Below are 54,859 nucleotides of genomic sequence, written 5' to 3'. Positions count from 1 at the left end.
GCGGGGTGGAGCAGCTTGGTAGCTCGTCGGGCTCATAACCCGAAGGTCGTCGGTTCAAATCCGGCCCCCGCAACCAAATACAAGACGATAGATTGAGTACTTATTTAGTATACAATTGTTAAGTCGTCTACGGATGCGCCGCTTGATTCAACGCCTGCTTCTCGCAACCAATCACATCGCTCTTTTCATAATGCTGCGAAGCATGAATCCCCAAAAGCTAAACTTTTATCCGCATCATATGATGTCGGACGATTTCGTTTGTGTTTAAAACACGATATGAATCGGCTGACGTACAAGTATGATGAGGCTTCGCGTGTTTTATCTACTTTAATTAACAGAGTTATCCACATACGTCGTTCTGTGGATAAGTTGGTTGATAAAGTGTTTTTAGCTTGACTTTTTATGATGGGGAAGAAAGATCTTTTCTCTAAAGTGAAGTTGAAACAACAAAGAAATATCAATTAAATCTTTGTTATATAAAGAAAAAATAAGTTTTTTGTCGGATCGAGTACGTTAAAATACGATCATTAACTGGTATTTTTTTGATCCTAGTCATTTCTCCGAGCTGTGTTTAACTTTTTTCTGCTAGCTTGTTTTTCTTGAATCTCAAATTTTTTTCCACATTACAAAATTGAGAACAAGGTCATGAATTGAACATGCAAAAGTACTTTCAATCTCTTGCATATAGACTACGCTCTATGCGTCTCTCGGCAGTCCCTTCTCGACTATCCTTATTAAGCGTTGCTTTTTCGTCTCTATAGATGAATTACTCTCAGTGGGGAGTTGATTCAGTTGCTCTGTCAAAGCCCATTTAATGTGCTCATCAAGTAATTTATTTTCACCTTGCCGACTTTCCAGCGCATCTATGATTCGCTGACTATATTCTGCATTACCAAGTGCGACAGCGATGTTACGTAGCCACTGTATATGACCAATACGACGGATAGCGGAGCCTTCCATATTTTTTAGAAAAGTCGCTTCATCCCAGTTAAACATGTCGACGAGGTCAGGGTTTTTGAAACTGTCACGACGGTGGAAATCATCTTGCTCCGTTATGTCGGCGTAGCGGTTCCATGGGCAAACCAATTGACAGTCGTCACAACCATAAATGCGGTTACCCATTGGCTTTCGAAACTCTTCAGGAATCACGCCATCGAACTCGATGGTGAGATAAGAGATACAACGCCTGGCATCGACAACTTTGTCTTCAACGATGGCTTGTGTTGGGCATGATGTAATGCATGCTTTGCATTTACCGCACTGATCAACGCTTGGCTCATCTACGGGTAGTGGTAAGTCGATAAGTAGTTCACCTAAAAAGAACCACGATCCACAGTCTTGATCTAAAATCAGGGAATGTTTCCCGGTCCAACCTAAGCCCGCTTTTTGGGCGAGAGGTCGCTCTAATATTGGTGCGGAATCAACGAAAGGTCGGTAACCATATTGACCAACCTCTTGTTCAATAAGTTTGCCGAGCTTATTTAGCTGCTTTCTGACGAGCTTGTGATAATCGCGCCCTAGTGCGTAGCGGCTAATATAGGCATGACTTTTATTCGCGAGGTTCGAAGCGAATTGAGCCTCTGGTGGCAGATAGTCCATCCGGACGCTGATAACACGAACGGTTCCCGGGAGTAGCTCATGGGGTCTAGCACGCATCATACCGTGACGAGCCATCCAATCCATGGAGCCGTGATAGCCTGCATCAAGCCATTTTTGTAGTGCTGCTTCATGTTCACTCAGATCAACGTCGCAGATCCCAACTTTTTGGAAGCCGAGTTCTTTTCCCCAAACTTTGATTTGTTGTGCGAGTTGTTCGTAGTTCATGTTAACCACCGGAATAAAGGGGGCGGATCTTAACGGATCTCTGGCTTTGGTGCTACCCAGTTAGGTACGTTTTTGATGTTGTGAATACTGCTTATTGAAGTCATTTGCATATATTCTAAATCTAGGTCGATACTAAGATGATTAAGATACCGTTTATTGGATACTTTTTTCGCACATATGACATTTGAAAGCTTGTCTCTCAAAACCAACACGGTTTACTATTCCTGTTCTTTTGATTTTTATATAGTCAACGATCATTAGTTAGAGAAGCATCAATGAGCACGAAACAATTCAATTTAAAAGATGAGCATGAAACGGTTGCACTAGGCACCGCTTTGGCTCAGCTTTGTTCCCAGCAAACCACAATTTATCTGCATGGTGATTTGGGTGCAGGTAAAACAACCTTTAGTCGTGGTTTTGTCCGTGCTCTTGGTCATCAAGGTAACGTGAAAAGTCCAACTTATACTCTAGTCGAACCGTACCAGTTGGATCCGTGGCAAGTATATCACTTCGACCTTTATCGTCTTGCGGATCCTGAAGAGCTTGAGTTTATGGGGATTCGAGACTATTTCACAGACGATGCGATTTGCTTGGTTGAATGGCCTGAAAAAGGGCATGGCTTACTGCCACAACCGGATCTTGATGTAAACATTCGCTACCAAGGTGAGCAACGTGTAGCCGAACTAACAGCTAATAATGATTATGGTGTGCAGTTACTCAGTCGATTGGAGCTATGTTGAGTTTTTCAAATTTTAGAGTAGTGGCGACGTTTGTCGCCACTTTTCTCCTTCTCATCCCCAATTTAGCATTTGCTAACGTCGTTAAGAGTTTTCGAGTTTGGCCTTCACCTGATGAAACACGTGTTGTCATCGATTTAGGCTCGGAAGCTGACTATTCCTATTTCTCTTTATCAGGGCCGGATCGCCTTGTCGTGGATTTAAAAAGCACGACTATGCAGGCCAAACTGCCTGTTACTGTTACGGATAGCCCTGTTTTAAAACTGGTACGAAAAAGCTCGCCTCCAGAGAAGGGCACTTATCGTTTGGTGTTTGAACTAAAAAAGAGCGTTCAAGCGGAATTATTTAAATTAAGCCCAACACCAGGTGGGCAGTATGGTCACCGCTTGGTGATTGATTTACCGCACGGTAAGAAGGAATCGACCTCTAAACCGAGTAAGCCAGCGGCGGCCAGCAAAGACATGAGTTCAGTTCAACGAGCTCAAGAAGTGTTAATTGTTATCGACCCTGGTCACGGTGGGGAAGACCCTGGCTCTATTGGCCCTTCACGTCGTAAGTACGAGAAAGATGCGGTATTGAGTATCTCAAGAAAAATTGCTGCTCAGCTCGATGCGACTCCTGGTATTAAAACGCGCATGACTCGTACGGGAGATTATTTTGTAAACTTAAACCGTCGTGTCGCGATTGCTCGTGAAAATGATGCGCACTTGCTGATCTCCATTCACGCAGATGCGTTTACTTCACCGAAGCCTCGCGGTGGATCGGTCTTCGTACTAAATACTCGTCGTGCAAATACCGAAATTGCTCGTTGGGTCGAGAACCATGAGAAACAGTCTGAGTTATTGGGCGGCTCGGGTAATGCGTTCTTCACGAAGACAAAAGATCGTAACGTGAACCAAACTTTGTTGGACTTGCAGTTTAGTCATTCACAAAAAGAAGGTTATAAGCTGGCAACAGAAATCCTAGGTGAGATGGGACGTGTTGCGCACCTGCATAACACCAAACCGATCAACACCAGCCTTGCGGTTTTACGCTCTCCACAGATTCCGTCTGTGCTAGTGGAAACGGGCTTTATTTCTAACCCAACAGAAGAGCGTTTACTGTTTCAACGAGCGCACCAAGATAAGTTAGCTCAGGCTATCACTAAGGCGGTCGTCAAGTACTTAAAAGATAACCCACCAGAGGGTACGGTGTTCTCGCCTTCAGCGAAGCCAATGGTACATATTGTAAAGCGTGGCGAGTCATTATCGGTGATCGCGAACAAATATGGGCTTAGCTCTAAAGCGCTGATGTCGGCAAACAACTTGAAGTCGACAGGCTTGGCAATTGGTCAGAAGCTCAACATTCCTTCTGCTGGTACGATTAAAGTGCCAAGTAAACCGATTACTGTTGAGACAGAAACCATTACGCACAAGGTTAAGTCTGGTGAGTTCTTAGGTAAGATTGCGAATCACTATAAAGTGAAGGTTTCAGATATCCGCCGAGAGAATAACTTGAAGTCAGATACCTTGTGGGTAGGGCAAAAGTTGAAGATAACGGTCGCGGTAAAAGATAAACCGATTCGTAAGCACAAGGTTTCTCGGGGTGAGTTCCTTGGCAAAATAGCGTCCAAATACGGCGTTAGCGTATCGAGCATTCGTAAAGCGAATAACTTACGCTCTGATCAGCTAGCGGTTGGGCAAGTCCTGATCATTCCAAACAAGTAGGTGAGCTTCTAACTCATTATGACGATTAAAATTTTGCCAGCCAGACTTGCAAACCAAATCGCCGCAGGGGAAGTGGTCGAAAGACCTGCTTCTGTGATTAAAGAGCTGGTTGAAAATAGTCTTGATTCTGGCGCAACTCGAATCGATATCGATATCGAGAAAGGAGGCGCAAAGCTGATTCGTGTTCGTGATAACGGAAAAGGTATCGCGAAAGATGAACTTGGCTTAGCGCTCAGTCGTCATGCGACATCTAAGATACATACCTTAGATGATCTCGAAGCCATTATGAGTCTAGGTTTTCGCGGTGAAGCGTTAGCCAGTATTAGCTCAGTCTCGCGTTTGACGCTCACGTCGCGTCCTGCGGCACAAGAAGAAGCCTGGAGTGCCTACTCCGAAGGGCGTGATATGCAGGTGAAGCTTAAGCCAGCAGCGCACCCGATTGGCACGACTGTTGAGGTGTTGGACTTATTTTTTAATACTCCAGCGCGTCGCAAGTTTCTTCGTACGGAGAAAACCGAATTTGCTCATATTGATGAGTTATTGAAACGCATTGCGTTAAGCCGCTTTGATGTCACCATCAATGTGCGTCATAACGGCAAGATCATCCGTCAATATCGCGCGGCGAAAAATCAGCTTCAAACCGAAAAGCGTATTGCTGCTGTCTGCGGTAATGCGTTTGTGCGGCATATGCTCAGAATCGAGCTTGAGCATCAAGGGTTAAAGTTACATGGGTGGATTACCACACCAGAGGGAGCAAGGCAGCAAAGCGATTTACAATATTGCTATGTGAATGGCCGAATGATGCGTGACAAATTAATCAATCACGCGATTCGTCAAAGCTATGAAATGAGCTTAAAGCCAGATCAGTTTGCTGCGTATGTGCTCTTTATTGAGCTAGATCCGCACCAAGTAGATGTGAATGTTCACCCTGCTAAGCATGAAGTGCGTTTCCACCAAGCTCGTTTGGTGCATGATTTCATCTATCAAGCTTTGACGGATGCACTTTCACAAAGCGCCGTGATTGATAAACCACAGGTGAATGAATCGGCATTTCATCGCGTGGAACCGACTGAGTCTGAAGAGATTGAGCATTCGCCAGAGCCTGAAAAAGTACAAGAGCCAGCATCTTCACCAGTACCAGAACGGGTTTATCAAGCGATAGAGAGTACACCGGCTTATCCTGGACGCAGTGATTATGAAGTGAAGCCTCGTAATAGCGGTCCTAGTGAAACCTCCGTGCGAGAGGCGCGCGTAGTGGAGTCATTCAAACGTAATGATTGGGTGGAATCCAAACCCGCACCAAAGCCAAGTCACAGTAAAGAGCGCCACGTAGAACTAGCGCCAACTAAACAAGAAGTACGCGCTTATCACGAGCTGTTGAAAACGCCAGAGTTTGAGGTTCAGGCAGTCACTCCAATAGCGCCCCAAACGATAACTTCGCACACATCAATGCCATCGATTACTGCATTAGGCAAAGCGCTGATGGTGGTCGATGAACAATTTGTTTTGATGGGCAGTGACAGTGGGGCGGCGTTAGTCTCGTTACCTAGAGCAGAATTTTATCGTGTAAAAGGCCAGCTCACTCCAAGCGATGGTGCACTCAAGGCACAACCTCTGCTTGTTCCTCTATCTATTAAGTTAGAGGCCGAATTAGTGAGACTGGCCCAAGATTATCAACAAGATTTGGCATTGCTTGGTATTCAATTGAAAGCGAGAAACGAGCACGCCTTAATGGTGATGGGCGTCCCAGCTCCGCTGCGTCAACAAAACTTACAAAATTTAGTACCAGATCTGTTATCTTACGCGCAATCTTGTGTGAACGAAGGTATAGCAGCGGCTCAGATGCTGTCTGAGTTGATAGATTGGCTCGCATTACAGGTCACGACAGTGAAGAGTCACTATACTTTTTCTGAAGCCATTCAAATTATTGCGGAACTTGAACAGCTAAGACATGGTCAATTGCCATTAGAAGATACAAAATTCGTATCCGCTGTTGATTTCTCTGCCACGATAGCCAAATTAAAACCATGACAGATAAACTACCTTTGGCGCTATTTTTAATGGGGCCAACTGCATCAGGCAAAACTGAGCTGGCGATTCGTCTTCGTCAAAAATTTCCGGTTGAGATCATCAGTGTTGATTCTGCTTTGATCTACAAAGGGATGGATATCGGTACGGCGAAACCGGATGAAAAAGAGTTAAGTTTGGCGCCTCATCGCTTGATAGATATTTTGGACCCAAGTGAATCTTACTCTGTCGCCGACTTTCGTCGAGATGCATTGAGAGCGATGGATGATATTGTTGCAGAAGGAAAAATTCCACTTCTTGTGGGTGGAACAATGCTGTATTACAAGGCGTTACTTGAAGGTTTATCACCACTTCCTGCTGCAAATCCTGAAATTCGTCAGCAAATTGAACAAGAGGCATTGACTAAAGGTTGGTCAGTGTTGCACGATGAACTCAAAGAGGTTGATCCTGTGTCAGCCGCGAGAATCCATCCCAATGATCCCCAACGTTTATCTCGGGCATTGGAAGTTTTTCGCATTTCAGGTAAAACTTTGACTGAATTGACTCAAACGAAAGGTGAAAGCCTACCATACCGAGTCAAGCAGTTTGCAATAGCTCCCAAGGATAGGGCAGAACTTCACCGTCGGATTGAACTCCGTTTCGAGAAGATGATGGAAGCGGGCTTTGAAGAAGAAATGAAAGCGTTACATTCGCGAAAAGATCTTCACCCCGATCTTCCTTCCATACGATGCGTCGGTTACCGACAGATGTGGGAGTATTTAGATGGGGAGTGTACACGTGACGAAGCGGTATTTCGTGGCGTATGCGCGACTCGTCAATTGGCCAAGCGTCAAATCACCTGGTTACGCAGCTGGGATGATTTAACTTGGTTGGATAGCGAGAACATTGAACAGGCATTAGAAACGATGTCGGAAGCAATAGCATCTGATTGACATAGCTGTGTATAATGTGATCGTTTTTGCGTGAACGCACTCTCAAAGGATCTGTTGTTGGCGGTTTTTATACTATGCTGCTAATTACTTAGAGTGCATTTTTGATTCGTTTAGCTCAGATGCAAAAGCCGTATCTTTTGCATTGCACCACTAGCTAAATAATTACAACTACAAATTAAATAAGGAAAATAAAAATGGCTAAGGGGCAATCTCTACAAGACCCATTTCTAAACGCGCTACGTCGTGAGCGTATCCCGGTATCTATCTACCTTGTGAATGGTATTAAACTACAAGGTCAGATCGAATCATTCGATCAATTTGTGATCCTGCTGAAGAATACTGTTAACCAAATGGTGTACAAGCACGCGATCTCAACAGTTGTGCCGGCTCGTCCAGTGAGCCATCACAGCGGTGAACGTCCACAAGGTGAGCGTCCACAAGAGAAATCTGAAGATTAATTCTTCATCGAGTATTTTTAAAATAAGGAGTTGATTGCTTGTTTGACCGTTATGAATCCGGTGAGCGAGCCGTACTTGTTCATATCAACTTCACGCAAGAAGGTGAATGGGAAGATCTGGCTGAGTTCGAAATGCTGGTTTCTTCTGCTGGGGTAGAGGCGCTACAAGTGGTAACTGGTAGTCGTCAATCCCCACACCCGAAATACTATGTCGGAGAGGGTAAGGCCCAAGAGATTGCTACAGCGGTACAATCAACGGGTGCCGAAATTGTGATTTTTAATCACGCCCTCTCTCCTGCCCAAGAACGTAACCTCGAAGCACTGTGCCAATGTCGAGTTCTCGACCGCACTGGTCTTATTCTCGATATCTTTGCTCAACGAGCTCGAACACACGAAGGTAAGCTACAGGTAGAGCTGGCTCAACTTCGTCATATCTCTACTCGTTTGATTCGTGGTTGGACACACCTTGAAAGGCAGAAAGGTGGTATCGGTTTACGTGGCCCGGGTGAAACCCAGCTGGAAACCGACCGTCGCTTATTGCGTGACAGAATCAAAGCCATCCTGCGACGCTTAGACAAAGTAGCGAAGCAGCGTGAACAAGGGCGCCGCGCCCGAAATCGAGCTGAAATCCCAACGGTTTCACTTGTGGGTTACACCAACGCGGGTAAGTCGACACTCTTCAACCGTATTACAGAAGCTGGCGTGTACGCGGCTGATCAATTATTTGCTACTTTGGACCCGACTTTACGTAAGATAGAGTTAGCAGATGTTGGTCCTGCCATCTTGGCAGACACGGTTGGTTTTATTCGACATTTGCCACACGACTTGGTTGCGGCCTTCAAGGCAACCTTGCAGGAAACGCAAGAAGCTGACATTTTGTTACATGTTGTTGATGCCAGTGATGAGCGTTTTCGTGAGAATATTCAAGCTGTTCATGAAGTACTAGAAGAGATCGACGCGCATGAAGTGCCGACTCTGGTTGTCATGAACAAAATCGACAATCTAGATTCGCAGAAACCACGTATAGAACGAGACGAGGAAGGCGTACCTCGCGCAGTTTGGGTTTCAGCAATGGATGGGTTGGGCATTGATGTCCTGTTTGAGGCTCTGACGGAACGTCTGGCGTCACAAATGGTCGAGCATCAGTTGCGAATTCCTCCACAGTATCAAGGACGATTCCGTAGTACCTTCTTCCAAATGAAGTGTATTCAACGTGAGGAATATGACCAGGATGGTAACTTGTTGATCGATATTCGAATGCAGCAAGTAGATTGGTCTAGACTTGAAAAAAGAGAAGGGGCAGTTTTGACTGGCTTTATAGTCACTTAAAGGACTGCTACAGTATAACGTCATATCAAATGATGGAGCTTTCTAATGGCGTGGAATGAGCCTGGAAATAACAACGGCAACAATGGCCGCGATAATGACCCTTGGGGTAATAATAATCGTGGTGGCCAGCGTCCTGGTGGCCGAGATCAAGGTCCGCCAGATTTAGATGAAGTGTTCAACAAACTGAGTCAAAAGCTGGGCGGCAAGTTTGGTAAAAAAGGCGGCGGTGGTTCTCCAATCGGCGGCGGTGGTGGTAGTGCAATTGGCTTTGGCGTGATTGCTCTGATTGCTGTTGCGGTTTGGTTTTTCGCTGGTTTTTACACCATCGGTGAAGCAGAGCGTGGTGTTGTACTGCGTTTAGGTAAATACGATCGTATCGTAGACCCAGGTCTTAACTGGCGTCCTCGCTTTATTGATGAGTACGAAGCGGTAAACGTACAAGCGATTCGTTCACTACGTGCATCTGGTCTAATGCTGACCAAAGATGAAAACGTTGTAACAGTTGCGATGGATGTTCAGTACCGAGTGACTGACCCATACAAATACTTGTACCGTGTAACCAATGCAGACGACAGCTTGCGTCAAGCAACGGATTCTGCACTACGTGCAGTAATTGGTGACTCATTGATGGATAGCATTCTAACCAGTGGTCGTCAGCAAATTCGTCAAACTACGCAAGAAACACTGAACCAAATCATTGATAGCTATGATATGGGTCTGGTACTTGTTGATGTGAACTTCCAGTCTGCTCGTCCACCAGAGCAAGTGAAAGATGCGTTTGATGATGCAATCGCAGCACGTGAGGATGAAGAGCGTTTCATTCGTGAAGCTGAAGCATACAAGAACGAAATCTTGCCTAAGGCAACGGGTCGTGCAGAGCGTTTGAAGAAAGAAGCACAAGGTTACAATGAGCGTGTCACTAACGAGGCTCTTGGTCAGGTAGCACAGTTCGAAAAACTACTACCAGAATACCAAGCAGCGCCTGGTGTAACGCGTGATCGTCTGTACATCGACGCAATGGAAGAGGTGTACTCAAGCACTTCGAAAGTGTTGATTGACTCGGAATCAAGCGGCAATCTTCTTTACCTTCCAATCGATAAGTTGGCGGGACAAGAGGGCAAAGCAGATACCAAACGTAAATCGAAGTCATCTTCAACCTATGATCAAATTCAACTTGAGTCAGATCGTACACAAGAAGACACTTCGAACACGCAGTCTCGTTCAACAGGTTCACGTCAAGGGAGATACTAAGAATGCGTAAGTTAATGATCCCTGTACTGGTAATCGCACTGGCATTAATGTTGATGTCTTTGTTTGTGATTCCTGAAGGTGAGCGCGGTATCGTGGTTCGATTTGGTCGTGTCTTGAAAGACAATAACGACATCACTCGAATTTACGAGCCTGGTCTGCATTTCAAGATGCCTTTGTTTGACCGTGTTAAACAACTTGATGCACGTATCCAAACAATGGATGGTCGTGCCGACCGTTTCGTAACGTCCGAGAAAAAAGACGTTATCATTGATACCTACGTGAAGTGGCGTATTGAAGATTTTGGTCGCTACTACCTCGCGACAGGCGGTGGTAACTCGCTAACGGCAGAGGCACTACTTGAGCGTAAAGTGACGGACGTGCTTCGTTCTGAAATCGGTGCTCGTGAAATCAAACAGATCGTATCTGGTCCACGTAACGATGATGTGCTACCAGAAGACGCAAGTGCTGATGTTGTCGCAACTGAAGCGGCTCGTGAAGCGCTTGAGATTGATGGTGAACGCGACCTAATCATGTCTGAAGTATTGAAAGACACGCGTGAAAGCGCAATGAAAGACTTGGGGGTTCGTGTCGTTGATTTCCGAATGAAGAAAATCAACCTGCCTGATGAAATCAGTGAGTCTATCTACCGTCGTATGCGTGCGGAGCGTGAGTCTGTTGCTCGTAAGCACCGTTCTCAAGGTCGTGAAAAGGCGGAAGTTATTCGTGCTCAAGCAGAACTAGAAGTAGCAACTATTCTAGCTGAAGCTGATAAAACTGCGCGTGTGACACGAGGTGAAGCGGATGCTGAGGCTGCGAAGATTTATGCTGAAGCGTACAACAAAGACCCTGAGTTCTTTAGCTTCCTACGCTCGCTACGTGCGTATGAGAAGTCCTTCAGCTCTAAGAGCGATATTCTGGTGCTTGATCCGAAGAGTGAGTTCTTCCAATACATGAACCAGTCGAAGGGCAGCATGGAGAAATAATCTCCGCGTCTTATTGAAATAAAAGGCTCCTTAGGGAGCCTTTTTTGTATCTGATGCTAAGTGCTAGCTCATCATGATGGCGATGACGGCTCCAGCAACTACTAGGCAGCCACCGATGCGTCGTAGCTGATTGTTGGGTTGTTCACTTAATTGAACCACCATATTCCGCCAACCGTTAGGAGCAATCAGTGGCCCAATGCCTTCCATGATCAAGACGAGCCCAATCGCCAACCATATGGATTCAGACATAGCGCTTTCCAGTCGAATAGAGAAAGCTAAATACTATCAGTGATATGCTGATTTCAAAATGAACAAAGCGGCAAGATGACATTCTGGTAGCGACTCTGTGAACAAAAAATGACTGCAAGAAGTGAGATTCGGTGCTAGAATCCATTTTTAACTAGCAATCAGACTTGGAAAGATGGGAAATAACGTAGTCGTTCTAGGCACCCAATGGGGTGACGAAGGTAAAGGTAAAATCGTAGACCTTTTAACTGAAGATGCAAAATACGTGGTACGCTACCAAGGCGGTCACAACGCAGGTCACACTCTCGTAATTGACGGTGAAAAAACCGTTCTTCACTTAATTCCATCAGGTATCCTTCGCGATAACGTAAAATGTGTTATCGGTAACGGTGTTGTACTATCACCTGAAGCTCTACTTAAAGAAATGAAGCCTCTTGAAGAGCGCGGTATTCCAGTACGCGAGCGTCTTTTCATTTCTGAAGCATGTCCGCTAATTCTTCCTTACCACGTTGCAATGGACCAAGCTCGCGAAATCGCTCGCGGTAAAAAAGCTATCGGTACTACTGGTCGTGGTATCGGTCCAGCATACGAAGATAAAGTTGCTCGTCGTGGTCTACGCGTTGGCGACCTATTCGATATGGCGACTTTCGCAGAGAAGCTAAAAGAAGTCATGGAGTTCCATAACTTCCAACTAGTTAACTTCTACAAAGCGGAGCCAGTAAGCTACGAAGAAGTACTTGAGCAAGCGAAAGGCTACGCTGAGCTACTAACTTCAATGGTTATCGACGTAACTGACGAACTAGACGCAGCACGTAAGCGCGGCGACAAGATCATGTTCGAAGGCGCACAAGGTACACTACTTGATATCGACCACGGTACTTACCCGTACGTAACGTCTTCTAACACGACAGCTGGTGGTGTTGCTGCAGGTTCTGGTTTTGGTCCTCGTCACATCGGTTACATCTTGGGTATCGCAAAAGCGTACTGTACTCGCGTTGGTGCTGGTCCATTCCCGACTGAACTATACGACGGTTTAGATAAGCAAGATCCAATTGGTAAGCACTTAGGTGAAGTTGGCCACGAGTTCGGTGCGACAACTGGTCGTCTACGTCGTACAGGTTGGTTCGATGCTGTTGCTATGCGTCGTGCAATCCAAATCAACTCTGTATCTGGTTTCTGTCTAACTAAACTAGACGTACTAGATGGTCTAGAAGAGCTAAAAATCTGTACTGGTTACAAGATGGAAGATGGCTCTGTGCTAGAAGTTTCTCCGATGGCTGCTGAAGCATTCGAAAAAGCAACGCCAATCTACGAAACAATGCCTGGTTGGTCTGAGAACACATTTGGTGCTAAGTCACTAGATGCTCTACCACAAGCCGCTCTTGACTACATCAAGCGTATTGAAGAGCTAACTGGCGTTCCAGTAGACATCATCTCTACAGGTCCTGACCGTAACGAAACTATCATCAAAGTTCACCCATTCGAAGCTTAATTGATAGCCGTTAAAGATTGCAAAAGCCGACCTTCTGGTCGGCTTTTTTGTATCTGAACAAAAACAGCGTGACTCTCATATGGCAAGCTTTTGCCGCTGAGCCTAAATCAGAGGCAAAAATTGTCTAAAGCTTAGCTGTTTTTTGCCGATAAGGTTATCAAGCAGAGGAGATCCTTCACCGATCTTTGGTTTCTTAGATACCTTAAGGGTACGTTTATGAAGTTACGAACAGTGGCTGCTTCACTGTTGTTGACCTTGGTTGCTACCACAGTGAAAGCCAATGTTGCTGATGTGGGGGCACCAGTTCCGATCTATACCGAAGCAGAGCTGATAAAGCTTATTGAGCAAAATAAGCACTTACAACGTGTGCGCGCTGATAACTGCCAGCTGGTGGAGGATATCGTAGCTCGTGCGACTCGAATTAACTTACCCGCTTATGAATTTCTGTACGGAGATATGTTGGCTTGGGGGGTGTGTGTCGAGCAAGATGTCGAACTGGGTCTTTACTACATCGAAAATGCAGCGCATCAGGGGTTACCAGCTGCACTAGAGCAGATTGGCCGATACTATTCGCGTGGCACTTTAGTACAGCAAGATAAAGAACGTGCAATTCCATATTTGCGAGAAGCTGCGTCAATGGGAAACCTAAACGCGCGTATTCATCTGGCCGAGTTGCTTTTACGTGATTATGGCAGTCCACTCGATTACGAAGATGCGTATCGTTGGTTATATAACTCTGTCACAGCAGATAAGCGGCAGCATAAGCGCATAACTGTATTGAGAAACGGCCTTGAACAGCGCATGCCACAAAACGTTATTGCTCGAGCTAAACGGCGAGACACCTTTTGGTAACGCTTCAATATTGCAAACAACTTCATACAACAAAGCCCACGTCACGTGGGCTTTGTTGTTTTCCCGATAGCTGATAGCGCTTAAACCACTTTGTGTGGACCGAAGCATTCGTAATGGAATTGCTCTTCTGGTACGCCAAGTTCTAATAGCTGTTTCGCTATGTGCTGCATAAATCCTACAGGGCCACAGAAGTACACCTGCACGTTATCTTGCTTTAATGCAGCTTCAATTTCATACAGATTGACAAAGCCCGTGAAGTGGAAGTCTTCACCTAGTTTGTCTTCTGCCGTTGGTTGGTTATACCAAATGAGCGCGTTCATATTTTCTTTTTCTGCAACGAGTTGGTTTACGTGTTGCTTGAAAGCATGCTGTTGGCCATTTTCGGTTGCATGAACCCAGGTTACAGGTGCTTGATGTGCTGAGAGACTTTCTAGCATTGACAGCGTTGGAGTAAGTCCCACACCAGCAGATATTAGAACAACGGGTGTTTGTGGTTCGGCATCCATAAAGAAGTCACCGGCAGGGGCCGCAAGCTGCACTTTTTCGCCAATGTTCAGGCTATCGTGCAGGTAGTTCGACACTTTTCCGCCTTCTTCACGTTTTACCGAGATACGGTAAGTGTTCTCTTGGACCGCAGAAGACAGACTATATTGGCGAATTTCTTGGTTTTCTAACTGGTCACTGTTGATGTAGATGCCAAGGTATTGTCCCGGTTTATACGGCGCCACTTTTTGACCATCGGTTGGCTTGAATACAAAGCTGCAAATGTGTTCGCTCTCAATCTTTTTATCGACTAATTCAAATTCGCGTAGACCGCGCCAGCCGCCTTCCAAAGCTTCATTTTGTTGGTAAATTTGTTCTTCGCGCTGAATAAATACATTCGCAAGTACGCCGTAAGCCTCAGCCCAAGCATCCAACACCTCTTGACCTGGATTAAAAAGCTCATCGATTGTCGCAAGTAAATGCTTACCAACGATTTGGTACTGATCTTCTGTGATCAAAAAGCTCGTGTGCTTATGCGCAATTTTCTCTACTGCGCCAAGCAGAGCTGGCAAATTTTCAATATTGGCAGCATAGGCACAGATAGCGTTGAATAATGCTTCACGCTGATCGCCGTTACGCTGGTTACTCATGTTAAAAATATCTTTCAACTCAGGGTTATGAGTAAACATACGCTCGTAAAAGTGCGCGGTCAGTTTTGGTCCTGTTTCGGCGATGAGTGGTGCGGTCGCTTTGACGATCTCGATAGTTTGATTGCTGAGCATAAGGGCTTCCTACTTTAAGTTGTATTTATAATGCATGTTTAAAGTTGTATCTCAAATGTATCTTTCGATCAAGAAAAGATTTACACTTTTATCGATAGCTCAAGTTTGGGGTTTTAGCATCACCAGCGGGTTATTGAGTCGCACTTTGGGAGAGAATATGCAGTTAACTAGTTTCACTGATTATGCGTTGAGAACCTTAATTTTCTTGGCTTCGTTGCCGGAAGATGAGTTAACCAGCATTACCGAAGTGACGGATTTATTTGGTGTGTCACGCAACCATATGGTTAAAGTTATCAATCGGTTAGGGCAGTTGGGTTATGTCCATACCGTGCGCGGAAAAAACGGTGGTATCCGGCTGATGAAGCCAGCGTCTGAAATCACAGTTGGTGGTGTTGTGCGCGATTTAGAGCCGTTAGATTTAGTCAACTGTGGTGTGGATTTTTGCCATATTACCCCTGCTTGCCGCCTCAAAGATAAATTGGCGAAAGCAAAAAGTGCCTTTCTGGCGGAGTTGGATAACTGCACGATTGAATCCTTGCTCAGTGACAATTCTGAACTTTTGATCTTGCTGGCTCGTCCTTAACTCATTTGCATGCCTAGAGTCGATCTCGATCATTCTTTTTTCAAAGCAATTCTGTAGCTTATCGAGAGACTCAGATATACTAGCCATATACCTTCCTTGCTAGATAGGCGTGCCTATGTCAGACAATATTCCAAACGATCCTTTTGCAGATCGTGAATCCAAAAATTACGAAAATCCAATTCCAAGCCGAGAGTTTATCATCGAGTTTCTAGAGCAAGCGGGCGTTCCAATGAATCGTAACGACTTGTTTGAGGCACTAAAGCTTGAGGGCGAAGAGCAATACGAAGGGTTGCGTCGTCGGCTACGTGCGATGGAGCGAGATGGCCAACTGGTGTTTACCCGCCGTCAGTGCTATGCATTGCCTGAAAAACTTGAAATGGTGAAAGGTTACGTGATTGGTCATCGTGATGGCCATGGTTGGGTACGTCCAGAAGGCAGCGTCGGCAAGGATGATGATATTCTGTTACCGCACCATCAGATGAAGAACATCATCCACGGTGATTTTGTCTTAGTGCAACCGACAGACAACAGCAAGCGCGGCCGCCGTGAAGGACGTTTGGTGCGTGTGCTAGAGGAGCGCAATGATCAAATCGTTGGTCGTTTCTTCCTTGAATATGGATACTCCTATGTTGTCCCAGATGACTCGCGTATCAGCCAAGATATCCTGATCCCAAATGAGCACAAAGCGGGTGCACGCATGGGTAACGTAGTCGTAATTGAAATTACTGATCGTGGCTCACGCTCACGCGGCATGATGGGTAAAGTGGTTGAAGTCCTTGGTGAAAACATGGCACCAGGTATGGAAACACAAATTGCGATTCGTACACACCAAATCCCTCACGAATGGCCAGAAGCCGTCGATAAACAAATCGAAAACTTAGGCGAAGAAGTACCAGAAGAAGCGAAAGTTGGTCGTGTGGATCTACGTGATTTGCCACTAGTGACCATTGACGGCGAAGACGCACGAGACTTTGATGATGCCGTTTACTGTGAAAAGAACAAAGAAGGTGGTTGGCGTTTATGGGTAGCGATTGCTGACGTCAGTTACTACGTTCGTCCTGACTCTGCGTTGGACAAAGAAGCGATCAATCGTGGTAACTCAGTATATTTCCCTTCGCAAGTTGTGCCAATGTTGCCAGAAGTACTGTCGAACGGTCTATGTTCGCTTAACCCGCAAGTAGATCGCTTGTGTATGGTGTGCGAAATGACCATTTCCGATACAGGTAAGCTGTCTGGTTACAAGCATTACGAGGCGGTGATGAACTCGCACGCTCGTCTCACATATAGCAAAGTGAGCGCGATTCTAGAAGGGGATGAAGAACTACGTGAGCGCTACCAGCCGCTTGTTTCTCATCTAGAAGAGTTGCACAAGATGTACAAAGTGCTGAAAGAAGCACGAGATCAACGCGGTGCAATCGAATTTGAAACCGTTGAAACCAAATTTATTTTCAATGCGGAACGTAAAATCGAAAGCATTGAGCCAGTAATTCGTAATGACGCGCATAAGATCATCGAAGAATGTATGATTTTAGCCAACATTGCTTCGGCATCGCTGGTAGAAAAAGCGAAAGAGCCCGCGCTTTATCGTATCCACGAATCTCCAGGTGAATTACGCCTGCAAGGTTTCCGTGACTTCTTAAGTGAACTTGGTCTTGAGCTAAAAGGTGGTTTAGAGCCTTCACCAACGGACTATGCTGATCTCGCACGTCAAATCTCCGGGCGTCAAGATCAAGAGTTGATTCAGACCATGCTGCTACGCTCAATGAAGCAAGCGGTATACAACGCAGATAACGCGGGGCACTTTGGGTTGGCATTGAAACGCTATGCGCACTTTACGTCGCCAATTCGTCGTTACCCTGACTTGTTACTTCACCGTGCAATCAAGTATCTGATTGCTAAAGAAGAAGGTCGTAATCAAGATCGCTGGACACCAACAGGTGGCTATCATTACTCGTTTGACGACATGGATTTTTACGGCGAACAATGTTCGATGACAGAGCGCCGTGCTGATGATGCAACACGTGATGTTGCGGATTGGCTGAAGTGTGAATATATGCAAGACCACGTCGGTGACGAACTAGACGGTGTTATTGCTAATGTCACTAGCTTTGGCTTCTTTGTACGTTTAACGGATTTGCACATCGATGGTTTGGTACATATTTCTACCCTTGCGAACGACTACTATCAATTTGACCCGATTGGTCAACGACTTATTGGTGAAAGTTTCGGTAACATCTACCGCTTAGGTGATGCAGTAAAAGTAAAAGTACTGGCTGTTAACCTCGATGATAAGCAAATTGACTTTGAATTGGTCGAAACAAGTCGTAAGCTACGCGGCGAAGGTAAGACTGCGAAGAAACGCGCAGCGGAAGCAAAGCGCAAAGCGAAAGATAAAAAACGCGCTGCGACTCGCTCTTCATCGAAGGAAGGTGGCGCGGCTCGTGCAGTTCCTGCGATAGAGCCAACTAAACGCCCAGAAGAAACGGGCGCAACGAGTAAGCGTAATGGCCCAAAACGTGGTGACGCCGAAGGCAACGAGAAGCCTAAAGTGAAAAAAGCACGTAAAAAGAAGCCGCACAGTAAGCCGAAGAAAACCAAGCGCACTAAAAAAGAAGCGCAGTAGTAGGTTGAAGCGCCAACTTAGTTCAAACTTGGTTGGCGCAGGCAATACGACCAGAACAACAGGTTAAACAATGAGTAACGAATTTATCTACGGCATTCACGCAGTGAAGGCGGTATTGGAGCGCGAACCAGAGCGTTTTATCGAGGCGTACGTTTTAAAAGGTCGTCAAGATGATCGCCTAATGCCAATCCTAAATGATCTTCAGGTTTGTGGTGTTTCTATTCAGCAGATGACACGTAAAACTTTGGATGACAAAGCGCGCGGTGCAAATCACCAAGGCATCATCGCTCGTGTGAAACCAGCGAAGCAGCTGAATGAGAACGATATAGATGACATCCTGGCGCAGCACGAATCACCACTGCTATTAGTGTTAGACGGAGTGACCGATCCACACAATCTTGGTGCGTGTTTACGTAACGCAGATGCGGCAGGTGCTGCGGCGATCATCGTACCGAAAGATCGTTCTGCGCCAATGAATGCGACGGTAAGTAAAGTCGCTTGTGGTGCAGCTGAAGTCGTACCATTGATCCGAGTAACGAACTTGGCTCGTACTATGCGTACATTGCAAGAGAAAGGCATCTGGTTTGTTGGTACTGCGGGTGAAGCAACGCACGACATCTACCAAGCCAAACTGACTGGACCCCTTGCTATCGTAATGGGGGCAGAAGGTGACGGTATGCGTCGTCTGACTCGTGAAACCTGCGACGATTTGATTAAGATCCCAATGGCTGGTAGCGTTTCAAGCTTGAACGTATCTGTGGCATCCGGCATCTGTTTGTTTGAGGCAGTTCGTCAGCGTATTGCTGCAAAGTAACGACGAAACAAACAGTTACTGTAGAATCAGACATAATGATAAAAACAAAGGATGGGGTGCCATCCTTTGTCGTTTTCACCGATTTATAAATAAAAATCCTCAGGGAAGTTATGACTCAACAAGACATTAAATTCATCGCCTTCGATCTAGATGGTACTTTGCTTGATAGCGTGCCAGATCTAGCTGTCGCGGCAGACCAAGCAGTACAGGCGCTTGGCTTTCCATCGGTTTCAGAAGAACAAGTTCGTGATTACGTGGGTAACGGTGCAGACGTGCTTATTGGTCGCTCATTAAGCCAAAGCCTGACCATCAACCCGGAGCTGAGTGAAGAGCTTCGTGCTAAAGCGCGTGTATTGTTTGATGATTACTACGAGCAAAGCGGTCACAAGCTAAGTCATCTTTACCCAACGGTAAAAGAGACACTAGCAGAGCTGCACAAAGCGGGCTTTGTTATGGCGTTGGTGACTAACAAACCTTCAAAGTTTGTGCCTGACGTTTTGGAAAAGCACGACATCGCAAAATACTTCGTTGATGTCCTTGGCGGTGATGCATTCCCAGAGAAAAAACCAAACCCAGTAGCATTGAACTGGTTGATGGAAAAGCACCAAATCCAACCAAGTGAAATGCTGATGGTTGGCGACTCGAAAAACGACATTCTCGCAGCAAAGAATGCAGGCTGTGCCTCATTTGGTCTGACATATGGTTACAACCACGGTGAACCTATTTCAGCATCAAATCCAGATTTCGTCGCTGACAGTTTGGCAGAATTATTGGACGTTGTAGCGGTTTCTGCATAACGGCTACAAAAGAGCTTCCAAAATACTCGTTAATGAGTACACTGAGTAAACCGTGCACCTATTACTGCACGGTTTTTTTCATTTAATTAGATTAAGAAGTCAAAGGAATCATTCTAATGAGCAAACCCATTGTATTGAGTGGTGTTCAACCTTCAGGTGAACTAAGTATCGGTAACTACTTGGGTGCTCTACGTCAATGGCAGCAGATGCAAGACGATTATGATTGCCAATATTGTGTGGTAGACCTTCACGCGATTACGGTTCGTCAGGACCCTAAAGCGCTGCATGAAGCAACTCTAGACGCACTGGCAATTTGTCTGGCAGTTGGTGTTGACCCGAAGAAGAGCACGCTATTTGTTCAGTCACATGTACCAGAGCATGCTCAATTAGGTTGGCTTCTTAACTGCTACACTCAAATGGGTGAGCTGAGCCGTATGACTCAGTTTAAAGACAAATCGGCACGTTACGCGAATGACGTAAACGTCGGTCTATTTGACTACCCGGTGTTGATGGCGGCTGACATTTTGCTTTACGGTGCACACCAAGTACCTGTAGGCAGTGACCAGAAGCAACATCTAGAATTAGCGCGCGATATCGCAACGCGTTTCAACAATATTTACTCGCCAGAGCAGCCAATCTTCCAAGTTCCAGAGCCTTACATTCCGACAGTAAATGCGCGTGTAATGAGCCTTCAAGACGCAACGAAGAAGATGTCTAAATCTGATGACAACCGTAAGAACGTTATCACGCTGCTGGAAGAGCCTAAGTCGATCCTTAAGAAGATCAACAAAGCGCAAACCGATACCGAAACGCCACCAAGTATCCGTCATGATATCGAGAACAAGGCGGGCATTGCTAACCTAATGGGTTTGTACTCTGCGGCGACAGGCATGAGCTTCGAAGAGATTGAAGCGAAGTACCAAGGCGTAGAAATGTATGGCCCATTTAAGAAAGATGTTGGTGAGGCAGTTGTAGCAATGCTTGAGCCAATTCAAGCAGAATATCACCGTATTCGCGCTGATCGTGCTTACATGGACGAGGTAATGCAGCAAGGCGCTGAGAAAGCCTCGGCACGAGCGGCTGAAACGCTTAAGAAAGCATACGAAGCAGTAGGTTTTGTAGCTCGCCCATAGTTGCTAAGAACGAATACGAAAAGCTCCACTTTGGTGGAGCTTTTTTTATGCCTGTATTACTGAAATGGTGTGTCTTTCATACAGCGTTCCATGTCGTAATATTCAACACGTCCTCGAGCCCCTAGAAAGGCAGACTTCACAACCATGCCTCTATCAATGAAGTAACTAAGCTGTACGCATGATATATCGTAGCTGAGTTCTTTAATTCTCGCTGGAATCCAGTAGGTTCCTGGCGTTCTTAGACGCTGAGTAAAGGTAATAACACCCTCGTCACTGACTTCTAGCTCTTCAATACCATCCAGTTCATTTTTGGCTGATTCGATGATGTCTTGATTCGCCGTAGGTTGAAGTGGCTCACTGGCGGTCAACTGACACCCCGCTATCAAGCCAAGTAGGGAGAGAGCTAGCACACTGCGTTGAATTTTTTTCATTTGTCGTTCCTGGGTTTACAGCTAATGAGATCTTATTGTCTCGCGCAGGTGTTATATCTTTTGTGTATGTTTTTGGCTAGTGAGTAATGAAAAGTTATTGAATAAATCATGAAAACTTTGAAGTATGAGGGGCCTATATAAGAGAGAACGAAGCGAGTAATAGATTCTTGGGCTTGAACAGTGATACAAGTGAAAATTAAAGCATTCTAAATTAGTGACTAATTATATTTTTATTTGTAACAGGAACGGTTGGGTTAATAAGCAACTCAACAAGTGATGTATTTTCTACTCCTTAACATGAAGTGAAAAAATAAACTGAGTAATCAATCTAAATTCTGACTTGTTTATCAATAGCGCTCTGTATTTATTACAAAAAATGTTTGAATGGGATGCTCTGGCATATTTTCTTATATTCACATGTGATTCATTTCACGGCTTTAATTACTCATTCTTATTTATTTCATAAATAAACCTGATAGTAGACGCAAATGGCAGGCTCTAACCAGAGCTAAGTTTGCATTTACATAAATATCAGGTATGACAATGGACACGTTAATCAAACCCTCAATACTCGCATTAACCATCGCCAGTGCACTTAGTGCAAACGCGAACGCAGAGATTATTATTTCCCAATACGTAGAAGGCGGCGCTTATAATAAAGCGGTAGAGATCGCTAATACGGGTGATACTGCGGTGACACTCACTGGCTACGAGTTGGCGAAATCATCAAACGGTGGTGGTACTTGGGGTAGCACATTCGACCTTAGCCAAGTGACGCTACAAGCTAACCAAGTGTATGTACTGGCGCATGGTGACGCGAGCGATACCATCAAAGCTGTCTCGGATATCACAGATAAAAGCGTTGCGAACTTTAACGGTGACGACCCGATCGCACTGCTGAAAGATGGTGAAGTGCACGACATCATCGGTGTGATGGGTGACGTAGATTTTGGTAAAGACACCACATTAGTTCGTAACAGTGATGCACTAACCCCTTCTGCTACTTATGATGCATCTCAGTGGACGGCATTTGAGAAAGACAACATTGACGGCCTTGGTGAGCTAAATGCGACTGAGCCACCAGCACCATTCGCTTGTGAAGTCGACGGTCAGCAACCTAACTTCACTACCATCCAAGATATTCAAGGTGAAGGCGATACGTCTCCATTCATTGATGGTTACCCATACATTACTGACGAAGATCATTTCGTAACGGGTGTCGTGACTGCTGTTACCACTGGCCTAACCAAAGGTTTCTACCTACAAGCATTAGAAAGCGACAACAACGACAAGACCTCAGAAGGCTTGTTCATTCATACTGACGCGGCAGACACGGCGCTGAAAGCTGGTGATGTTGTTTGTGTGAAAGGTAAAGTTCAAGAGTATTACAGCAATACTCAGCTTGCTTCTGATGCTAACAGCTATGTGAAAACAGGCACCTCTGAAACCCCTCGAGTTACCGATCTTGTTATCAAAGAAGGTGAGACACTACGTGATGCGCTTGAGCGTCATGAAGGGATGCAAGTTGAGTTAACCTCGGCAAGTGACTTGTTTGTAACTCGCAACTTCTCTTACGACTACGATTCACGTCGTAACAATATGATGCTCTCTCATGAAGCGCCATTGTTAAAGCCGACTCAATTACACGCGGCAGAGAGCGATGCAGCCGTTGAGCTAGCAAAAGACAACGCAGCAAACCGCGTATACCTAGAATCAGATGGCAAAGCACCAAACGGCCAAATCCCATACTACCCAGATTTTGCTAAAGATGCAGACCAAGATGGCTCTTCAGAGCAGCACATTCGCCTTGGTTCTCGAGTAGAAGGTCTTCAGGGTGTCGTGGCTTACAGCTACAACGAATACCGCCTGATTGCGACCAATGAAGTCGATAACACCAACTTTGTGACTTCAGGTGAAGGCTTCGATGTGGCTCGTAAAGATGCCCCAGCGATTGCGGACTCAGATTTGCGTATTGCAAGCTTCAACGTACTGAACTACTTCAACTCCGTGGCTGACAGTGGCCATGAAAACCCAACCGGACAAAACCGTGGTGCGACTAACCTAGATGAGTTCCTGATCCAACAAGCGAAAATCGTTGCGGCGATGAACAAGATGGACGCTGACATCATTGGTTTGATGGAAGTGGAAAACAACGGCTTTGGTGATGGCAGTGCTATCCAAAACTTAGTTGATGCCCTAAATGCTGAGATTGATGACGCTGAAGATCATTACACGTATGTCGAAATCGAAGAGCAAGACAAATACCAAGACGAATACTTTGGCAGTGATGCGATCATGGTGGCGATTTTATATCGTGCTAACGCAGTAACGCCAAAAGACGCTGCAAAAGTGATCATCACGCCAGAGCAGCACATCGAAGAAAACACCATTACGCGTAATGACGGTGCGGAAGGCAACCCAGCTTACGACAAATACCAACGTCATAGCTTGCTACAAACCTTCACGGTGAAAGAGACAGGTAAAGATCTGTCTGTTGTTGTTAACCACTTCAAATCGAAAGGTTCTGAATGTATTGAAGAGTGGATTGCGGGCGTAGAAGATTCTGAGCCAGCGGATCTGCAAGGCAACTGTAACAACTTCCGTGTTTCTGCTGCTAACGTTGTGGGTGATGCTCTGAAAGGCATTGAAGGTGACGTGCTAGTAATGGGCGACCTGAACGCCTACGGCATGGAAGATCCTCTGCTTACACTGACTGATTACTCGAAAGAGAAATACGGCCGTGACATTTATACTGCTGCTTACACAACCATTGGTGATGGTGAACTTCAAGTAGAGAAGACCAAAATTGAAAAAGGTTACGGTCTGCACAACTTAAACACGTTGCTGCACGGCACTGATACGTTTTCTTACACCTATTCGGGCGAGCTGGGTAATTTGGACCACGCATTGGCAAGCAGCAGCCTAGCGCAAAAAGTGGTAGCAATTGAAGATTGGCACATCAACTCACTAGAGAGTAACTTGTTCGAATACAGCAGCAAGTACACAGGTGATATGCCGAAGTACAAAGATGCGTTCTCTGCCTCTGACCACGATCCAGTGATCATCGCGATTGATTTACCAGATGATGACATCGATTTACCGAAAGCAGGTGACAACTTAGCCGTCGATGTCCGTTTACCACCAACGGCGGTTGTGGGCGATATTGTTACGGTGAACTTAACGCCATCCACACAAGCGGCTGCGGCAAGCAGCGATACGAAAGCTTACTCGGCTAGCCAAACTTTAGTTCAAGCTGATATTGATGCGCGTAGCGTGAATATTGAGTTTGAACAAACGCCAGAGCAAGGTAATTATCAGTTAGAAGAGAAAGTGACTGACTCGACAGGTAATATCGTGAAGTTTAGCTCTGTTCGTGATGTTTCAATGACGCAAACTGAAGCTGGAACAGAAGTGTCGAAGGATTCAGATGGTGGTTCGTTTGGTTTTGGCGCGCTATTTGCGCTGCTAGGTCTCGGCTTATTCCGTCGTCGCCGCTAAGCGAATTTACTTCCTGACAAACAGTGCCTAAATAGCTGTAAAGACCAAAGGCCAGCCGATGCTGGCCTTTATGTTCAGAAAAAATATAGAAATGGATAATCATATTGACGTATTAGTTACCAAGTTTGGGTATACTTTTTCAGCAGAGCAAAGGGTGAGACTACTAAATGGACATTAGCTATCGTCAGCTCAAAGCTTTTATCGCCTTGGCTGAGGAACAAAATTTTACTTATGCCGCTGAAAAGGTGCACATCACCCAGTCTGCGTTGAGCCAGATGATGAAAAAGCTGACCCAGCAACTTGCCAGCGAACTCTATCAGCGCCAAGGCAGGAAAATCATCCTCACCGAAGCGGGCGAGCAGTTGTATCAGGAAGCGCGATTTATCGTTAATCGCTTGGATAAACTAGTTCAGCAAAACAAAGACCGCCAACACGGCTACAACAAGTCGCTGGTGGTTTCGTCGCTATATACGTTGTGTGCATCCTTAGCGCCGAAAACCCTCAATGACCTGAAAAAGCGCTATCCAGATTTTACTTTTCGCTTAATTGAAGAACGGGTTGATGACATTACCCATTCAGTACTACAAGGGCAGGCAGACATCGGCATCAACACCAATCCGAATCACCCAGAATTGAACTTTGATTTACTGTTTCGCGATTACCTGTGCTTTGTTTGCCGGCAAGACCATCCGCTCGCCGAGCATAAGCAAGTCAGTTGGGAACAAGCGCATCAATACGCGTCGATTGGTGTCAGCCCTGGGAACAGTTTACGCACACTTGCTGACGAAGCGTTTCAACGCATTGGTTTAACCTATGATCCGGAGTTGAGCGCTTCGCATACCTCAACACTATTAGGGATGATTTCCAGCGGACTAGGTTCGACGATTCTGTCTTCCACTATCGGTGAGTTGAGCAACAACGTGGAAGTTCGCTTTATTCCGATTGTTCAACCGGTTCAGTACCGCTCAGTAGGGCTCATTACACGTAAAGAAACTCATCGAGAGTTAGTCGATGAGTTCAGTTTGATTTTGAAAAAGCATGTCAGCGACTGGGGCTTTGCTGAGTTTATCCCCAGTCGTTAAGCGACGTTACATTGGCCCGACGGGTAAACCTGTCAGCATGTAAATCAGGAATAGCCCGCCCCAAACACTAAATAGCACCAGAGCGTATGGCACCATCATCGCGAGGAAAGTACCAAATTTCACTTGCGGGTTATATTTGGCGATCAGCGCCAGTACCATCGGAATATATGGATTGGTCGGTGAAATGATGTTGGTGGTGGAGTCGGCAATACGGTAGCCCATTTGCGTAATTTGCGGGTCTACGCCAAGTAACATAAAGAGTGGGATAAATACCGGGGCCATGATCGCCCATTGCGCCGAACCACTAAACACAATCATGTTCATCACGCCAGCAAGCATCATAAACAGCGCCATCATCGCCAGCTTTGGCATCTCGACAGACGAAATCCATTCCGCACCATTCACCGCAATAAAGATAGCTAAATTAGACCACTTAAACCAAGCAATGAACTGGGCAATCACAAATACCAAGACAATGTAGCCGCCAACGCCCTTGAGCGCTTTGGACATCAAGTCAGGAATATCACTGGCTTGTTTGATCGTACCCGCTTTGACGCCGTAAACCACCGCATTCATAAAGAAGAATGCCATGATGATCGGGATAATCCCTTTTAGGAAAGGTGAAGGTACCAAACCGCCGTCTGCATTACGCAGAGGTGAATCGGCTGGCAGCAGGGCGGCCAAAAGCAAAGCGATAAACACCAAAGACGCTGCTCCAGCCCATTTCAACGCACTCTTTTGCTTAGTGGTAATTTCAAAAGACGGTTCACTATCGGCGTGGTTGGTTGTCACTTTATGCGCGAATTTAGGCTCGATGTATTTGTCGGTGATGAGCGTCCCTGTGACGACTAAAATCGGAACGGAAAGCAACATAAAGTACCAGTTTGCTGCCGGGCTAACTTCGACGTGTTCAACGATGGCAGACGCTTCGGTTGAAATACCGGAAAGTAATACATCGGTGCCAGCAATAAATAGGTTGGCGGTAAACCCAGCCGCGACCGCGACAAAACCTGCGGCGATGCCGACAATTGGGTTGCGGTTGGTTGCCGCAAAAATCAGACCTGCGAGAGGGGGAACCAAAATGAACGCAGCGTCTGAGGCGAGGTTACCGATGATACCAGTGACGAAAATCGACGCGGTGACAAACTGACGCGGCGCGTTGAGCAATGATTGTTTGATTGCACTGTCGGCCAAGCCTACTTCTTGCAATAGCCCCACCGCTAGCATCATACATAAGACCAATCCGAGTGGTTTAAACGAGACGAAGTTATTCACCGTCGATTGCAGGATGTAAACCAGACCTTCACCACTGATTAGGCTCTTAACGTGCACTACTTCACCCGTAGATGGATGGGTCACGCCGCCGCCAATAAACGAGAATAGGCAAGAGAGCAGCATGACGCTGAGGCACAGGAAGATAAACAAATAGAAGGGATGAGGGACTTTATCGCCCAGTCGCTCAATGCGGTCGATCATTGACGCGCCTGAACTCGATTTTTGCGTAATTGCAGTCGACATTGTTAGAACACTCCTTTGTGTAAAAAGGGGAGTCACTTCCCCTCATTTGTTGTTATTGCTGTTCAATCAAATTGATAAAGTAAGCGGCGCCAATCGGCAGCAGCCGATCGTTAAAGTCGTAGGCTTTGTTGTGCAGGCCAACGCTGCATCCTTGCTCCTCAGTGCCGTTGCCGATAAAGCCGTAGCAACCCGGTACTTTGTTGAGGAAAAAGGCGAAGTCTTCGCTGGTTAGCATAGCTTCACAGCTTGGGTTAACGCGCTCAGCTCCAACGGTTTGAGCCGCTGCGTCGATCGCTCGCCGAGTTTCGTTTTCGGTGTTAACCGTCGGTGGGTGAGAAATTGGTCCGAGTTTAAATTCTGCTTGCATCCCGTGCGCCTTGGCGCTGTGAGCTACTAGTTGCTCGAGTCGTTCAACCAAGCTATCTCGTGTTTGTTGAGACAAAGTACGGAACGTACCGCTCATATGAGCTTGGTCGGCGATGGCGTTGGTTGTTTCTCCACAATGCAGCTGTGTGACCGAAACCACTAGTGGATCAAACGGGTCGTAGTTGCGGCTGACCATGCCTTGAATACCTTGGTAAATATGGGTCGCGACAAGTAATGGATCTTGGGTTGTGTGTGGTAAGCCAGCATGACCACTTTTTCCGTCGACAGTGACAAACAGACGGTCAGAGCTCGCCATTATTGGCCCCGTCTTAAATGCGAAATGCCCTTCAGGAATGCCCGGCATATTGTGCAGAGCGTAGCATTCGTCGATCGGGAAGCGCTCTAACACGCCGTCGGTGATCATGGTCTCGGCGCCACCGCGACCTTCTTCTGCCGGTTGGAATATCAGCACCGCTTTGCCTGCAAAGTTACGCGACTGGGCCAAGTAGCGCGCAGCGAGTAACAACATAGTGGTGTGACCGTCATGGCCACAAGCGTGCATTTTACCGTCGTGGCACGAACGGTGGGCAAATGTGTTGGCTTCATGGATGGGTAGCGCGTCCATGTCGGCGCGAAGACCGATGCTCTTTCCGTCCCCGAGCGAGCCGTGAATCACACCCACCACGCCCGTTTTGGCGAAATCAGTACAGATTTCATCGACGCCGTACTTTTCGAGCTCGGCAACCACTAACGCTTGAGTGTTATTTTCTTCAAAACCTAATTCTGGTTGTTTATGAATGGCATGACGGAGACTAATCGCGTCGGCTAACCAAGGTTCTAAGACTTCAATAATGTTCATACATCTCCCCTTTAATTGAGAATGATTTAACACTATTGAAACAATTCAAACAAACCGGATTACTACTGAAACTATTAGCGTTGCTAATAGTTGCTTGGAGAGAGGTTAAACTAAACGCCGCCCAATACTGAGCGGCTTAAATGACGATTACATCCCGTAGGTGAATGGTTTACCAAGCGGCAGCATGTCCTGATGCACTGGTGCTAATGCGCTCGCGTAACAGCTGAGCAGTTTCAAGGTGTATTGGGTGCGAGCGACAAAATCACTGTCATCGCTATTCGCATCTTGATCGATGAGTTTATCGCTGTTGCGCACAATGAGGTGGTCAGGCAAAAAGCACACGTGGTTATTTTTGCTGCCGGTCATGTGCAATTCGCTGATCGGGTAAACACCGTTGATACTCACGCTGACACTCACCAATAGTGCTGGTTTATGTGCCAGTTCGTTTGCTGTCGTCAGCAATAGGAAGTTTTTCAGCGCAGGGGTTGCCATCCCGTGCCATTCCGGTGTGATAAAGACAAACGCGTCAGACTCTTGCAGTTTTTGCGCGATTGGTGTCCAAACATCCCACTCTTGGATACCTTGCCAAACGCCTTCATTCCAAAATGGCAGGTTCAGTTCATGCAGGTCGAGGATCTCCACTTGGTCGAATTCTTGCAAACCGTGCTGTTTGAGAAAACGAGCTACGTTGAGACTTTGTGAATTTGCCCTTTGGCTGCCAGAGACAATCGTTAGTTTCATAATCATTTCCTTTTGAATTTTATATCTTGTTTATTGGAGTTATGCATTTGCAGCTTTAGGACTATGGGAGGCCAAAAAGATCGAAACCAGTATTGCTCCTGCACCTAACAATTGCAGTGGTGTGAGTATTTCATCTAAAAATACGTAGCCCAACACGCTCGCCGAGACGCTACTCAGAAATCCTAGAAACGCGACGTTTGTTGCAGGAAGACGCTCGATTCCTTTAAACCACAGTGCGTAAGCGAGTACCGCGCCCACTATGGTTAGGTAGCTGTATCCGGCCAAGTTTTTTAGCGAAATGGTCTCCGGTAGACCTTCAAACCATAGCGCTGCAGGTAATAAAAGGATGCCTCCGACGAGGAGTTGCCAGCCAGTGAACGCCAATGTCGACATATTCTCCGGACGTCCCCAGTATTTGGTGAGCACCACGCCACTTGCCATGCTTAATGTACCTAGTACCGCCAGAACAATTCCTTGCGCGCTGATCTGCACCGTTTCGTTGATGACGATAAGCGCTACACCAAGCACCCCGAAGATTGCTGCGATGCAGTGGCTCAAGGCGATCTTACTTTTTAATACCAGCCCACTGAGTAGCATCACGATGATCGGTTGGCTCGACATGACCAATGCCGCCGTTCCTCCGGGCAGGTAGCTCGCCGCAAAAAATAAACAGTAGAAAAACAGCCCGATGTTGAGCGTTCCAAGGCAAGCTAGTTTTCCCCACCATTGCTGGTTCGGAAAGCAGCGTGTATACGCGATGAGCAGTAATCCTGCAGGCAGTGCGCGTATCGCAGAAGCGAGCAGGGGACTGTCTGCGGGTAGCAACTCAGTAGTGACGATATAGGTGCTGCCCCAAACGGTGGGAGCAATCGCGGTGAGCAGTATTGCTTGAATCCTTTCTGCGCTGGTCATAATAACTCCTGTAAAAGTATCTTTTGTGAAAGATTGTTTTTTAAAAGTAATGGTGTTTTTTCTTTTGGTCAAGTATCTTTTTGAAAAGATTTTTAGTTAGTGATGATCGTGAGGATGATGTAATGGACGGTGTAGATAAGATTCTTCAGCAGTGGCAGCAAGCACGACCTGACTTAGATTGTTCTTCGATGGGCGTGGTTGGGCGAATTCGTCGCGCGGCAAACTTCTGGGAACAGGCCCATGGCCAAGTGTGCGGTGATGCTGGGATCAGCGCGATTGAGTTCGATATTCTGGCGACGTTAAGACGTAGCGTCGAACCCGTCACTCCGACAACGTTGTACAAAACGTTGATGATTTCGTCTGGTGCGGTAAGTACCCGATTAGAAGGCCTAGTACAAAAAGGTTGGGTGCACCGCGTAGCGAGCGAAAGCGACCGCAGAAGTAATCGAGTGACATTGACGGAAGACGGTGTTGCCTTTTTAGATCAGGTGCTTGAAGCGCATGTCGCGAGCATGGAACAGCACTTAACTTGTCTCGACTCTGAAGAAAGAAATGCGTTGGAAAGCCTGCTGAGTAAGTTCCTGCAAGCCGAGGTGGAATAACTGATCGTACTTGCGTTTAGATAAAAAGGCGGCACAATACTCGCTTTCAGGTTTCCACGATGTAGTCCCATGCTGTTAATTATCGATAACTACGACTCTTTTACCTACAACCTTTACCAATACTTCTGCGAGCTTGGTGCAGACGTAAAGGTGGTGCGTAACGATGAAATCGATATCCAAGGCATTGAGGCGCTCAACCCAACTCATTTGGTGATCTCGCCAGGGCCATGTACGCCGAACGAAGCAGGTATTTCACTGAAAGCGATAGAACACTTCGCTGGTAAGCTTCCAATATTGGGTGTTTGCCTTGGCCATCAAGCGATAGCGCAAGTGTTTGGGGGCGAAGTGGTACGTGCACGACAAGTGATGCACGGTAAGACCTCACCGATTCGTCATAACGGTCGTAGTGTGTTTAAAAATCTGAATAACCCACTCACGGTAACTCGTTATCACTCTCTTGTGGTGAAAAACGGTACTTTACCCGACGTGTTTGAACTGACTGCATGGACAGAGCTGCCTGACGGAAGCATGGATGAAATAATGGGTTACCAACATAAAACCTTGCCAATTGATGCGGTGCAGTTCCACCCAGAATCAATCAAAACTGAGCAAGGTCACGAGTTGCTTGCGAACTTTTTAGCACGCAAAGCGATCTGATCGCGATCACTTTTCTTAACAAATCATTCATCTTTTTGCTGAGGTGAGCGGATTGCAAAACTATGCGATTCTCTCGAGTCTCTTTGTCTATTCATGTCTTTTTAAACCTTCTATCCCCTGTATTACATAACATTTATAAAAAATCACTTCTCTATTTTACTTTCTTGATGCATAAATAGTCATAAGCAGTGATTAATGGAAGTTGCTTTCGAGAACGAAAAGAATAAATCACTATTGAAATAGTTAATTAAATGTAAATACAATGCCGCAATAGCTTAAATGCAAAACATTATTTGCTGGCAAAGAGAGCCGGTTAAATTCGCTTATCTGCTACGCATGCGGTATCAAGAAGGAATGTGCAATGACAACGGAAATTAAAGTAGAGCGCGGTTTATTCGATGAGGTAATGGTACCTTGCTATAACCCGATGGAAATGATCCCTGTTAAAGGTGAAGGTTCACGTGTTTGGGATCAGGAAGGTAATGAATACATCGACTTTGCTGGTGGTATTGCAGTGAGCTGTCTTGGCCATTGTCATCCAGTAATGGTAAACGCACTAACAGAGCAAGCTAACAAGCTTTGGCACTTAAGTAACGTTATGACGAACGAACCAGCCCTTCGTCTGGCGAAAAAGCTAACAGAAGTGAGTTTTGCTGAGCGTGTGTTCTTTGCTAACTCTGGCGCAGAAGCAAACGAAGCCGCTTTGAAGCTGGCACGTCGTTATGCAGCAGACGTTCATGGCACTGAGAAATCTGAAATCATTGCATTCAAACAAGGTTTCCACGGTCGTACATTCTTTACCGTAACGGTTGGTGGCCAAGCGGCATACTCTGACGGCTTCGGTCCTAAGCCAGGCGACGTGACACACCTTCCTTACAACGATATCGAAGCTTTACAAGCACACATGTCTGATCGTACTTGTGCGGTCATGATGGAGCCACTACAAGGTGAAGGCGGCATCGTGCCACCAACGCCTGAGTTCGCTCAAGCGGTTCGCGAGCTGTGTGACAAACACAACGCCTTACTGATCTTCGATGAAGTGCAAACTGGTAATGGCCGAACAGGTAACTTCTACGCTTACCAAGGTTTAGGTATCACGCCAGATATTCTAAGTACTGCGAAATCACTTGGTGGCGGTTTCCCAATCGGTGCAATGCTAACGACAGCAAAATTGGCAGAGCACATGAAAGTGGGCACTCACGGTTCTACATATGGCGGTAACCCACTAGCGTGTGCGGTTGCAGAAGCGGTTGTAAATGAAGTCACTAAGCCAGAGGTTTTGGCTGGTGTACTAGAACGCGAAGCAATGTTCCGTGAAGGTCTAGAGAAGATCAACGCGAAGTACAACATCTTCTCAGAAGTGCGCGGTCAAGGCCTATTACTTGGCGCTGCACTAAATGAAGAATGGCAAGGCCGTGCGCGTGACGTGCTGGTTGCTGCAGGTAAACAAGGTCTCATGGTATTGGTTGCGGGTGCCAATGTCGTACGTTTCACACCATCACTCGTTATCACACAACAAGAAATTGAAGAAGGCTTGGCGAAACTGGATAAAGCGATCGCGACTTTAGTTTAAGCGCGATATCAGTTTAAACGTCAACGCAGACACCCCCGTCAAGGATCTCTGATGGGGGAATTGTTCCTACAATATAGTTAGGATCTTCTTGCATCTGGAGGGAGTATTGATGCTAGTAGTTCGCCCTATCGCGATGTCGGATTACGACGCACTGCACACTTGTGCGGTGGAGTCTGGTCACGGATTTACATCTCTACCGGTTAACGAAGAACTGTTAACCAATCGAATCAAACATTCAGAGTACAGCTTTGGTAAGCCAGATGTGGCAGAACCAGGCGATGAAGGCTACCTGATGGTTGGCTTTGACTCTGAAACGGGTGAGGTTGCGGGTACCACCGGAATCGAAGCATCTATCGGCTGGGATGTCCCATTTTACTCATATCACATTAGTAAAGTTGTGCACTCGTCGCCAAAGCTTGGCGTTAACAACGTCGTTAAACTGCTTACTTTTGGTAATAACTACACTGGTAACAGCGAAATTTGTACCTTGTTCTTGCGTGAGAAATTCCGCCAAGGTCTGAATGGTCGTCTAATGTCGAAGTGTCGTTTCCTAATGATGGCAGAGCACCCAGAGCGCTTCTCTGAAACGATCTTTGCGGAGATGCGTGGCGTTTCAGACGACGAGGGTAATTCACCATTCTGGCAATGGCTTCAAGAGCATTTCTTCTCTATCGATTTCACTCTTGCAGATTACCTGACAGGTATCGGCAAGAAAGGCTTTATCGCCGACTTGATGCCGAAACTGCCTATTTACATCAATCTGCTCAGCCCAGAAGCGCAAGCCGTGATTGGTCAAGTACATGACAACACGCGTCCAGCGCTGAAGCTGCTTGAGCGTGAAGGTTTTACCAACCGAGGTTACGTCGACATCTTCGATGGTGGCCCAACGGTTGAGTGTGATCTGCGTAATATTGAGTCGGTACGTCATTCATTCCGCGCGCAAGTCAAAATCTCTGAACATTCCAGCACACAAGACTTCTTGATGTGTAATTCATCTTTCGAGAATTTCCGTGCGACAGTCACTAAGGCGGCGTATGACGCAGAGACACAGAGCGTAATGATCGCACCAGACGTTGCGGATGCACTTTCGGTTGAAGAAGGGGATTTCGTTCGCCTTCTTCCGCAGTAACAGACGACAGAATTTAAGGATAGAAACAATGACACATTGGATTGCAGGTGAATGGGTACAAGGTCAGGGTGAAGCATTTACGTCTCTGTCGCCGTACAACCAAGAAGTGATCTGGCAAGGCAAAGGTGCAACGGCAGAGCAGGTGAACCAGGCGGTATCTGCAGCGCGTGAAGCGTTTATTGACTGGAAAAAGCGCCCATTTTCAGAGCGTGAGGCAATCGTGTTGGCTTTTGCGGAGAAAGTAAAAGAGAACAGCGAAAAAATCGCCGAAGTCATTGCCAAAGAAACTGGTAAGCCAATTTGGGAAACGCGCACTGAAGCAGCGGCAATGGCAGGTAAAATTGCCATTTCGATTCGCGCTTATCATGACCGCACTGGTGAGGCGAGCCGTGAAGCAGCAGGCAACCAAATCGTATTGCGCCACCGCCCATTGGGCGTGATGGCGGTGTTTGGTCCTTACAACTTCCCAGGCCACCTACCAAATGGTCACATTGTGCCTGCGCTACTGGCTGGTAACACGGTAGTCTTCAAACCGTCTGAGCAAACGCCATGGACGGGTGAATTGGCAATGAAGCTATGGGAAGAAGCCGGTCTGCCGAAAGGCGTGATTAACCTTGTTCAAGGCGCGAAAGAAACTGGTATCGCGCTCGCTGACGCAAAAGGCATCGATGGCGTACTGTTTACGGGTAGCGCAAATACGGGGCATGTATTACACCGTCAATTTGCGGGTCAACCGGGCAAGATGCTCGCACTAGAAATGGGTGGTAATAACCCGATGGTGATCTCTGATAAATATGGTGATTTGGATGCCACGGTTTACACCATCATCCAGTCAGCGTTTATCAGTGCTGGGCAGCGTTGTACGTGTGCTCGTCGTTTGTATGTGCCATTGGGTGAAAAAGGCGATGCGCTTATCACCAAACTCGTTGAAGCGACACGCAATATTCGCGTAGACCAACCATTTGCAGAACCTGCGCCATTTATGGGACCGCAAATTTCGGTCGCGGCAGCCAAGTTTATTCTTGATGCACAAGCTAATCTACAGTCTCTTGGCGGTGAAAGCTTGATTGAAGCGAAAGCAGGAGAGGCGGCGTTTGTTTCTCCAGGCATCATTGATGTAACGAACATTGCTGAGTTACCAGATGAAGAGTACTTCGGCCCACTTCTGCAAGTGGTGCGCTACGAAGGATTAGACAAAGCCGTGGCGCTAGCAAACGATACGCGCTTTGGCTTATCTGCTGGTTTGGTTTCAACCGACGACCAAGAATGGGAATACTTCGTTGACCACATTCGTGCAGGAATCGTGAACCGTAACCGCCAGCTTACTGGGGCAAGCGGTGATGCGCCATTTGGTGGTCCGGGGGCGTCGGGTAACTTGCGCCCAAGCGCTTACTACGCAGCAGATTACTGTGCGTACCCAATGGCATCAATGGAAGGTCAAGAAACTGTCTTGCCTGCAACATTGAGTCCAGGTGTAGTGCTATAAGTTTTAATAATAGAGTCGCAACTATGCATTGCGGCTCACCTTGCCGGCGCATCATTTAGGTATGGGTTGTAGTGATCGTTGGCAGAACACGAAAAGTGAGCAAAGACTCGGAAAAGCGTGTTGACTGACTGGCATTTACCGTCACAGGTTGATGGTTGCTCGTTCATTATTCTGGACAACTTTTGTTGTGAACGAGCAGCCAACTTCCGCTTACCTTTAAACTCTACATCTCGTAACAAGGAGTCGTTATGACGCCCGATGTGTTATTTGAATCGCTATGGCAAGATTACATTCAACGTCTTTGCCCTTCGGCGGCTAAAGTGCATCAGCTGCTTCAAGAAGATGAGCCTCTGATTAATGATCATATAGCTTTACGTACCTTCAATATCGCGCCTCTTGGTATTGAAACTCTAGCTAAGCCATTTGTAGCTATTGGTTACAAGGCGTGTGGTGATTACGTTTTCGAAAGCAAAAAGCTGGTTGCTAAGCACTATGAGCACCCAGATCCGAAGCAACCTAAAGTATTTATTAGTGAGCTAAAAGTTGAAGAGTGCTCGCCTGAGCTACAAGAGATTGTGAAAAATTTGGTGGCACAAGTCGATGCTGACAAGCTGAACGATAGCGCATTCTTACATGGTGGACGCTTGTGGGATTTAAGCTTTGCTGATTACCAAACGTTGGCTAAAGAAAGTGAGTACGCATCTTGGCTTGCGGCGCATGGTTACGGAGCAAACCACTTCACGGTGAGCGTTAACCAACTCAATGAATATGAAGAAGTGAAGCAGGTAAACGATCATCTGCGTACCGCTGGGTTTACCATTAATGAAAATGGTGGTGAAGTGAAGGGCACTCCTGAGGTGTTGCTAGAGCAGTCATCGACCATGGCAGATAAAGTAGCGGTTCGTTTTAGCGAAGGCACTGAAATTATCCCTGGCGGGTTTTATGAATTTGCTAAGCGCTATCCGATGGAAAATGGTGATTTGTACCCAGGTTTCGTGGCCGCTTCAGCGGACAAAATCTTTGAAAGTACGAATGGCTAAGTTTTAGGGTTAACCTGTTAAGCTTACTCATTAGTGTTCGCTGCACCCTATCTCATTTGGTCATGAGCAAATAAAAAGCCACCAATGTTGCCATTGGTGGCTTTTATAATTTTGTTCGTGTCACTCTAGTTCGAGATTAACGAGTACCGTAAACCACGATGGTTTTACCGTGAGCAGAGATTAGGTTCTGCTCTTCTAGCATCTTCAAGATACGACCTACTGTCTCACGAGAACAGCCAACAATTTGACCGATTTCTTGACGAGTGATCTTGATTTGCATGCCGTCTGGGTGAGTCATTGCGTCTGGTTGTTTTGCAAGGTTCAGAAGCGTCTGAGCGATACGACCAGTTACGTCTAGGAACGCCAGGTCACCCACTTTTTGGCTAGTTACTTGAAGACGACGAGCCATCTGCGCAGAAAGACGCATTAGGATGTCTGGGTTTACTTGGATAAGCTGACGGAACTTCTTGAAAGAAATTTCAGCAACTTCACAAGGAGATTTAGCACGAACCCAAGCTGTGCGCTCTTGGTCTTCCTCGAATAGACCAAGTTCACCAATAAAGTCTCCTTGGTTTAGGTAAGAAAGGATCATCTCCTTACCTTCTTCGTCTTTGATAAGAACCGCAACAGAACCTTTAACGATGTAGTACAAAGTTTCTGCCTTTTCGCCCGCGTGAATTAGCGTGCTCTTTGAAGGGTACTTATGAATATGACAGTGTGAAAGAAACCACTCTAATGTTGGGTCGGTTTGAGGTTTACCTAGAACCATAATATCTCACTTCCTCTGCAGGGTACGCTTGCGCTATCCATATTTTAGCTAAGCCTGAATTAGGCCTACTAGAATAAGAGCACTTTTTATATGCTGCAAGCTCTCTTGTGTTTCGGTAAGAAATAGTATCCTTTTTCGAAAACGATTTCTTGATTTTAATCGTGCCATGATTGAGATTTTGTAAGCAAAACTGTGCACATGATCACGGTATGAAAAGTAAACATCTTCGCAGGCAGGTTTTTAGCCAATTTTCCCTGTTTCGATGAGCTGTTGTAGGATAGGCCGAACTATGAGCTCCATTGCAAAGCTCATCTTACCGCCGGGTACGACAATCGTGTTGTGGCGTGACATGAATGAGCCATCAATCATGGCCAGCAGATATGGGAAGTCGACATTCTTGATACCGCGTAGGCGAATCACCACAAAACTCTCATCCAAACTAGGGATGCCTTTTGCATTAAGTGGGTTGGAAGTATCAACGGTCGGTACGCGCTGGAAGTTGATGTGAGTACGAGAAAACTGCGGAGTGATATAGTTGAGGTAATCGTCCATGGATCGCACGATTGAGTCCATTACCGCTTCACGCGAATGGCCGCGATCGCGAGTGTCACGTACGAATTTTTGGATCCACTCTAAGTTCACAATCGGCACCATGCCAATTAAGAAATCCACATGTTGAGCAACATTAACATCGCCATCGACCACGCCACCATGTAACCCTTCATAAAACAGCACGTCGCTGTTTTCGGGTAAGTCTTGCCACGGTGTAAACGTGCCTGGCATTTGATTGTAGGGAACCGCTTCGTCAAACGTGTGCAGATAACGGCGCACGCTGCCAGTGCCGTCATGCCCGAACTTACGGAAAAACTCTTCTAATCCCGGGAAGTCATTAGCTTGTGGGCCAAAGTAGCTAATGTGTCGACCTTGCTCGCGGGCTTTGCGGATTTCGATGTCCATCTCTGGGCGAGTAAAGCGATGGAAGCTATCGCCTTCAACCCATGCGGGTTTAACGTTCATCATATTGAACATTTTACGGAAGGCTTCAGATGTAGTGGTCGTGCCGGCACCGGACGAACCAGTAACCGCAATAATTGGGTGTTTAGCTGACATGACAAACCTTGTCGAAAATTACTTACCTGTAATGTGCAGTAGAGTTACTACTGCACGGTCGATATCCCACTATAGCACGTAACAATACCTTGTCATCGAGTGGGATACGGTAAAATGTGAAGGGTCTAAAATTTTGTTTTATGTTGAATATCGACGGTTTCGTGTAGCTCAGAGAACACGATAACCGCTTCACCTTTTTCCAATTGAGCTTTGACTTGATCAATTTTGTCTTGCAAAGAAACCTCGACGGTTCCGTAATCCGTTCCTTCGCGTAAGACGAATTCACGAATTAAGTTTTCCAATGTTTCCGGCGCAATGTCTTGCCATGGAATGATCATAAATACCTCTAACTTTTATGATGAGCGGCTAGTTTACTGCGTTCGTTGCTTGGATACAGCAGAAAGGTAATCTGCGGCGATACTTTCGTAATACGCGGGCAGCGCTTCCTCCAACCAAAACTTAGGTTTTAACGCCGTTCCTGTCAGGAAGCCAACATGGCCACCGTGTTCAAAGAGACGGTAATCAATGTTATCTGGCAGAACAAACTTCGGGATCACATCGTCGGTCATGAACGGATCGTCTTTGGCGTGAATGATCAGTGTCGGTAGCGTGATCTGTTGTAATTTACTTAAGCCTGAACATTGATCGTAATAATCTTGTGCGTCTTTAAAGCCATGCAATGGTGCGGTGATCAAATCATCGAATTCATACAGCCGTGTGACACGTTTTATTGAGTTGTAGGACAGCGCAAGCTCGCCGTGCAGTAGATGATGCTTTTGTAACGCGTTACGTTTCAGTGAAGAAAGCAGGTAACGGCGATACACTTTCGAAAAGCCTTGTTCAATACGGTTTGCACACGCCGCTAGGTCTAAAGGCGCTGAGATAATAGTCGCTGCATTCAAAATAGGGTGGTCTTTATATTGGGCTAAATAATTCGCCAACATGTTACCGCCAAGAGAAATACCAACTGCAACTTTGGGATTATCAGGAAAACGTTGTTCAAGGTGCTCTAGGAAGTAACGAGCATCCGTCACTTCTCCCGAGTGATAAGCTCGTGCTTTTTTGTTTGGTTTACCGCTGCAGCCACGAAAATGCATCATCACCGACAGCCATCCAGATTGAGCAAATGCATTCATTAGCCCATTGGCATAAGGGCTATAGAAGCACCCCTCTAACCCATGAAATAAAACAAAAATCGGCTTTTTTTGTGCAGGCTCTTGGGTTGGGTCCTCGCTCCACGCGAGATCGAGAAAGTCGCCATCGGATGTATCGAGGGTTTGCCAAATCGGCGTAAATAACGCTTTTTTGCGAATAAAACGCGGCAAAAGCGTTTGGAGATGCGGGTTTTTGATCCCGGCGGCTGCGAAAAATTGTGTCATACCTAACTGCTCTTATGCGGTCCTTCGGTGTCCGTTGAAGAACTTATTAATATAATCCTTTATAAAGATTATAGGTATTCTACAGATTTATGGGCGTTTTGGTGGTTGAATGTTTGGCACCGGAATAGCAAAGGCTTGCTGCAAATGCTCCCCACCGAGTTGACGACAGTATCTCAACGTCAGTGGGTCACCATCATTTTTGAGTAGTGCAAGTGAGTTAATGCAGTCCACCAAATCCGCTTGTTGCTGCTTTTCTAGTTGCAGCTCAAACTGCAAGGTCTCACGATACAAAGCGTCATTGACTTGAGACTTAAGGTGGCGACGAAGGTCGCGAAAGGAGTGAAGTAAAGTTTCGCTCCTACCTAGACAGTCTTGCACCAAGGGCCAGTCTTTTTCTTGGAAAATGAGTTGCTGCTCATCGAGCCATCTGAGCAGCAGGAGTAGGTTCACGTTACCGTGGTAGTTGTTTTGCAATGATAAGCACGCCTCTTTCACTTCTCGCACACCATAAAACTGCAGACTAAACTGCCAAAGGTGTTCTAGGGTGAGTGTGTATTCAGCGTGTTGATTACTCATTGATTAAACTCTAGCTCCATCTGCTCCAACGTTTCTTGAGCAGACATCCATTCCATTTCAATTTCTTCGAGCTCAGCCTTACTAGAAGCTTGAAGTGCCAGCACTTGGTTAAGTTTAGCTTTATTTTCGGCCGCATACAGTGAGTTGTCCGCCAATTGTTCTTCAGCTTCGGCCAGTGCAGCACCTAACTTATCCATTTTATTTTCTAGTTGTGTCAGCGTTTTGCGAATTGGCGCTGTCTGTTTTCGAAACTCTGCATCGCGACGTTTCTGCTCTTTTTTCGCTGCCGCGCTGTTGGCGCTATCTTTGGCTGGCTGTGCGGCTTGTGCTTCTTTGCGTTCCGCTCTTTGTTGCTCAGTTAACCACTTGTAGTAGTCGTTTAAGTCACCATCGAACGGAGCAACTTGTCGATCATGCACTAAATACAAGTCATCGGTCGTAGCACGCAATAGGTAACGGTCGTGCGAAACAATCACCATTGCACCTTCGAACGTTTGCAGTGCCATCGTAAGTGCTTGGCGCATGTCCAAGTCTAAGTGGTTGGTCGGTTCATCAAGTAGCAACAGGTTTGGCTTTTGCCACACAATTAAAGCCAATACCAAACGGGCTTTTTCGCCACCAGAAAACGGCGCAACTTTTTCTAGTGCTTTGTCACCTTGGAAGCCAAAGCTACCTAGGTAATCACGTAGCTGCTGTTCGGTTTGATCGGGTGCGATTTGCATCATGTGTTGCAGCGGCGTTTCTTCAGGATGAAGCGTTTCTAACTGGTGCTGAGCGAAGTAACCAATTTTCACGCCTTGTGAGTAAGTTAGGTCACCACCTTGCGCGTTAAGTTCACCAGAGAGCAGCTTGATTAAGGTCGATTTACCCGCACCATTACGGCCGAGTAGACCAATACGACTGCCAGGAACCAAGTTCAAGCGGATCTTCTCTAAGATGAGGTTGTCACCGTAACCTGCAGATACTTCATCCATCATCATGATTGGGTTTGGCAGCGCAGCTGGCTCACGGAATTGGAAGCTAAATGGGTTATCGAATTGAGCTGGCAGTACTTTTTCCATGCGCTCCAAAGCTTTGATACGGCTTTGGGCTTGGCGTGCTTTTGATGCTTTATAACGGAAGCGGTCGATGTAGCTTTGCATGTGCGACATCTGCTTCTGTTGCTTTTCAAACATCGCTTGTTGTAACACCATCTTTTGTGCGCGTTGGTTTTCGAATGACGAGTAGTTACCCGTGTATTCGTTCAGCTGCTGATTCTCGATGTGAATGATGCGACCAACAATTGGATCAAGGAAGTCTCGGTCGTGCGAGATCAGAATCAGCGTGCCAGGGTAGTTTTGTAGCCAACGCTCTAACCACATTACCGCGTCCAAATCCAAGTGGTTGGTTGGTTCGTCGAGTAGCAGTAGATCAGAACGACACAATAGCGCTTGAGCCAAGTTAAGACGCATACGCCAACCACCCGAGAATTGGGTCAAACTCCAACTCATTTGCTCTTGGCTGAACCCTAAACCATCGAGCAGTTCTGCCGCGCGAGCGCGAATGCTGTAACCACCAATGGTTTCAATTTTACCGTGTATCTCGGCAACTAGGGTTCCGTTGTCCTGCGTTTCTGCTTCTGCTAACTGCTTTTCGAGAGCGCGGTATTCGCGATCACCATCAATGACGTATTCCAGTGCAGTGCGCTCTAGCGCAGGCGTTTCCTGTGCGACCCAGGCCAACTCCCAGTGTTGAGGTTGGCTAAATGAGCCTGCATCAATTGACAGTTCATCTTTCAGTAGGGCAAACAGCGTTGATTTACCGCAGCCGTTTTTGCCCACAAGACCGACTTTATCGCCAGGGTGAATAGTCGCAGAAGCTTGGTCTAAAAGAGGTTTACCGCCACGCAGTAACTGAATATCAGAGAAGGTAATCATAAAGTTTTCATTCACTTTGCGCAGTGCGCGTTGCTTGGTTACATAGCGAAGTGGTTTCAATCGTTTTTAAAGCCACTTGGGTATATATCTAGCGGTGAATAGTAGGGGTATTGACCGGAAAAGTCGATTGATTCGCTTTAATTGCATTATGCTGTACAAAAAAGTATAACAATTTGATAACGGATAAAAATAACCACAAGGACGACCATTTGGCTGTTGCACCGTCTATTCTCCCAAAAGTTCTGGTCATTTATGCTCATCCAGAGCCACATAACTCGATTGCCAATCAAGTGATGATAAAAAAAGCTCAGTCGCTTGATCACGTCACTGTGCACGATCTTTACGGTGTTTACCCTGATTTCTTTATTGATGTGAATTACGAACATGAGTTGTTGCTCGCTCACGATGTGATCGTATTTCACCACCCACTTTATATGTATTCATGTCCAGCCCTATTAAAAGAGTGGCTAGACCGAGTGTTAGGTAAAGGCTTTGCATTTGGCGGAGGTGCGGCGCTAGAAGGAAAATACTGGCGCAGTGTCATTACAACAGGTGGTAAAGAAGAAGCCTTCAGCGCGAAGGGGTACAACAAATACCCACTTGAGCAAATCTTGCAACCGTTTGAACTGACGGCAGCCCTATGCCAAATGCACTGGATTGAACCACTGGTGTTGTATTGGTCAAGAAATGTTTCAGATATTGAACGCTACGAACATGCCGAGTTATACCGTGGATGGCTGAGTAACCCACTTGAAAACTGGCAAGCGGCAGATCGAGGAGGTCAGTATGGCGATCACCAGTGAGTTTCTTCAAAGCAGTGTGGTCTTTCTTTCGGCTGCGGTTATTGCGGTGCCGATTGCTCAGCGCCTTGGGCTTGGCTCGGTTTTAGGTTATTTACTCGCTGGTGTGTTGATTGGCCCATGGGGGCTTGGCTTAATTAGTGACGTTGATGCCATTTTGCATTTTGCCGAGCTTGGGGTTGTGTTGTTACTGTTTTTGATAGGGCTGGAATTAAACCCTAAAAAATTGTGGCAGATGCGAGGGCCGATTTTAGGTTTAGGCGGTGCGCAGGTTGTGGTCACGACCGCCGTGATTGGTAGTGTCGTCAGTATGTTTGGCGTAAGCATGCAAGTGAGTTTAGTTATCGGGATGGGGTTGGCGCTGTCCTCGACGGCGATTGCACTTAAAGTCATTGAAGAGCAAGGGCTTAATGGTACCGAAACGGGGCAATCTGGTTTTGCGGTGCTGCTCTTTCAAGATATTGCAGTGATCCCGATGCTGGCGATGTTGCCCTTGCTAGCAGGCGGGCATAGTGGTGGAAGTTGGTTGGATGTCTTCACTATTTTAGGCAGTGTGGTAGCACTGTTGATTGGTGGTCACTTTTTACTACGTCCGCTATTTCGTTTTGTCGTGATGAGCGGCGTTCGTGAGCTCTTTACCGTTGCTGCACTTTTAGTCGTGCTTGGCATTTCGGTCGTGATGCAAAAGCTCGGCCTTTCGATGGCATTGGGGACTTTTTTAGCAGGCGTTTTGCTGGCAGAGAGTGAGTATCGCCATGAGTTGGAAATCGCTATCGAGCCATTTAAAGGTCTGTTGTTGGGGTTATTCTTTATTGCGGTGGGCATGGCAGTAAACTTGGGGTTATTGGCATTACACCCTTTAGAGATTCTCGGTGCGGTGGTGGCTTTGGTCGTGGTTAAGGGTTTGGTTTTGTATGCATTGGCGAGAGCTGCCCGTGTCGGAGCCAAAGCGAGAAGCCGTATGGCTGCAATTTTGAGCCAAGGCGGTGAGTTTGCCTTTGTCATATTTACCGCGGCGAGCCAAGAGGGCATTTTGTCCAAAGAGCAAGTGGCGTTTCTGTTGGTGGTGGTCAGTCTATCCATGGTGACGACTCCTCTTTTGCTGATGGGACAAAAGAAGTGGTTTGCTCATACCCTCAATCAAGAAGAAGAGGGCATGACCACGAAAGTCGTGGATCGCCGACCACGCGTTATCATTGCAGGCTTTGGACGTTTCGGTCAGATCGTCGGACGTTTAATGTATGCCAATAAAATCAAAGTGACAGTATTAGAAAGTGATGCCAGCCAAATCCACCTATTACGTAAGTATGGTTACAAAGTGTTTTATGGCGATGCTACACAAATTGACCTATTGAGAGCTGCTGGCGCTGATAAAGCGGAAGCATTGATTATTTGTACTGATTCACCTGATGAGGTGATGGCCATCGTGGACATTTGTCGCGTGCACTTCCCGAAACTTAAGTTGTTAGCCCGAGCAAGAAGCCGTGTCGAGGCTTACCAGTTAATGAGTCATGGTGTAGAGAATTACTCTCGTGAAACATTTTTAGGGGCGCTAGATCTCGGTCGCCAAGCGCTCGTAGAACTGGGTATGCATCCTTATCAAGCAAAGCGGGCAGAAGCACATTTTCGCAAGTTGGATAATGCTATGCTTAAGGACTTATTGCCTCAACACAATGAAGATAAGAAATTAGCTCAAAGGGCGAAAGAGGCACGCAAAGAGCTAGAAGAAATATTTGGTCGTGAAATGGAGAGCGACCATCAGTCACCTAATCATTGGAAGTAGTACTTGAGCCAAGACTCAAGCTAAGGAAATAGCGTGAAAATCAAGAAACGTTTCATTGCCGGCGCTAGCTGCCCAAATTGCAGCCAGCAAGATACCCTGCGCTGGTGGATTGAAAATAACATCGAGTTAGTTGAGTGTGTCGAGTGTGAGTTTACAGAGCAGCGCAAACCACAATCTGTAGAGAAAAATAAACACTCAGATCAGGAAATGATCGGAATTTTTAAGCCGGAATAATTGAACTTCGATAATTGATCCCCATAATACACCCAGATATCTCAGTACTTAACCCCATTCAGGTTAAGTCAATTAATCTCCCTGGAGTTAGTATGAAAATTGAAAAGAACGTTGTTGCAAGCCTTGCATACAAAGTAATGATGGAAGACGGTGTCGTTGTTGATCAATCAACAGCAGAAGCACCTCTAGATTACCTTCACGGTCACAACAACCTAATCACAGGTCTTGAAAAAGAACTTGAAGGTAAAGTGGCTGGCGACAAGTTCTCAGTAACGGTAGCTCCTGAAGAAGCTTACGGTGAGCACAACGATGCGCTAGTACAGCGCGTTCCTGCGGACGTGTTCCAAGGCGTTGAGCAAATCGAAGTGGGCATGCGCTTCCTAGCTGACACTGACCAAGGTCCAATCCCTGTTGAAGTAACAGAAGTTGACGGCAACGAAGTGGTTGTTGACGGTAACCATATGTTAGCTGGTCAAACACTAACTTTCGAAGTAGAAGTTATGTCTACACGTGAAGCAACAGCAGAAGAGATCGAACACGGTCACATCCATCAAGGTGGTGGCTGTTGTGGTGGTCACGATCATGACCACGATCACGAAGAAGAAGGCGGCTGCTGTGGCGGCGGTAGCTGTGGTTCTCACTAATCATAAGCTCCTTCACTAGATAATCTAATCTAGCAAAGCTTTGAAAAGCGCAAGTTGAGTTTTCAACTTGCGCTTTTTGTTTATCTAAGGTGTAGTGCCAACCATACAAGGAATAACAGTTGGACAAAGCGATGACGAAACCTTTCTCGATTGCCATTCATGGTGGTGCGGGCACCATCTTGCGTGAACAGATGAGCGGTGAGCTGCAACAATCCATCTTGGCGGATTTAGAAGCTGCGGTAAAAGCGGGACATCAAATTCTAGACACGGGCGGTGAAGCCTTAGATGCAGTCGTAGCGGCAGTGAAAGTATTGGAAGACTCTCCTAACTTTAATGCGGGTAAAGGCTCAGTGCTGACCAACAACGAAATGGTTGAAATGGACGCTTCTGTGATGGATGGGCGAAACCTTGCAGCAGGCGCGGTCGCTGGGGTTCGTCATATCAGAAACCCAATTGAGCTCGCTCGTGACGTGATGCGAAACAGCAATCATGTGCTGTTGGTGGGTGAGGGCGCAGAGAAGTTTGCTTTTGAGCAAGGCCATGAGTATACCGAGCAAGATTACTTCTTTACTGATCGCCGTTATGAGCAGTTGCTGTCTATGCGTGAGAAAGGACTGTTTGCTTTGTCGGAATCTCGTTACCCAGATGACCGTAAGCACGGTACGGTTGGTGCGGTAGCGTTAGATCAACAAGGCAACTTAGCCGCTGCCACCAGTACGGGTGGCGTGACGAATAAGAAATACAACCGAGTCGGAGATTCGGCTCTTATTGGTTGTGGTACGGTGGCCGAAAATGGCGTCGTGGCAGTTTCCACTACGGGTGTCGGCGAGTTCTTTATTCGTAAACGTGTTGCGGAAGACGTTGCAGCACGTATGCGTTACTTACAAGAAGATATTCATACGGCTTGTGAACACATTATCCAAGGTGATCTCAAACAGATGGGCGGAGAGGGCGGTTTGATTGCCATTGATGCTAAAGGTGAGATGCACTTTGCGATGAACAGTTCTGGCATGTACCGAGCAGGCATTAATACGCAAGGCGAGCTGAGCGTTAAAATCTACGCCGACGAATAGCTTCCTCTTGAGTACCTTCTTAAGTAATTAATACAACAAAGCCCAGAACATGTTCTGGGCTTTATGCTATTTGAGCCTGCATTTTAATAATGCGGTGGTGGGGTTTCTTCTGACGGATCGGCTAAATTCGACGAGTCCATATTTTTTACTTTACCTACCACATATTTCATCTGATCGAGCATCTTGGTAATTTGCAGTTGTTGCTGCGATAAAGCTCCGTTCAGATCTTCAATAGTCTGTTCTTGGAACGCAAGCTGACATTCTAAGTCATTAATGCGTGCTTCCAATTGCTGAATGATTTTTTCTGTCATGATCCGTTCTCTAACTGCCAAGCTTGGGCAATACCTGCTGAAGTAGCAGTAATTACGCGTTGTTTTGAATCAAAGGCTGCATCATACACGACCGCACGGGGAGGGCGAGTGTCTTTTTTGGGCTCCACTTCAAATCCACTCATTCGTTTTCCGGTTTGAGTATCCCATATCGACACACGGCCAGAAGGGCTTCCTGTGACTAGTTGAGTCCCGTCGTCAGAAAATCGTGCGGTAGAGAAAATTAATTGGCGTGACCAACTGCTCAACTGTGTGACTTCTTGTCCAGTTTTTAAATTCCAAACAATCGCTTGGTTTCCGCCATCAGATGTCATTGCTAATTTTCCATCTCTTTGCAGGGCCACGCGAACAATTCGTTGTTCATGTTCGAAGGTTCGTAGTACTTGTCCGGTTTCGGTATCCCACAGATACGCTTTATAGTCATTACCTCCGGTTAGGGCGAAGCGCCCATTAGGAGAAATGGCCACGGAATTGACTTTTTCACGATGCGCAAGGAACTCCATGCGACGCCCGGTGACTAAGTTGACATAAATTGCTTTACCGTTGGATAACCCAAGCAGAACTTGTTCACCATTACTGGTGATATCAACGTCGCGAATGAGCGCATCAGAGATAGACCAAAGGCCTTCGGATTGCGTCCAGCCTAGGTCCCAAACTGCGAAGTTCATTTGGCTTGCTGTAATTGCGTAGCGACCATTGTCAGATATGCGGATATGGGAAACCACATTGGCATCGGCATCGAGTTCACCCAGGTTGGCTAGTTGTTCATTTTGCTCTAGGTCCCACAACATCAAATGACGTTGTTGAGAATAGAGCAGAGCAAACCGTCCATCTCTGCTAAGTGCGAAGCTCGTCGCACCTTGAGGTTCTATCGGCCAACGCTGCACTTCACGCTCGGCGAAAAAGCAACCATTTAACGTGGTGATGACAATTAAATATAGGAATAAATGAAAAATTCTTTGCATCACATCTAATAATCCGGTTTGTGTCTTAAGACATATAGCTAGTATATTGGTATAACGATTGTCTTCACTAGTCTCATAGAAGATTTGTGCACAACAACCAATGGCAGAGCCATTATTGGGAGAATTTAATGAAATCAGTTTTAAAAGTGTCGCTACTTGCTGCAACAGTTATGCTAGCGGTAGGTTGTCAGAAAGAAGAAACTAAAACAGAAACCGCACCTCAAGCAGAACAAGTTCAAGCAGAAACCGGTAAAGCGGTTCACTTTAAAACCGACGACGACAAAGCGGCATACGCAATCGGTGTTTCATTTGCTAACTACCTAAGCACAAGCATCGACAAGCCAAGCGAAATCGGCATTAATCTTAACAAAGATTTGGTACTAAAAGGTATCGAAGACGTCTTCAAAGGCAATGCTGAATTGAATGAAGAAGAAACACGTGCAGCACTAGAATCTCTAGACAAGCGTGTTGCAGAAAAGATGCAAGCACAAGCGGCTGAGAAAGCAGCTGAAGCGAAAAAAGCTGGCGATGATTTCCGAGCTGAGTTTGAGAAGCAAGAAGGCGTAGTGAAGACAGATACAGGTCTTCTATACCAAGTAATGACACCAGCTGAAGGTGAGAAGCCAAAAGACACTGATACGGTTCAAGTACACTACAAAGGTACTCTGATCGACGGTACTCAGTTCGACAGCTCATACGATCGTGGTGAACCTGCAACGTTCCCACTTAACCGTGTAATCCCAGGTTGGACAGAGGGTGTTCAGCTAATGCCTGTGGGTTCTAAATTCAAATTCGTTATCCCGCCAGAGCTAGCATACGGTGACCAAGACACACCAAGCATTCCTGCTAACTCAACGCTAGTATTTGAAGTTGAGCTGCTAAAAGTTGAGAACGACAACGCAGAGCAATAACAATAAGCTGCGATAAGTTATTGAAAAAGGTCCGTTTAACGGGCCTTTTTTGTTCTAGGTCACTAGTTGGTGAGTTTGCTAGGTTGCTTTTCAAATTTTCTGATAAACTTACACCAATTTGTTGATTTTTCGCTCGAAGGCTTATGACAACTACAGAAACAATAAACGCGGAGATGTTGCTCGAAATGGAATCCGTTAACGTGATGCCGTTTACCGAGCACGACAAAATCATTTTAAGATCTTATGAGGCGGTCGTGGATGGTATCGCCAGCCTGATAGGTCCATTTTGTGAAATCGTTCTTCACTCTCTAGAAGACTTAAATACCTCTGCAATTAAAATCGCTAACGGTGAAAACACGGGGCGCCAAGTCGGCTCACCAATCACTGATTTAGCGCTTAAGATGCTAAAAGACATCGAAGGCTCGGAGCGCAACTTCTCACGTTCGTACTTTACCCGTGCAAAAGGTGGCGTGTTGATGAAGTCGATTACTGTCGCCATTCGTAATGGCGAAAATCGCGTGATTGGTTTGTTGTGTATCAACGTCAACTTGGATGCGCCTTTCTCGCAAGTTCTTCAGTCTTTCATGCCGACGCAAGAAGCGAAAGAAGCGGCTTCCTCGGTCAACTTTGCTAGTGACGTAGAAGAGCTGGTGGACCAAACTGTTGAACGCACCATCGAAGAGATCAATGCGGATAAATCCGTGTCTAACAACACCAAGAATCGCCAGATCGTGATGGAGTTGTACGACAAAGGTATCTTCGATATTAAAGATGCCATCAACCGTGTCGCGGATCGCCTTAATATTTCAAAACACACCGTTTACTTGTACATTCGTCAACGTAAAACCGAGGATGATGAAAGGTGAGTAAACTGACTTACACGTTAGTGGTGAATGGTCCCGTTTATGGCAGCCAGTCAGCGCGCAGTGCTTATCAGTTTGCCAAAGCGGTGATAGAGCAAGGCCATCAGCTAGTGAGCGTCTTCTTTTATCAAGATGGTGTGACTAATGGTACTGCTTTGAGTGTGCCAGCCAACGATGAATTTGATCTCAATAAGGCGTGGCAGTCTTTGGCTAAAGAGCATGGTGTTCGCCTAGAAACTTGTGTCGCGGCCGCTTTGCGTCGCGGGATTGTAAGTGAAGAAGAAGCGAATCAACATGGTTTGGTTCAGAACAATCTAGCCGATGGTTTTGAACAAGCAGGCTTAGGTAGCCTAGCTGAAGCGATGTTAACCCAAGACAGAGTGGTACAGTTTTGAGTCAGTTAACTTATCTATTTCGTAGTGCGCCACATGGCAGTGCAGCTGGTCGTGAAGGTGTGGATGCACTGTTAGCCGCGTCGGCTTACTGTGAAGATATCAGCGTCATTTTCATGGGTGACGGGGTATACCAGCTTCTACTCGGACAAGACCCCAACAATATTTTGAGTAAAGATTACGCGCCGATGTTAAAGCTTTTCGATTTATACGACATCGAACAAGTCTTTGTGTGTTCAGAGTCGTTAACCCAGCGAGGTTTGGCGCAAGCGGATTTAGTCATTGAAGCCCAAGCGTTAAGCTCAGAGCAGCTCAAAGATAAGTTACAACACGCTGGTAAGCTACTGTCTTTTTGAGGAAGTTATGTTACACATCATAAAAACAGTCTCTGCTCTAGAAGACGCTATGCCTTTATGCAGTGAACAGGATGACATCTTACTTATAGAAGATGCAGTGTACGCTGCTAACTCGCAACATAAAGCATTTTCCCATCTTAAAAACCGCAGCGTATTTGTGTTAGAGAGCGATGCACAAGCTCGCGGTATTGCAAATCGTATCAGTCCATCGCTGACGATTGTGAATTATTCAGGCTTCGTTGAACTAACAGCAAAACAGGATAAATCCCTAACTTGGGATTGAACAAGATTTGCTGTCGACAAAGCTTTACGGATGAATTGTTCTAATTGAACAAAAAAGATCCGTATATTTCTTGACACACCTCTCACTGCTGCATAGAATTTTGCGTCCCTAACTGCATTGGCAGTTGGGGATAGATTTTTCACAAAGCTTACTTTCAAGTAAATCAGGAGCTAGTTAATGGCAACTATTAACCAGTTGGTACGTAAGCCACGTGCAAAGCAAGTTGTTAAAAGCAACGTGCCTGCACTAGAAGCGTGCCCACAAAAACGTGGTGTATGTACTCGTGTTTACACTACTACACCTAAAAAACCTAACTCAGCACTTCGTAAAGTTTGTCGTGTTCGTCTGACAAACGGCTTCGAAGTTACATCGTACATCGGCGGTGAAGGTCACAACCTTCAAGAGCACTCAGTTGTTCTAATCCGTGGTGGTCGTGTTAAAGACCTTCCAGGTGTGCGTTACCACACTGTTCGCGGCGCACTAGACTGTGCTGGCGTAAATGACCGTAAACAAGGTCGTTCTAAGTACGGTGTGAAGCGTCCTAAGTCTTAATGGATTCCGTTAAGTAAGGCCAAACACTAAATTATTTTTAATTTTTTGAAAAAACTGAAAAGTTTTGGATAAAACCTGAAGAAGACAACGGAGATAAATCCATGCCACGTCGTCGCGTCATTGGTCAGCGTAAGATCCTTCCAGATCCAAAATTCAAATCTGAATTGCTGGCAAAATTCGTTAACATCCTAATGGTTGACGGTAAAAAATCTACTGCAGAGAAAATCGTTTACACTGCACTAGATGCTATGGCTGAAAAGTCTGGTAAAGACCACTTAGCTATTTTTGAAGAAGCTCTTGAAAACGTTCGCCCAGCGGTAGAGGTTAAATCTCGCCGTGTTGGTGGTTCAACTTACCAAGTACCTGTAGAAGTACGTCCGGTTCGCCGTAACGCACTTGCTATGCGTTGGTTGGTTGAAGCTGCGCGCAAGCGTGGTGAAAAATCTATGGCTCAACGCCTAGCTGCTGAAATGCTAGACGCGTCTGAGAACAAAGGTACTGCGGTTAAGAAACGTGAAGACGTTCACCGCATGGCTGACGCAAACAAAGCGTTCGCTCATTACCGTTGGTAATACCTTCTGTGCTGCGAGGTTCTCTCGCAGCACTTTTCTATACTCTAAGGTACACCTTAGTAAGAGGATACAATCGTGGCTCGTAAAACTCCTATTGAGCTCTACCGTAATATCGGTATCTGTGCTCACGTAGATGCAGGAAAAACAACCACAACTGAGCGTATTCTGTTCTACACTGGCCTTTCTCACAAAATCGGCGAAGTTCACGATGGTGCAGCAACCATGGACTGGATGGAGCAGGAGCAGGAGCGTGGTATCACTATCACATCCGCTGCGACTACTACATTCTGGCGTGGTATGGAAGCACAGTTCCCTGAGCATCGCGTAAACATCATTGATACCCCTGGACACGTTGACTTTACTATCGAAGTAGAGCGTTCTCTTCGTGTACTTGATGGTGCTGTGGTTGTGTTCTGTGGCTCATCTGGTGTTGAACCTCAGTCTGAAACTGTATGGCGTCAAGCAGACAAATACCACGTTCCACGTTTGGTATTTGTAAACAAGATGGACCGTGCGGGCGCAGACTTCCTACGCGTTGTGAACCAAATTAAGAATCGTCTTGGTGCGACTCCTGTTCCAATCCAGCTGAACGTTGGTGCGGAAGATGAGTTCAGAGGTGTCATCGACCTTATCAAGATGAAAATGATCAACTGGAATGATGCCGATCAAGGCACTTCGTTTACTTACGAAGACATCCCAGCTGACATGATTGAACTTGCTGAAGAGTGGCGCAACCACATGGTTGAATCCGCTGCTGAAGCTAGCGAAGAGCTGATGGACAAGTACCTTGAAGAAGGTGAATTGACTGAAGCTGAGCTCAAACAAGCTCTACGTACTCGCACACTAAATAACGAAATCGTACTGGCTACTTGTGGTAGTGCGTTTAAGAACAAAGGTGTTCAAGCGGTACTGGATGCAGTAGTTGAGTTCTTGCCATCGCCTGTTGACGTACCTGCAATTAAAGGTGTCGACGAAAGAGAAAATGAAGTTGAGCGTCATGCTGACGACAACGAACCTTTCTCTGCGCTAGCGTTTAAGATTGCGACTGACCCATTCGTGGGCACGTTAACTTTCATGCGTGTTTACTCCGGTGTTGTAAACTCGGGTGACGCTGTTTACAACTCAGTAAAAGAGAAGAAAGAGCGTTTCGGTCGTATCGTTCAGATGCATGCGAATAAGCGTGAAGAAGTGAAAGAAGTTCGCGCTGGTGATATTGCAGCTGCTATCGGTCTGAAAGACGTAACAACAGGTGACACACTGTGTGATCAGAACCACAAAGTGATTCTAGAGCGCATGGAGTTCCCTGAACCAGTTATTCAGATTGCTGTAGAGCCTCGTTCTAAGGCAGACCAAGAGAAAATGGCTATCGCGCTAGGTAAACTAGCAGCGGAAGATCCATCATTCCGCGTGGAAACGGACGACGAATCAGGTCAGACTCTGATCTCAGGTATGGGTGAACTTCACCTAGACATTATCGTTGATCGTATGAAGCGTGAATTCAGCGTTGATTGTAACGTTGGTAAACCTCAGGTTGCTTACCGTGAAACCATTCGTGGTAAAGCGGAAGTTGAAGGTAAGTTTGTTCGTCAATCAGGTGGTCGTGGTCAATACGGTCATGTTTGGGTCAAACTTGAGCCTTCTGAGCCTGGTGAAGGTTTCGTATTCGTAGACGAAATCGTGGGCGGTGTGATTCCTAAGGAATACATCAGCTCGGTATCGAAAGGTATCGAAGAGCAAATGAATAGTGGTGTTCTAGCGGGTTACCCTGTACTAGATATTAAAGCTACACTATTTGATGGTTCTTACCACGATGTAGACTCAAGCGAGATGGCGTTTAAGATCGCTGGCTCGATGGCATTCAAGAAAGGTGCATTAGAAGCACAACCTGTGATTCTAGAACCTATGATGAATGTCGAAGTAACCACTCCGGAAGACTGGATGGGTGACGTTGTTGGTGACCTAAACCGTCGTCGCGGTATCATTGAAGGCATGGACGAAGGTGTGGCTGGTCTTAAGATCATCCGTGCTCAAGTACCACTATCCGAAATGTTCGGTTACGCAACTGATCTACGTTCTGCAACTCAAGGCCGTGCGTCTTACTCTATGGAGTTTCACGAGTACGCTGAAGTGCCGAAAAACTTCGCAGATAAAATTATTGCAGAGCGTGGTTACTAATTGACGATTGAACTGCAAAAAGTTTACGACTTTTTGCGAGATCAGGGCGTCCAAATATTGCGCTAACGGGCGTTGGCGCATAAAATAACAATTTCTGGCGCGTCGTCGATCAATAATGATCACGACGAATCATAACTAGGAAGGAACACGATCGTGTCTAAAGAAAAATTTGAACGTACGAAACCGCACGTTAACGTTGGTACTATCGGCCACGTTGACCACGGTAAAACA

Annotated in this window: 52 protein-coding genes; 36 read left to right on the top strand and 16 right to left on the bottom strand. The window is 46.3% G+C overall.

The annotated features are described in order from the left end of the window. Positions 1–696: 696 nt before the first annotated feature. Positions 697–1,824, bottom strand: coding sequence for a tRNA epoxyqueuosine(34) reductase QueG (queG, locus tag R7127_RS21640; RefSeq protein WP_005381370.1), 1,128 nt, complete (start codon positions 1,822–1,824; stop codon positions 697–699). 275 nt (positions 1,825–2,099) lie between these two features. Between queG and tsaE the strand changes: the two genes are divergently transcribed. The 8 genes from tsaE (at position 2,100) to hflC (ending at position 11,247) form a co-directional block, all read left to right on the top strand. After that, the gene (tsaE, locus tag R7127_RS21635; RefSeq protein WP_172563466.1) at positions 2,100–2,564 is read left to right on the top strand and encodes a tRNA (adenosine(37)-N6)-threonylcarbamoyltransferase complex ATPase subunit type 1 TsaE; all 465 of its coding nucleotides are present in this window, start codon (positions 2,100–2,102) and stop codon (positions 2,562–2,564) included. Continuing rightward, entirely contained in the window at positions 2,558–4,267 is a 1,710-nt protein-coding gene (locus R7127_RS21630) for an N-acetylmuramoyl-L-alanine amidase (RefSeq protein ID WP_182039808.1), read from the top strand. Before tsaE ends, R7127_RS21630 begins: the two co-directional genes overlap by 7 nt. Positions 4,268–4,285: 18 nt before the next feature. Continuing rightward, entirely contained in the window at positions 4,286–6,298 is a 2,013-nt protein-coding gene (gene mutL, locus R7127_RS21625) for a DNA mismatch repair endonuclease MutL (RefSeq protein WP_182039809.1), read from the top strand. Continuing rightward, entirely contained in the window at positions 6,295–7,227 is a 933-nt protein-coding gene (gene miaA, locus R7127_RS21620) for a tRNA (adenosine(37)-N6)-dimethylallyltransferase MiaA (RefSeq protein WP_054577180.1), read from the top strand. Before mutL ends, miaA begins: the two co-directional genes overlap by 4 nt. A gap of 194 nt (positions 7,228–7,421) precedes the next feature. Further along, positions 7,422–7,685 carry an RNA chaperone Hfq gene (hfq, locus tag R7127_RS21615; RefSeq protein WP_005381379.1) on the top strand — a complete coding sequence of 88 codons (264 nt, stop codon included), beginning with the start codon at positions 7,422–7,424 and terminating at the stop codon, positions 7,683–7,685. Positions 7,686–7,723: 38 nt separating this feature from the next. Next, positions 7,724–9,013: a ribosome rescue GTPase HflX gene (hflX, locus tag R7127_RS21610; RefSeq protein WP_005381380.1), complete on the top strand. Its 1,290-nt coding sequence runs from the start codon at positions 7,724–7,726 to the stop codon at positions 9,011–9,013. Between the two features lie 45 nt (positions 9,014–9,058). Continuing rightward, positions 9,059–10,264, top strand: a complete 1,206-nt coding sequence (gene hflK / locus R7127_RS21605) for an FtsH protease activity modulator HflK (RefSeq protein ID WP_017633728.1) — start codon at positions 9,059–9,061, stop codon at positions 10,262–10,264. Between the two features lie 2 nt (positions 10,265–10,266). Then, positions 10,267–11,247 carry a protease modulator HflC gene (gene hflC / locus R7127_RS21600; protein WP_005381382.1) on the top strand — a complete coding sequence of 327 codons (981 nt, stop codon included), beginning with the start codon at positions 10,267–10,269 and terminating at the stop codon, positions 11,245–11,247. Between the two features lie 63 nt (positions 11,248–11,310). Here the strand turns inward: hflC and R7127_RS21595 are convergent, their stop codons facing one another. After that, positions 11,311–11,496: a DUF2065 domain-containing protein gene (locus R7127_RS21595; protein WP_206971467.1), complete on the bottom strand. Its 186-nt coding sequence runs from the start codon at positions 11,494–11,496 to the stop codon at positions 11,311–11,313. Positions 11,497–11,668: 172 nt separating this feature from the next. On the opposite strand from R7127_RS21595, the gene R7127_RS21590 reads away from it, so the two are divergent. Together R7127_RS21590 and motX are read left to right on the top strand one after the other, a co-directional pair. Next, entirely contained in the window at positions 11,669–12,985 is a 1,317-nt protein-coding gene (locus R7127_RS21590; RefSeq protein WP_005381385.1) for an adenylosuccinate synthase, read from the top strand. 216 nt (positions 12,986–13,201) lie between these two features. Then, the gene (gene motX / locus R7127_RS21585) at positions 13,202–13,837 is read left to right on the top strand and encodes a flagellar protein MotX (protein ID WP_005381388.1); all 636 of its coding nucleotides are present in this window, start codon (positions 13,202–13,204) and stop codon (positions 13,835–13,837) included. Positions 13,838–13,917: 80 nt separating this feature from the next. Here motX and hmpA read toward each other — a convergent pair whose 3' ends face one another. Further along, positions 13,918–15,102 carry an NO-inducible flavohemoprotein gene (gene hmpA / locus R7127_RS21580; protein ID WP_047103962.1) on the bottom strand — a complete coding sequence of 395 codons (1,185 nt, stop codon included), beginning with the start codon at positions 15,100–15,102 and terminating at the stop codon, positions 13,918–13,920. A 157-nt stretch (positions 15,103–15,259) separates the two neighbouring features. On the opposite strand from hmpA, the gene nsrR reads away from it, so the two are divergent. The 5 genes from nsrR to trpS all read left to right on the top strand — a co-directional run bounded on the left by nsrR (position 15,260) and on the right by trpS (position 21,052). Continuing rightward, complete coding sequence (gene nsrR / locus R7127_RS21575; protein WP_017633731.1) at positions 15,260–15,685, top strand: nitric oxide-sensing transcriptional repressor NsrR; 426 nt, start codon at positions 15,260–15,262, stop codon at positions 15,683–15,685. A 115-nt stretch (positions 15,686–15,800) separates the two neighbouring features. Further along, positions 15,801–18,308, top strand: a complete 2,508-nt coding sequence (rnr, locus tag R7127_RS21570; protein WP_017821742.1) for a ribonuclease R — start codon at positions 15,801–15,803, stop codon at positions 18,306–18,308. 70 nt (positions 18,309–18,378) lie between these two features. Continuing rightward, the gene (gene rlmB / locus R7127_RS21565; protein WP_005381395.1) at positions 18,379–19,122 is read left to right on the top strand and encodes a 23S rRNA (guanosine(2251)-2'-O)-methyltransferase RlmB; all 744 of its coding nucleotides are present in this window, start codon (positions 18,379–18,381) and stop codon (positions 19,120–19,122) included. A 110-nt stretch (positions 19,123–19,232) separates the two neighbouring features. Next, positions 19,233–19,919: a phosphoglycolate phosphatase gene (locus tag R7127_RS21560; RefSeq protein WP_005382834.1), complete on the top strand. Its 687-nt coding sequence runs from the start codon at positions 19,233–19,235 to the stop codon at positions 19,917–19,919. 116 nt (positions 19,920–20,035) lie between these two features. Next, the gene (trpS, locus tag R7127_RS21555; protein WP_005381398.1) at positions 20,036–21,052 is read left to right on the top strand and encodes a tryptophan--tRNA ligase; all 1,017 of its coding nucleotides are present in this window, start codon (positions 20,036–20,038) and stop codon (positions 21,050–21,052) included. A gap of 56 nt (positions 21,053–21,108) precedes the next feature. Here trpS and R7127_RS21550 read toward each other — a convergent pair whose 3' ends face one another. Continuing rightward, complete coding sequence (locus R7127_RS21550; protein WP_005381401.1) at positions 21,109–21,483, bottom strand: hypothetical protein; 375 nt, start codon at positions 21,481–21,483, stop codon at positions 21,109–21,111. Between the two features lie 543 nt (positions 21,484–22,026). Here R7127_RS21550 and R7127_RS21545 point away from each other — a divergent pair. Both R7127_RS21545 and R7127_RS21540 read left to right on the top strand, forming a co-directional pair. After that, entirely contained in the window at positions 22,027–24,981 is a 2,955-nt protein-coding gene (locus R7127_RS21545) for an ExeM/NucH family extracellular endonuclease (RefSeq protein ID WP_206971466.1), read from the top strand. Positions 24,982–25,148: 167 nt separating this feature from the next. Next, complete coding sequence (locus R7127_RS21540) at positions 25,149–26,063, top strand: LysR family transcriptional regulator (RefSeq protein WP_033907171.1); 915 nt, start codon at positions 25,149–25,151, stop codon at positions 26,061–26,063. A 6-nt stretch (positions 26,064–26,069) separates the two neighbouring features. On the opposite strand, the gene R7127_RS21535 is transcribed toward R7127_RS21540, so the two are convergent. From R7127_RS21535 to R7127_RS21520, 4 genes are all read right to left on the bottom strand, one after another. Continuing rightward, complete coding sequence (locus R7127_RS21535) at positions 26,070–27,581, bottom strand: AbgT family transporter (protein WP_053303039.1); 1,512 nt, start codon at positions 27,579–27,581, stop codon at positions 26,070–26,072. Positions 27,582–27,633: 52 nt separating this feature from the next. Further along, positions 27,634–28,806, bottom strand: coding sequence for a M20 aminoacylase family protein (locus tag R7127_RS21530; RefSeq protein ID WP_005381411.1), 1,173 nt, complete (start codon positions 28,804–28,806; stop codon positions 27,634–27,636). A 147-nt stretch (positions 28,807–28,953) separates the two neighbouring features. Further along, positions 28,954–29,547: an NAD(P)H-dependent oxidoreductase gene (locus tag R7127_RS21525; protein WP_172563470.1), complete on the bottom strand. Its 594-nt coding sequence runs from the start codon at positions 29,545–29,547 to the stop codon at positions 28,954–28,956. Between the two features lie 39 nt (positions 29,548–29,586). Continuing rightward, positions 29,587–30,459 carry an EamA family transporter gene (locus tag R7127_RS21520; RefSeq protein WP_005381415.1) on the bottom strand — a complete coding sequence of 291 codons (873 nt, stop codon included), beginning with the start codon at positions 30,457–30,459 and terminating at the stop codon, positions 29,587–29,589. A 122-nt stretch (positions 30,460–30,581) separates the two neighbouring features. Here R7127_RS21520 and R7127_RS21515 point away from each other — a divergent pair, with 122 nt between their 5' ends. From R7127_RS21515 to R7127_RS21490, 6 genes are all read left to right on the top strand, one after another. Next, complete coding sequence (locus tag R7127_RS21515; protein ID WP_005381417.1) at positions 30,582–31,061, top strand: MarR family winged helix-turn-helix transcriptional regulator; 480 nt, start codon at positions 30,582–30,584, stop codon at positions 31,059–31,061. 69 nt (positions 31,062–31,130) lie between these two features. Then, positions 31,131–31,718 (top strand): aminodeoxychorismate/anthranilate synthase component II, encoded by a 588-nt coding sequence (locus R7127_RS21510; RefSeq protein WP_053303043.1) that lies wholly within the window; start codon positions 31,131–31,133, stop codon positions 31,716–31,718. Between the two features lie 361 nt (positions 31,719–32,079). Then, positions 32,080–33,291, top strand: coding sequence for an aspartate aminotransferase family protein (locus R7127_RS21505; RefSeq protein ID WP_005381420.1), 1,212 nt, complete (start codon positions 32,080–32,082; stop codon positions 33,289–33,291). A 109-nt stretch (positions 33,292–33,400) separates the two neighbouring features. Continuing rightward, positions 33,401–34,420, top strand: a complete 1,020-nt coding sequence (astA, locus tag R7127_RS21500) for an arginine N-succinyltransferase (RefSeq protein ID WP_005381422.1) — start codon at positions 33,401–33,403, stop codon at positions 34,418–34,420. Between the two features lie 28 nt (positions 34,421–34,448). Further along, on the top strand, positions 34,449–35,906 hold the full coding sequence (astD, locus tag R7127_RS21495) for a succinylglutamate-semialdehyde dehydrogenase (RefSeq protein ID WP_025768787.1): 1,458 nt from the start codon (positions 34,449–34,451) through the stop codon (positions 35,904–35,906). Positions 35,907–36,154: 248 nt separating this feature from the next. After that, the gene (locus R7127_RS21490; RefSeq protein WP_042523639.1) at positions 36,155–36,946 is read left to right on the top strand and encodes a DUF1338 domain-containing protein; all 792 of its coding nucleotides are present in this window, start codon (positions 36,155–36,157) and stop codon (positions 36,944–36,946) included. 136 nt (positions 36,947–37,082) lie between these two features. On the opposite strand, the gene crp is transcribed toward R7127_RS21490, so the two are convergent. The 6 genes from crp to R7127_RS21460 form a co-directional block, all read right to left on the bottom strand. Continuing rightward, a complete protein-coding gene (crp, locus tag R7127_RS21485; RefSeq protein ID WP_005381432.1) occupies positions 37,083–37,715 on the bottom strand; it encodes a cAMP-activated global transcriptional regulator CRP in 633 nt (210 codons plus the stop codon). A gap of 240 nt (positions 37,716–37,955) precedes the next feature. Further along, positions 37,956–38,825, bottom strand: coding sequence for a phosphoribulokinase (locus R7127_RS21480; protein WP_005381434.1), 870 nt, complete (start codon positions 38,823–38,825; stop codon positions 37,956–37,958). Between the two features lie 125 nt (positions 38,826–38,950). After that, positions 38,951–39,163, bottom strand: coding sequence for a YheU family protein (locus R7127_RS21475; protein WP_005382815.1), 213 nt, complete (start codon positions 39,161–39,163; stop codon positions 38,951–38,953). Positions 39,164–39,196: 33 nt separating this feature from the next. Beyond that, on the bottom strand, positions 39,197–40,204 hold the full coding sequence (locus R7127_RS21470) for a hydrolase (RefSeq protein ID WP_033907159.1): 1,008 nt from the start codon (positions 40,202–40,204) through the stop codon (positions 39,197–39,199). 87 nt (positions 40,205–40,291) lie between these two features. Continuing rightward, entirely contained in the window at positions 40,292–40,780 is a 489-nt protein-coding gene (locus R7127_RS21465) for a TIGR02444 family protein (protein ID WP_033907158.1), read from the bottom strand. Next, positions 40,777–42,696 (bottom strand): ABC transporter ATP-binding protein, encoded by a 1,920-nt coding sequence (locus R7127_RS21460; protein ID WP_053307381.1) that lies wholly within the window; start codon positions 42,694–42,696, stop codon positions 40,777–40,779. The genes R7127_RS21465 and R7127_RS21460 overlap by 4 nt, the downstream gene beginning before the upstream one ends. 209 nt (positions 42,697–42,905) lie before the next feature. Between R7127_RS21460 and kefG the strand changes: the two genes are divergently transcribed. The 5 genes from kefG to R7127_RS21435 all read left to right on the top strand — a co-directional run bounded on the left by kefG (position 42,906) and on the right by R7127_RS21435 (position 47,230). Then, entirely contained in the window at positions 42,906–43,499 is a 594-nt protein-coding gene (gene kefG, locus R7127_RS21455; protein WP_005381444.1) for a glutathione-regulated potassium-efflux system ancillary protein KefG, read from the top strand. Next, positions 43,483–45,279, top strand: coding sequence for a glutathione-regulated potassium-efflux system protein KefB (kefB, locus tag R7127_RS21450; protein WP_017633740.1), 1,797 nt, complete (start codon positions 43,483–43,485; stop codon positions 45,277–45,279). The genes kefG and kefB overlap by 17 nt, the downstream gene beginning before the upstream one ends. A 33-nt stretch (positions 45,280–45,312) precedes the next feature. Next, entirely contained in the window at positions 45,313–45,513 is a 201-nt protein-coding gene (locus R7127_RS21445; RefSeq protein WP_005381449.1) for a YheV family putative zinc ribbon protein, read from the top strand. Positions 45,514–45,605: 92 nt separating this feature from the next. Then, positions 45,606–46,157, top strand: coding sequence for a peptidylprolyl isomerase (gene slyD / locus R7127_RS21440; RefSeq protein WP_005381451.1), 552 nt, complete (start codon positions 45,606–45,608; stop codon positions 46,155–46,157). A gap of 131 nt (positions 46,158–46,288) precedes the next feature. After that, complete coding sequence (locus tag R7127_RS21435) at positions 46,289–47,230, top strand: isoaspartyl peptidase/L-asparaginase (protein ID WP_318142798.1); 942 nt, start codon at positions 46,289–46,291, stop codon at positions 47,228–47,230. A gap of 83 nt (positions 47,231–47,313) precedes the next feature. Here R7127_RS21435 and R7127_RS21430 read toward each other — a convergent pair whose 3' ends face one another. Together R7127_RS21430 and R7127_RS21425 are read right to left on the bottom strand one after the other, a co-directional pair. Further along, positions 47,314–47,541, bottom strand: a complete 228-nt coding sequence (locus R7127_RS21430; protein ID WP_005381455.1) for a SlyX family protein — start codon at positions 47,539–47,541, stop codon at positions 47,314–47,316. Beyond that, the gene (locus R7127_RS21425) at positions 47,538–48,524 is read right to left on the bottom strand and encodes a WD40 repeat domain-containing protein (RefSeq protein ID WP_017633742.1); all 987 of its coding nucleotides are present in this window, start codon (positions 48,522–48,524) and stop codon (positions 47,538–47,540) included. The genes R7127_RS21430 and R7127_RS21425 overlap by 4 nt, the downstream gene beginning before the upstream one ends. 128 nt (positions 48,525–48,652) lie before the next feature. Here R7127_RS21425 and fkpA point away from each other — a divergent pair, with 128 nt between their 5' ends. From fkpA to fusA, 8 genes are all read left to right on the top strand, one after another. Next, positions 48,653–49,435 carry an FKBP-type peptidyl-prolyl cis-trans isomerase gene (gene fkpA / locus R7127_RS21420; protein ID WP_017821751.1) on the top strand — a complete coding sequence of 261 codons (783 nt, stop codon included), beginning with the start codon at positions 48,653–48,655 and terminating at the stop codon, positions 49,433–49,435. 143 nt (positions 49,436–49,578) lie between these two features. Continuing rightward, the gene (locus R7127_RS21415) at positions 49,579–50,301 is read left to right on the top strand and encodes a transcriptional regulator (protein WP_005382804.1); all 723 of its coding nucleotides are present in this window, start codon (positions 49,579–49,581) and stop codon (positions 50,299–50,301) included. Next, a complete protein-coding gene (tusD, locus tag R7127_RS21410) occupies positions 50,298–50,693 on the top strand; it encodes a sulfurtransferase complex subunit TusD (protein WP_017821752.1) in 396 nt (131 codons plus the stop codon). The genes R7127_RS21415 and tusD overlap by 4 nt, the downstream gene beginning before the upstream one ends. After that, positions 50,690–51,046: a sulfurtransferase complex subunit TusC gene (gene tusC, locus R7127_RS21405; RefSeq protein WP_005382801.1), complete on the top strand. Its 357-nt coding sequence runs from the start codon at positions 50,690–50,692 to the stop codon at positions 51,044–51,046. The genes tusD and tusC overlap by 4 nt, the downstream gene beginning before the upstream one ends. Before the next feature lie 7 nt (positions 51,047–51,053). Continuing rightward, entirely contained in the window at positions 51,054–51,329 is a 276-nt protein-coding gene (tusB, locus tag R7127_RS21400; RefSeq protein WP_005382799.1) for a sulfurtransferase complex subunit TusB, read from the top strand. Between the two features lie 177 nt (positions 51,330–51,506). Beyond that, positions 51,507–51,881 (top strand): 30S ribosomal protein S12, encoded by a 375-nt coding sequence (gene rpsL / locus R7127_RS21395; RefSeq protein ID WP_004399892.1) that lies wholly within the window; start codon positions 51,507–51,509, stop codon positions 51,879–51,881. A gap of 101 nt (positions 51,882–51,982) precedes the next feature. Further along, positions 51,983–52,453: a 30S ribosomal protein S7 gene (gene rpsG, locus R7127_RS21390; RefSeq protein WP_005382796.1), complete on the top strand. Its 471-nt coding sequence runs from the start codon at positions 51,983–51,985 to the stop codon at positions 52,451–52,453. A gap of 75 nt (positions 52,454–52,528) precedes the next feature. Next, positions 52,529–54,628 carry an elongation factor G gene (fusA, locus tag R7127_RS21385; protein ID WP_005382794.1) on the top strand — a complete coding sequence of 700 codons (2,100 nt, stop codon included), beginning with the start codon at positions 52,529–52,531 and terminating at the stop codon, positions 54,626–54,628. Positions 54,629–54,859 lie beyond the last annotated feature (231 nt).

Source organism: Vibrio sp. 1159 (assembly GCF_033340395.1).
In the GTDB taxonomy this organism is placed as follows: domain Bacteria; phylum Pseudomonadota; class Gammaproteobacteria; order Enterobacterales; family Vibrionaceae; genus Vibrio; species Vibrio alginolyticus.
Note: the sequence above shows the minus strand (reverse complement) of the source record. Positions and strands in the feature narration are given on the sequence as shown.

Coding starts and splice junctions, on each gene's coding strand:
- queG (WP_005381370.1), bottom strand. CDS start 1,824: ATGAACTACGAACAACTCGCACAACAAATCAAAGTTTGGGGAAAAGAA.
- tsaE (WP_172563466.1), top strand. CDS start 2,100: ATGAGCACGAAACAATTCAATTTAAAAGATGAGCATGAAACGGTTGCA.
- R7127_RS21630 (WP_182039808.1), top strand. CDS start 2,558: ATGTTGAGTTTTTCAAATTTTAGAGTAGTGGCGACGTTTGTCGCCACT.
- mutL (WP_182039809.1), top strand. CDS start 4,286: ATGACGATTAAAATTTTGCCAGCCAGACTTGCAAACCAAATCGCCGCA.
- miaA (WP_054577180.1), top strand. CDS start 6,295: ATGACAGATAAACTACCTTTGGCGCTATTTTTAATGGGGCCAACTGCA.
- hfq (WP_005381379.1), top strand. CDS start 7,422: ATGGCTAAGGGGCAATCTCTACAAGACCCATTTCTAAACGCGCTACGT.
- hflK (WP_017633728.1), top strand. CDS start 9,059: ATGGCGTGGAATGAGCCTGGAAATAACAACGGCAACAATGGCCGCGAT.
- hflC (WP_005381382.1), top strand. CDS start 10,267: ATGCGTAAGTTAATGATCCCTGTACTGGTAATCGCACTGGCATTAATG.
- R7127_RS21595 (WP_206971467.1), bottom strand. CDS start 11,496: ATGTCTGAATCCATATGGTTGGCGATTGGGCTCGTCTTGATCATGGAA.
- R7127_RS21590 (WP_005381385.1), top strand. CDS start 11,669: ATGGGAAATAACGTAGTCGTTCTAGGCACCCAATGGGGTGACGAAGGT.
- motX (WP_005381388.1), top strand. CDS start 13,202: ATGAAGTTACGAACAGTGGCTGCTTCACTGTTGTTGACCTTGGTTGCT.
- hmpA (WP_047103962.1), bottom strand. CDS start 15,102: ATGCTCAGCAATCAAACTATCGAGATCGTCAAAGCGACCGCACCACTC.
- nsrR (WP_017633731.1), top strand. CDS start 15,260: ATGCAGTTAACTAGTTTCACTGATTATGCGTTGAGAACCTTAATTTTC.
- rnr (WP_017821742.1), top strand. CDS start 15,801: ATGTCAGACAATATTCCAAACGATCCTTTTGCAGATCGTGAATCCAAA.
- rlmB (WP_005381395.1), top strand. CDS start 18,379: ATGAGTAACGAATTTATCTACGGCATTCACGCAGTGAAGGCGGTATTG.
- R7127_RS21560 (WP_005382834.1), top strand. CDS start 19,233: ATGACTCAACAAGACATTAAATTCATCGCCTTCGATCTAGATGGTACT.
- trpS (WP_005381398.1), top strand. CDS start 20,036: ATGAGCAAACCCATTGTATTGAGTGGTGTTCAACCTTCAGGTGAACTA.
- R7127_RS21550 (WP_005381401.1), bottom strand. CDS start 21,483: ATGAAAAAAATTCAACGCAGTGTGCTAGCTCTCTCCCTACTTGGCTTG.
- R7127_RS21545 (WP_206971466.1), top strand. CDS start 22,027: ATGGACACGTTAATCAAACCCTCAATACTCGCATTAACCATCGCCAGT.
- R7127_RS21540 (WP_033907171.1), top strand. CDS start 25,149: ATGGACATTAGCTATCGTCAGCTCAAAGCTTTTATCGCCTTGGCTGAG.
- R7127_RS21535 (WP_053303039.1), bottom strand. CDS start 27,581: ATGTCGACTGCAATTACGCAAAAATCGAGTTCAGGCGCGTCAATGATC.
- R7127_RS21530 (WP_005381411.1), bottom strand. CDS start 28,806: ATGAACATTATTGAAGTCTTAGAACCTTGGTTAGCCGACGCGATTAGT.
- R7127_RS21525 (WP_172563470.1), bottom strand. CDS start 29,547: ATGAAACTAACGATTGTCTCTGGCAGCCAAAGGGCAAATTCACAAAGT.
- R7127_RS21520 (WP_005381415.1), bottom strand. CDS start 30,459: ATGACCAGCGCAGAAAGGATTCAAGCAATACTGCTCACCGCGATTGCT.
- R7127_RS21515 (WP_005381417.1), top strand. CDS start 30,582: ATGGACGGTGTAGATAAGATTCTTCAGCAGTGGCAGCAAGCACGACCT.
- R7127_RS21510 (WP_053303043.1), top strand. CDS start 31,131: ATGCTGTTAATTATCGATAACTACGACTCTTTTACCTACAACCTTTAC.
- R7127_RS21505 (WP_005381420.1), top strand. CDS start 32,080: ATGACAACGGAAATTAAAGTAGAGCGCGGTTTATTCGATGAGGTAATG.
- astA (WP_005381422.1), top strand. CDS start 33,401: ATGCTAGTAGTTCGCCCTATCGCGATGTCGGATTACGACGCACTGCAC.
- astD (WP_025768787.1), top strand. CDS start 34,449: ATGACACATTGGATTGCAGGTGAATGGGTACAAGGTCAGGGTGAAGCA.
- R7127_RS21490 (WP_042523639.1), top strand. CDS start 36,155: ATGACGCCCGATGTGTTATTTGAATCGCTATGGCAAGATTACATTCAA.
- crp (WP_005381432.1), bottom strand. CDS start 37,715: ATGGTTCTAGGTAAACCTCAAACCGACCCAACATTAGAGTGGTTTCTT.
- R7127_RS21480 (WP_005381434.1), bottom strand. CDS start 38,825: ATGTCAGCTAAACACCCAATTATTGCGGTTACTGGTTCGTCCGGTGCC.
- R7127_RS21475 (WP_005382815.1), bottom strand. CDS start 39,163: ATGATCATTCCATGGCAAGACATTGCGCCGGAAACATTGGAAAACTTA.
- R7127_RS21470 (WP_033907159.1), bottom strand. CDS start 40,204: ATGACACAATTTTTCGCAGCCGCCGGGATCAAAAACCCGCATCTCCAA.
- R7127_RS21465 (WP_033907158.1), bottom strand. CDS start 40,780: ATGAGTAATCAACACGCTGAATACACACTCACCCTAGAACACCTTTGG.
- R7127_RS21460 (WP_053307381.1), bottom strand. CDS start 42,696: ATGATTACCTTCTCTGATATTCAGTTACTGCGTGGCGGTAAACCTCTT.
- kefB (WP_017633740.1), top strand. CDS start 43,483: ATGGCGATCACCAGTGAGTTTCTTCAAAGCAGTGTGGTCTTTCTTTCG.
- slyD (WP_005381451.1), top strand. CDS start 45,606: ATGAAAATTGAAAAGAACGTTGTTGCAAGCCTTGCATACAAAGTAATG.
- R7127_RS21435 (WP_318142798.1), top strand. CDS start 46,289: ATGACGAAACCTTTCTCGATTGCCATTCATGGTGGTGCGGGCACCATC.
- R7127_RS21430 (WP_005381455.1), bottom strand. CDS start 47,541: ATGACAGAAAAAATCATTCAGCAATTGGAAGCACGCATTAATGACTTA.
- R7127_RS21425 (WP_017633742.1), bottom strand. CDS start 48,524: ATGCAAAGAATTTTTCATTTATTCCTATATTTAATTGTCATCACCACG.
- fkpA (WP_017821751.1), top strand. CDS start 48,653: ATGAAATCAGTTTTAAAAGTGTCGCTACTTGCTGCAACAGTTATGCTA.
- R7127_RS21415 (WP_005382804.1), top strand. CDS start 49,579: ATGACAACTACAGAAACAATAAACGCGGAGATGTTGCTCGAAATGGAA.
- tusB (WP_005382799.1), top strand. CDS start 51,054: ATGTTACACATCATAAAAACAGTCTCTGCTCTAGAAGACGCTATGCCT.
- rpsL (WP_004399892.1), top strand. CDS start 51,507: ATGGCAACTATTAACCAGTTGGTACGTAAGCCACGTGCAAAGCAAGTT.
- rpsG (WP_005382796.1), top strand. CDS start 51,983: ATGCCACGTCGTCGCGTCATTGGTCAGCGTAAGATCCTTCCAGATCCA.